This window comes from Micromonospora sp. CPCC 206060 (assembly GCF_036906895.1).
Lineage (GTDB): Bacteria > Actinomycetota > Actinomycetes > Mycobacteriales > Micromonosporaceae > Micromonospora.
This window is the reverse complement of record NZ_JBAKHU010000009.1, coordinates 1-57206: the sequence shown is the minus strand read 5'-3', so window position 1 is coordinate 57206 and position 57206 is coordinate 1. Positions and strand designations below refer to the sequence as shown.

Below are 57206 nucleotides of genomic sequence, written 5' to 3'. Positions count from 1 at the left end.
GAGCGCAGACGTAAACGGAAAGGTGACGCGGTGAGCGCGAGGAACGAGCTTGCGAGTCCCGCAGTCGCGAACGGACAAGGTGACAGGGTGAGCGCGAGGAACGAGCTTGCGAGTCCCGCAGTCGCGAACGGAAAGGTGACTCAGTGAGCAGGCGCAGATCCGCGATCCTCGTCCTGGAGGACGGGCGGACGTTCCACGGCGAGGCCTACGGCAGTGTCGGGGAGACCTTCGGCGAGGCCGTGTTCAACACCGGGATGACCGGTTACCAGGAGACCCTCACCGACCCGTCCTACCACCGGCAGGTGGTGGTGCAGACCGCGCCGCACATCGGCAACACCGGGGTCAACGGCGAGGACGACGAGTCCGGCCGGATCTGGGTGGCCGGGTACGTGGTCCGCGACCCGGCCCGGATCGGCTCGAACTGGCGGTCCTCGGGCGGGCTGGAGGACCGGCTGGCCGCCGAGGGTGTGGTCGGTATCAGCGGGGTCGACACTCGGGCGCTGACCCGGCACCTGCGGGAGCGGGGCGCCATGCGGGTCGGGGTGTCCAGCCTGGACGACGACCCCCGGGCCCTGCTGGCCCGGGTCCGCCAGTCCCCGCCGATGGTGGGCGCGAACCTGTCCGCCGAGGTGACCACCGCCAAGCCGTACGTGGTCGAGGCGGAGGGGGAGCACCGGTACACGGTGGCCGCCCTGGACCTGGGCATCAAGCGCAACGTGCCGCGCCGGCTGGCCGCGCGCGGGGTGACCACCCACGTGCTGCCCGCGTCGTCGACGATCGAGGATCTGCTCGCCACCGGGGCGGACGCGGTCTTCTTCTCACCCGGCCCGGGCGACCCGGCCACCGCCGAGCACCCGGTGGCGCTGGCCACCGAGGTGCTGCGCCGCCGGATCCCGCTGTTCGGTATCTGCTTCGGCAGCCAGATCCTCGGCCGGACGCTCGGCTTCGGCACCTACAAGCTCGGGTACGGCCACCGGGGGGTCAACCAGCCGGTGCTGGACCGGGCCACCGGCAAGGTCGAGGTGACCAGCCACAACCACGGCTTCGCGGTCGCCTGGCCGGGTACCGAGCCGGGTGCGGTGGTGCCGGACCAGGTCGTCCAGACCGACTTCGGCGGGGTCCAGGTCAGTCATGTCTGCCTCAACGACAATGTGGTCGAGGGGCTGCGGGCACTGGATGTGCCCGCGTTCACCGTGCAGTACCACCCGGAGGCGGCGGCCGGCCCGCACGACGCGGACTACCTGTTCGACCGCTTCGCGGAGTTGATTGAGGGTAAGAATGCCTAAGCGGACCGATCTGAAGCACGTCATGGTGATCGGCTCCGGGCCGATCGTCATCGGCCAGGCCTGTGAGTTCGACTACTCCGGCACCCAGGCGTGCCGGGTACTGCGCGGCGAGGGGCTGCGGGTCAGTCTGGTCAACTCCAACCCGGCGACCATCATGACCGACCCGGAGTTCGCCGACGCCACCTACGTCGAGCCGATCACCCCGGAGTTCGTCGAGCTGGTCATCGCCAAGGAACGGCCGGACGCCCTGCTGCCCACCCTGGGCGGGCAGACCGCGTTGAACACTGCGGTCGCCCTCTACGAGGCGGGCGTGCTGGACAAGTACGGCGTCGAGCTGATCGGCGCGAACATCGACGCGATCCGGCGCGGTGAGGACCGGCAGCTGTTCAAGGAGATCGTGGCCAAGGCCGGGGTCCGGGCCGGGTTCGACGACCCGTCGAACCTGGTGCCGCGGTCCCGGGTCTGCCACTCCATGGACGAGGTGCACGCCACGGTCGCCGAACTGGGCCTGCCGGTGGTGATCCGCCCGTCGTTCACCATGGGTGGGCTGGGTTCCGGGATGGCGCACACCACCGAGGACCTGGAGCGGATCGCCGGCAGCGGCCTGGCCGCCAGCCCGGTGCACGAGGTGCTGATCGAGGAGAGCGTGCTCGGCTGGAAGGAGTACGAGCTCGAACTCATGCGGGACCGCAACGACAACGTCGTGGTGGTCTGCTCGATCGAGAACGTCGACCCGATGGGCGTGCACACCGGGGACAGCGTCACCGTGGCGCCGGCGATGACCCTGACCGACCGGGAGTACCAGCGGCTGCGCGATCTCGGCATCGCGGTGCTGCGGGAGGTCGGGGTGGACACCGGTGGCTGCAACATCCAGTTCGCGGTGAACCCGGCCGACGGCCGGCTGGTGGTCATCGAGATGAACCCCCGGGTGTCCCGGTCCTCGGCGCTGGCGTCGAAGGCGACCGGCTTCCCGATCGCCAAGATCGCCGCGAAGCTGGCCATCGGCTACACCCTGGACGAGATCCCCAACGACATCACCCTCGCCACCCCGGCCGCGTTCGAGCCGACCCTGGACTACGTGGTGGTGAAGATTCCCCGGTTCGCGTTCGAGAAGTTCCCCGGCGCCGACCCGGAGCTGACCACCACCATGAAGTCGGTGGGCGAGGCGATGAGCCTGGGCCGTAACTTCACCGAGGCGCTGAACAAGGCGATGCGCTCGATGGAGACCAAGGCCGCCGGGTTCTGGACCCAGCCGGACCCGGCCGGGGCCACCCTGGAGAACACTCTCGACGCGCTGCGCGTACCGCACGACGGCCGGCTCTACACGGTCGAGCGGGCGCTGCGGTTGGGCGCCACGATCGGCCAGGTCTGCGCTGCTTCCGGCGGGATCGACCCGTGGTTCCTGGACCAGATCGCCGCTCTGGTCGAGCTGCGCGCGGAGATCATCTCTGCGGCTGTCCTCGACGCCGACCTGCTGCGCCGGGCCAAGCGGGCCGGGCTGTCGGACCGCCAGTTGGCGGCGCTGCGCCCGGAACTGGCGGCCGAGGACGGGGTACGCACCCTGCGGCACCGGCTCGGTGTCCGGCCGGTCTACAAGACGGTGGACACCTGCGCCGCCGAGTTCGCCGCGAAGACGCCGTACCACTACTCGTCGTACGACGACGAGACCGAGGTGACCGGCTCGGACCGGCCCAAGGTGCTGATTCTCGGCTCCGGACCGAACCGGATCGGGCAGGGCATCGAGTTCGACTACTCCTGCGTGCACGCGGTGATGGCGTTGCGGGCGGCCGGCTACGAGACCGTCATGATCAACTGCAACCCGGAGACCGTCTCCACCGACTACGACACCGCCGACCGGCTCTACTTCGAGCCGCTGACCTTCGAGGACGTCCTGGAGGTCGTGCACGCCGAGGACACGTCCGGGCGGGCGGCCGGCGGGCCGGGCGTGGTCGGGGTGGTCGTGCAGCTCGGCGGGCAGACCCCGCTCGGCCTGGCCCAGCGGCTCAAGGACGCCGGGGTACCCATCGTCGGCACCTCCCCGGAGTCGATCAACCTGGCCGAGGACCGGGGCGCGTTCGGCGCGGTGCTGGGCCGGGCCGGCCTGCGGGCCCCGGCGCACGGCACCGCCACCTCGTACGACGAGGCGAAGGCGATCGCCGACGAGATCGGCTACCCGGTGCTGGTCCGACCGTCGTACGTGCTCGGCGGCCGGGGCATGGAGATCGTCTACGACGACCCGACCCTGCGGGCGTACATCGGCCGGGCCACCGACATCTCCCCGAATCACCCGGTGCTGGTCGACCGGTTCCTCGACGACGCCATCGAGATCGACGTGGACGCGCTCTGCGACGCCGACGGTGAGGTGTACCTCGGCGGCGTGATGGAGCACATCGAGGAGGCCGGTATCCACTCCGGGGACTCCTCCTGCGCGCTGCCGCCGATCACCCTCGCCGGTTCGCACCTGGCCGAGGTGCGCCGGTACACCGAGGCGATCGCCCGGGGCGTCGGGGTGCGGGGCCTGCTCAACGTGCAGTACGCGCTCAAGGACGACGTGCTCTACGTGCTGGAGGCGAATCCGCGGGCCTCGCGTACCGTGCCGTTCGTCTCCAAGGCCACGGCGGTGCCGCTGGCCAAGGCGGCGGCCCGGATCGCGCTCGGCGCCACCATCGCCGAACTGCGGGCCGAGGGGCTGCTGCCGGCGACCGGGGACGGCGGCTCGTTGCCGGCCGAGGCGCCGATCGCGGTGAAGGAGGCGGTGCTGCCGTTCAAGCGGTTCCGTACCCCCACCGGGGCCGGGGTGGACTCGCTGCTCGGGCCGGAGATGAAGTCCACCGGTGAGGTGATGGGCATCGACGTCTCCTTCGGGCACGCCTTCGCCAAGTCGCAGTCGGCGGCGTACGGGTCGCTGCCCACCGCCGGCAAGATCTTCGTGTCGGTGGCCAACCGGGACAAGCGTGGCATGATCTTCCCGATCAAGCGCCTGGCCGACCTCGGCTTCGAGATCGTCGCCACCGCCGGCACCGGTGAGGTGCTGCGCCGGTACGGGATCGCCTGCGAGCTGATCCGCAAGCACTACGAGACCGGTGCGGGGGAGGACGCGGTCTCGCTGATCCTGGGCGGGGACGTCGCGTTGGTGATCAACACCCCGCAGGGCTCTGGGGCGAGTGCCCGCTCCGACGGGTACGAGATCCGCAGCGCTGCGGTGACCGCGGACATCCCGTGCATCACCACGGTCCCCGGTGCGGCCGCCGCGGTGATGGGCATCGAGGCCCGGATCCGGGGTGACATGACCGTCCGGCCGCTCCAGGAGCTGCACGCCGCGCTGCGTGCGGCGGCCGCCCGGTGACCCCGCCCGCCCCGACCCCCCGCAGCTCTCCCCGCCGGGCTCCCGGCAGCTCTCCCGGCAGCGTTCCCCGCCGGGCTCCCGGCAGCATTTCCCGCCGGGTTGATCATGAAGTTGTTGTCGCGACACGCCGATCCGGCGGACAACAACTTCATGATCAACGGGATCGGGGGGGTGTGCGGTGATCTTCGAGCGGGTGGTCCGGCCAGCCCTGTTCCGGATCGGTCAGGGAGACGCGGAGAGCGCGCACGAGTGGACCCTGCGCCGGTTGTCCGGGCTCTCCCGGCAACCCGGGGCACTGGCCGCGCTGCGGGCCCGGTACGCGGTGGAGAATCCCCGCACCGTGTTCGGGGTGTGCTTCCCGAACCCGGTCGGGCTGGCGGCCGGAATGGACAAGGACGGACACGCGCTGCCGGCCTGGCCGGCCCTCGGCTTCGGGTTCGTCGAGGTCGGCACGGTGACCGCGCATGCCCAGCCGGGCAACCCGCGCCCCCGGCTGTTCCGTCTGCCCGACAGCACCGCCTTGATCAACCGCATGGGCTTCAACAACGCCGGTGCCGCCGCGTTGGCCGACCGGCTCGCCGCGCTGCCCCGGCCGCTGGGCGTACCGCTGGGTATCTCACTGGGCAAGTCCAAGGTCACCGCGCTCGACGACGCGGTGGCGGACTACCTGTCGTCGTACCGGGCGCTGCGCGGGCACGGGGACTACTTCGCGGTCAACGTCTCGTCGCCGAACACCCCGGGACTGCGCGCGTTGCAGGACCGGGACCACCTCGACGCGCTGCTGGCCGCGCTGGTGGGGGAGAAGCCGGTGCTGGTGAAGATCGCCCCGGACCTCACCGAGCCGGCCATCGCCGACCTGCTGGCGGTCTGCCTGGAGCGGGGCGCGGCCGGGGTGATCGCCACCAACACCACCCTCGGACGGGACGGCCTGGCCGCCGGGGACGTCGCCCGGGGCGCCGAGACCGGCGGGCTCTCCGGGCGGCCGCTGGCCGCGCGGGCCCGGGAGGTGGTCTCCTTCGTGCACCGCGAGACCGGTGGCGCGCTACCGATCATCGGGGTCGGCGGGATCGTCGACCCGGACGACGCGGCCCGGATGTTCGACGCCGGGGCGAGCCTGGTGCAGCTCTACAGCGGCTTCGTCTACCGGGGACCGGGGCTGGTCCGGGCGGTTGCCCGGGCGGCCGGACGGCACCGGACGGGTATCCCGGCGTGACGCCGGAGGAGGTGCTCGCCGCCGACGCCGCGCATGTCTGGCATCCGTACGCCCCGCTCCCGCCGGCCACCCCGCCCTACCTGGTGACCGGCGCCGAGGGGGTACGGCTGCGGCTGGCCGACGGCCGGGAACTGGTCGACGGGATGTCGTCCTGGTGGTCGGCCGTGCACGGGTACCGGCACCCGGTGCTGGACGCGGCGGTCACCGACCAGCTCGGCCGGATGAGCCACGTGATGTTCGGCGGGCTGACCCACGAACCCGCCGTGCGGCTGGCCACCACCCTGGTCGAGCTGGCCCCGGCGGGGCTGGAACGGGTCTTCCTGTGTGACTCGGGGTCGGTGAGTGTGGAGGTGGCGATCAAAATGTGCCTCCAGTACCAGCGCTCGACCGGCAACCCCCAGCGGCACCGGCTGGGCACCTGGCGGGGCGGCTACCACGGTGACACCTTCCACCCGATGAGCGTCTGCGACCCGGTCGGCGGCATGCACCACCTGTGGAGCGACGTGCTGCCCCGGCAGCTCTTCGCCGACCCGCCACCGGCCGGCTTCGACGCCCCGGTCGACCCGGCGTACTCCGCCGCGCTGCACGACGCGGTGGCCCGGCACGCCGACGAACTCGCCGCGGTGATCGTGGAGCCGGTGGTGCAGGGCGCCGGCGGGATGCGCTTCCACCACCCGCACTACCTGCGGGTGCTGCGCGAGGTGACCCGGGAGCACGGCGTCCTGCTGATCTTCGACGAGATCGCCACCGGCTTCGGCCGTACCGGCACCATGTTCGCCGCGGAGCACGCCGGGGTCAGCCCGGACGTGCTCTGCGTGGGCAAGGCGCTCACCGGTGGGTACCTGACCCTCGCGGCGGCGCTCTGCACGCCGGAGATCGCCCGGGGCATCTCGGCGGGCGGCGTGCTCGCCCACGGCCCGACGTTCATGGGCAACCCGCTTGCCTGTGCCGTCGCGAACGCCTCCATCGGGCTGCTGCGGGACGGAAACTGGGCGGCCGAGGTGCAGAGGGTGGGTGCGGGGCTGCGGGCCGGTCTGGCGCCGTTACGCGGTGCGCCCGGGGTGACCGACGTGCGCGTGCTCGGCGCGATCGGCGTGGTGCAGCTCGACCACGAGGTGGACCTCGCCGCCGCGACCGCGGCGGCGGTCGCCGAGGGGGTCTGGCTGCGCCCCTTCCGGGACCTGATCTACACCATGCCGCCGTACGTCACCGGCGACGCGGACGTCGCCCGGATCACCGCCGGGATCGCCGCCGCAGTGGCGGCGACGACCCGGTGACCGGCATACCCGGGTGGCGCGGTCGACCCCGGTGGCGCGGTCGACCCGGCGAGGCGGTCGATTTCGTTGGCCGCGGCGGTGACCGGCGGCGTGGCCGGGCTGCGGCCGGCCCACCTACTGAGGAGAGGGAAGTGATGGAGAGCTTCGGCGAACGGTTGCATCGGGCGATGGCCGAGCGGGGGCCGCTCTGCGTGGGCATCGACCCGCATCCCGGGCTGCTGGCCCGGTGGGGTCTCACGGACGACGTCGAGGGGCTCGCCCGGTTCAGCGGGACGGTGGTCGAGGCGCTGGGAGACCGGATTGCGGTGGTCAAGCCCCAGTCGGCCTTCTTCGAGCGGTTCGGCTCGCGCGGCGTGGCGGTACTAGAGTCAACTATCCGACAGTTGCGTGCTGCCGGCTCGCTCGTTCTGCTGGACGTCAAGCGCGGCGACATCGGCTCGACCGTCGCCGCCTACGCTTCGGCGTACCTTGATCCATCCAGCCCGCTGTATGTCGACGCGGTCACCGCGAGTCCTTACCTGGGAGTAGGTTCACTCGCTCCGATGTTCGAGTTGGCCGCCGCGCACGGCGGCGGGGTGTTCGTCCTGGCGCTCACCTCCAACCCGGAGGGGGCGGCGGTGCAGCGTGCGCGCAGTGCCGACGGGCGTACCGTCGCGCAGGGCATCATCGATGAGATTTCCCAGCTCAACGCGGGTGTTCAGCCGCTCGGGAGCTTCGGTCTGGTGGTCGGTGCGACGCTCGGCGACACCGGACACGACCTGTCCCAGGTGGGCGGTCCGCTGCTCGCTCCGGGGCTCGGCGCGCAGGGCGCCACCGCGGCGGATCTGCGGACCGTGTTCGGCTCGGCGCTCCCGGCGGTGCTGCCGTCGTACTCCCGCGAGGTGCTCGGCGCGGGCCCCGACACGGGCGCCCTGCGGGCGGCGGCCGAGCGGGTGCTGGCGGACTGCCGGGCGGTGCTGCGCACCGCGTGACTGACTGATGACTCGGTCACTGTTCGAAGATCATCGCGCGCCCACGTTGCCGAAAGCTCCGTTGAACGCTAGTTTTCCCGGCGCTGGGAACCATGTACCCCTTTGGTTCCCAGCGTCACCACGTTTCACAGATGCGGCGGAGCGACCCGCCCGCCGCGATAGGGACCTGAGGAGAACTGGTGCCGCTCCCGTCACTGACCCCTGAGCAGCGCGCAGCCGCGCTGGAGAAGGCTGCGGAGATCCGCAAAGCCCGTGCCGAGCTGAAGGAGCAGCTCAAGCAGGGCAAGACCACCCTCGCCGCCGTCCTCGACCGGGCCGAGTCGGACGACGTCGTCGGCAAGCTGAAGGTTTCGGCCGTCCTGCAGGCGATGCCGGGCATCGGCAAGATCCGGGCGACCCAGATCATGGAGAAGCTCAAGATCGCCGACAGCCGTCGCCTGCGTGGCCTGGGCGACCAGCAGCGCAAGGCCCTGCTTGGGGAGTTCGCCGCCAACTGAACCACGGCGACGTGTAGAAACAAGCAGTGAGCTTGGATGACGGGGCGCGCCCGGCCGCTCGGCTCACTGTCCTGACCGGACCCTCGGGTTCCGGGCGGGGCGGTGTGGTCGCGCTGGTCCGGGCGCGCTTTCCGTCGGTGTGGCTGCCCGTACCGGCCACCACCCGACCCCGCTGCCCGGACGAGCCCACGGATGCCCGGGTCTTCGTCTCCCGGCCCCTCTTCGAGCGGATGATCAGGGACGGGGAACTGGTCGAGTGGGGTGAGTACGGCGGCCACCTGTACGGCACGCCGTGGACCCCGATCGCCCGTCGACTGCACGCCGGTCGGCCGGTGCTGCTCTGTCTCGACGCCGAGGGGGCCGCACAGGTGCGGGCCAGGGTGCCGCAGACGCGGGTGGTGCGACTCGACCCCCAGCCGGGCGCCGCCCCGGGGTCGGAACCCGACACCGGCGTCGTCCTGGTGTCCGACCTGCCAGAACGTGCGGTAGCCGACCTGGTAGGCTTACTCGGTTCTTCTTTCCTGACCCCGGCCCAACCGCGTGTCAGCACCGCCCGAGACGTCGGTTGAGAAAAAACAGAGGTTTATCTCCCGTGGGATCCATCGCCAACCCTGAGGGCATCACCAACCCGCCGATCGACGAGCTTCTGGAGAAGACGACGTCGAAGTACGCGCTGGTGATCTTCGCCGCCAAGCGTGCCCGCCAGGTCAACGCCTACTACAGCCAGCTCGGTGAAGGTCTGCTGGAGTACGTGGGGCCGCTGGTCGAGACCACGCCCCAGGAGAAGCCGCTGTCGATCGCGATGCGTGAGATCAACGCCGGCCTCCTCACCGCCGAGCCGACCGACCAGCCGTAACGGCGTCCGCCGCCGATGACCGCCGAGGTCGTACTCGGAGTCGGCGGCGGTATCGCCGCGTACAAGGCCTGTGAACTGCTCCGGCTCTTCACCGAGTCGGGCCACCGGGTACGCGTCGTGCCGACCGCCTCCGCCCTGCGGTTCGTCGGGGCGCCCACCTGGGCCGCGCTCTCCGGTCAACCCGTCGCCGACGACGTCTGGTCCGAGGTGCACGAGGTGCCGCACGTCCGGCTCGGCCAGCAGGCCGATTTGGTGGTCGTCGCTCCGGCCACCGCCGACCTGTTGGCCCGGACCGCGCACGGGCTCGCCGACGACCTGCTCACCAACACGCTCCTGACCGCCCGTTGCCCGGTGGTGATGGCCCCGGCCATGCACACCGAGATGTGGGAGCATCCGGCCACGGTCGCCAACGTGGCCACCCTGCGTGGCCGGGGCGTGCTGGTCATCGAGCCGGCGGTCGGCCGGCTGACCGGCGCGGACACCGGCAAGGGGCGGCTGCCCGACCCGGCCGCGATCTTCGCCGTGGCCCGGCGGGCACTGGCCCGGGGCGTCGCGGCCCGGGCCGACCTCGCCGGTCGCCGGGTGGTCGTCACCGCCGGTGGCACCCGGGAACCACTGGACCCGGTCCGTTTCCTCGGTAACCGGTCGTCGGGCAAACAGGGCTACGCCTTCGCCCGGGTGGCCGCCGCGCGCGGCGCCCGGGTGACGCTGATCGCCGCCAACGTGGCGCTGCCGGACCCGGCCGGGGTCGACCTGGTCCGGGTCGGCACCACCGAGGAGCTACGCGCCGCGACCCTGACTGCCGCAGCCGGAGCGGACGTGGTGGTGATGGCGGCGGCACCGGCCGACTTCCGGCCGGCGCACTACGCGCCGGGTAAGATCAAGAAGCCGGCGGACGGTTCCGCCCCGGTGATCGAGCTGGTCACCAACCCGGACATCGCCGCCGAGCTGGGGCAGCACCGCCGACCGGGTCAGCTGCTCGTCATCTTCGCCGCGGAGACCAGTGACGCCGAGGCCAACGGCCGGGCCAAACTGGCCCGCAAGGGGGCCGACCTCATCGTGATCAACGAGGTCGGGATCGACAAGGTGTTCGGCGCGGAGACCAACGCCGCGACCGTGCTCGGTGCGGACGGTTCCGTGCGGACGTTTCCCGAGCAACCCAAGGAGGACCTGGCCGACGGCGTCTGGGACCTCGTGGCGGCCCGACTGTCCGTCAATTCCTGACTCTTGCTTACCCTCGACACCAATACAGTCTTTCGGTAGCGGCAATGGCTAGACTGCCGCGCAACGAAACGTCGAACGCTTAGGAGCGCCGTGGCACGCCGCCTTTTCACGTCCGAATCGGTCACGGAAGGCCACCCGGACAAGATCGCAGACCAGATCAGCGACGGCATTCTCGACGCGCTGCTGGCCCAGGACCCGCACAGCCGGGTCGCGGTCGAGACCCTCATCACCACCGGTCAGGTGCACGTCGCGGGTGAGGTGACCACCAAGGCGTACGCCGACATCCCGACCATTGTCCGGGACACCATTCTCGGTATCGGCTACGACTCGTCGAAGAAGGGCTTCGACGGGGCGTCCTGCGGCGTCAGCGTTTCGATCGGTTCGCAGTCGCCGGACATCGCCCAGGGCGTGGACAACGCGATCGAGCTGCGCAGCGGTTCCTCGGAGAGCGCGCTCGACGCCCAGGGGGCCGGTGACCAGGGCATGATGTTCGGGTTCGCCTGCTCCGAGACGCCCGAGCTGATGCCGCTGCCGATCGCGCTGGCCCACCGGCTGGCCCGGCGGCTCTCCGCGGCCCGCAAGGACGGCACCATTCCGTACCTCCGCCCGGACGGCAAGACCCAGGTCACCATCGAGTACGAGGGGCTGCGGCCGGTCCGGCTCAACACCGTGGTCGTCTCCAGCCAGCACGCCGCGGACATCTCGTTGGAGTCGCTGCTCACCCCGGACGTCCGGGAGCACGTGATCGCCCCCGAACTGGACAGCCTCGGGCTGGACACCGAGGGGTACCGGCTCCTGGTCAACCCGACCGGCCGGTTCGAGATCGGTGGCCCGATGGGTGACGCCGGCCTCACCGGCCGGAAGATCATCGTGGACACCTACGGCGGGTACGCCCGGCACGGCGGTGGCGCCTTCTCCGGCAAGGACCCGTCCAAGGTCGACCGGTCCGCCGCGTACGCCACCCGCTGGGTGGCCAAGAACGTCGTCGCCGCCGGGCTGGCCGAGCGGTGCGAGGTGCAGGTGGCGTACGCCATCGGCAAGGCGCACCCGGTGAGCCTCTTCGTCGAGACGTTCGGCACCGAGACCGTGGCCGTGGAGCGCATCGAGAAGGCCATCACCGAGGTCTTCGACCTGCGTCCGGCGGCCATCATCCGCGACCTCGACCTGCTCCGCCCGATCTACGCCCAGACCGCCGCGTACGGCCACTTCGGCCGGGAACTGCCGGAGCTGACCTGGGAGAGCACCGACCGGGCCGCCGACCTCAAGTCGGCCGCGGGAGCCTGACCGGCACCAGGCGCAGCGACCGGCAGCCCGCTCCGGGGCTGCCGGTCGCTCGTGTCTGCGTCGACATCCCCCTGGCCCACCTCGACCGGCCCTTCGACTACCTGGTCCCGGCCGAACTCGGCGACACCGCCCAACCCGGTACCCGGGTCCGGGTCCGGTTCGCCGGGCAGTTGGTCGACGGCTGGCTGCTGGACCGGGCCGCCGCGTCCGACCACGGCGGTCGACTCACCTACCTGGACCGGCTGGTGTCACCGGAGCCGGTCCTCGCCCCGGAGATCCTCCGCCTGGCCCGCGCGGTCGCCGACCGGTACGCGGGCAGCCTCGCCGACGTGCTCCGGCTGGCCGTACCGCCCCGGCACGCCCGGGTCGAGCGGGAACCGGCCGCCGACCCGGCCGCTACGAGTGACGCGGCGTCCCTCCCGGCCGCTTCCACCGACGCGGTGCCACTCCGGGCCGCTGCCACCGATCCGTCGCCGGACACCGGATGGCGGGACTACCCGGCCGGCCCCGGGTTCCTGCGGGCCCTCACCGCCGGGCGGCCGGCGCGGGCGGTGTACTCGGCCCTGCCCGGTGCGGACTGGGCGGCCCGGTACGCCGAGGCCATTGCGGCGACCGTGCACGGCGGCCGGGGCGCGGTCGCGGTGGTCGCCGACGCCCGGGACCTGGACCGGCTGGATGCCGCCCTCACCGCCGCCCTCGGTCCGGGGCGGCATGTCTGCCTTTCCGCCGCGCTCGGTCCGGCCCGGCGCTACCGCGCGTTCCTGGCCGCCCGGCGCGGCACGGTGCCAGTGGTGGTCGGCACCCGGGCGGCGATGTTCGCCCCGGTGGACCGGCTCGGACTGGTCGCCATCTGGGACGACGGGGACGACCTGCACGCCGAGCCCCGTGCCCCGTACCCGCACGCCCGCGAGGTGCTGCTCACCCGGGCCCAGCTTGCCGAGGCCGGTGCCCTGGTCGGTGGCTGGTCCCGGAGTGCCGAGGCGCAACTGCTGGTCGAGACCGGCTGGGCGAAGGAGATCGTGGCGGCACGGGAGACGGTCCGGGCGCGTACCCCGGCGGTCACCCCGACCGGTGACGACCCGCAGCTTGCCCGCGACCCCGGGGCGGCCACCGCCCGGCTGCCCAGCCTGGCCTGGACGGCGGCCCGCACCGCGCTGGCCGCGGACACCCCGGTGCTGGTGCAGGTACCACGGCGCGGCTACCTCCCGTCGATCTCCTGTGCGGACTGCCGCACGCCGGCGCGCTGCCCGCACTGTGCCGGCCCGTTGGCGCTGGGCTCCGCCCAGGCCCCGCCGGCCTGCCGATGGTGCGGCCGGGTGGCTGCCGCGTACGTCTGTCCGCACTGCTCCGGGCGGCGGCTGCGGGCCGCCGTGACCGGTGCCCGGCGGACCGCCGAGGAGTTGGGCCGGGCCTTCCCCGGGGTGCCGGTGCGTACCTCCGGGCGGGACGAGGTGCTCAGCCAGGTGCCGGCCGGGGCGCACCTGGTGGTGGCCACCCCGGGCGCCGAGCCGGGCGCCGACGGCGGGTTCGGTGCGGTGCTGCTGCTGGATGCCTGGGCCCTGCTGACCCGGGCCGACCTGCGGGCCGGGGAGGAGACGCTGCGCCGGTGGCTGAACGCCGCCGCGCTGGCCCGTCCGGCGGCGGCCGGCGGCCGGGTGGTGGTGGTCGCCGACGGCGCGCTCGTGCCGGTGCAGGCGCTGCTGCGCTGGGATCCGGCCTGGTTCGCCGCCCGGGAGTTGGCCGAGCGTCGCGAGCTGGGCTTCCCCCCGGCGGTCCGGATGGCCAGCGTCACCGGGTCGGCGGCGGCGGTCGCCGACCTGCTCGACGCTGCCCGGCTGCCCGATGCCGCCGAACTGCTCGGCCCGGTGCCCGCCGACTCCGACCGGGAGCGGATGCTGATCCGCGTCCCGCGCTCCCGGGCCGGCGCACTGGCCTCGGCCCTGCACTCGGCCGCCGGGGTACGTACCGCCCGCAAGGCCGCCGAGCCGGTCCGGGTGCAGGTGGATCCGCTGGCCCTGTTCTGATCCGCTGGGCGTGGGGGCGTTCGACGGGTGGGGGCGTTCGACGGGTGAGGGTGGCGGCTGCGTGATAGCATCGCTCCTCATGCCCGAGGCGCCCGGTGGCGCGACGATGGCGGGTCCGCGTCGATTCGACGCCCAAATCGATGATGTCAATCAGCCGGTGATCAGGGGTGCCAGTCGTGACCGTTCGTCAGTCGATCGTCTTCAACGGTGACCTCGGCAGCGGGAAGAGCACCGTCTCCGTCGAGATTGCCAAGCGGCTCGGGCTGCGGCGGATCAGCGTCGGCGACCTCTACCGGGAGATGGCCCAGCAGCGGCAGATGACCGCGTTGCAGCTCAACCTGCACGCCGAGCTGGACCAGGCGGTCGACGGGTACGTCGACCAGCTCCAGCAGGACATCGCCGACTCGGGCGAGCAACTCGTGGTGGACTCCCGGCTTGCCTGGCACTTCTTCCGCAACGCCCTCAAGGTGCACATGATCACCGAGCCCGGCGAGGCGGCCCGCCGGGTGCTGGCCCGCCCCTCCGGCCCGGCGGAGAGCTACACCTCGCTGGCCGAGGCCAAGACCAAACTGCGCGAGCGCAGCGACAGCGAGCGCAACCGGTTCATCGTCCGGTACGGCGTCGACAAGGCCCGGCTGCGCAACTACGACCTGATCTGCGACACCACCCGGGCCTCCGCGATGGAGGTGGTGGACCGCATCATCGCCGCCTACGAGGGTTCGCTGGGCGCGGACATCCTGCGGGACTCGCCTCCGCTGCTGCTGCTCGACCCGGGTCGGGTCTACCCGACCGAGGAGATCCACGGCCTGCGCGGTCTGGAGAAGAGCGACCTGGTGGAGCGGGTACGGGAGGCCGGCGAGACCGCGCTGGAGCCGCTGCGGATCGGGTACACCGGTGAGTACTTCTTCGCCATCGACGGCCACCGGCGGCTCAGCGCGGCCCTGCGCAGCGGCTTCCCGCTGGTACCGGGCCGGCTGGTCGCCGAGGCCGACGAGCCGGTCGTCGGCGGCCTGACCGCGCTGGAGTTCTTCGCCCAGGTGAGCGAGAGCACCATCCACGACTGGGAGGCGGTGCACGGGATCACCCTCCCGCCGTTGGAGCGGGGCCGGCCCGTCCTCGCCGCCGACCCGGCGTAAGGAAGGGCCCCTTCTTATCGTTTTCGGTATAGGAAGGGCCCCCTCTTAACAGCGGACCCGTTCGTCGGGCCGTAACCGGCCCGCACCGCGTTCGGCGGGCGTTCGCAACCGGCCCGGCTGCGTCGGGCAGGGCAGGCTGCGCCGGTCCGTGCCGGGCGGGGCACTACGTAGACTGGTACGGCCGACACCACCCGCCCTTAAGGAGTCAACCCGCGTGACCGTTCAGCCCATCCGTCTTTTCGGGGATCCGGTGCTGCGTACGCCGGCCGAGCCGGTGGTCGATTTCGATGCCGAGCTGCGCAGGCTGGTTGCCGACCTGACCGACACGATGCGCGAGCAGAACGGCGCCGGCCTCGCCGCGCCCCAGCTGGGCGTGGGACTGCGGGTCTTCAGCTTCGAGGTGGACGACGTGCTCGGCCACCTGGTCAATCCGGTGCTCGACTTCCCCGACGAGGAGGAGCAGGACGGCCCGGAGGGCTGCCTCTCCATCCCCGGGCTCTACTTCGACACCAAGCGCCGGATGAACGTGATCGCCAAGGGCTTCAACTCCTACGGCGACCCGATGCAGATCGTCGGCACCGGTCTGATGGCCCGCTGCGTGCAGCACGAGACCGACCACCTCGACGGGGTGCTCTTCGTCGACCGGCTCGACGGTGACGCCCGCAAGGAGGCGATGAAGGCGATCCGCCGGGCCGAGTGGTACGACCAGGCCGCGCCGCCGGTGGTCAAGCTCAGCCCGCACACCGCCGCTAACCCCTTCGGTCTGGGTCGGTGAGCGGCCGGTGCGTCTGATCTTCGCCGGTACGCCGGCCGTCGCGCTGCCCGCCCTGGACACCATCGCCGCCTCCGGCCATGAGCTGGTCGCCGTGGTGACCCGCCCCGACGCCCCGGCCGGCCGGGGCCGGGGACTGGTCCGTTCCCCGGTCGGCGCCTGGGCGGACGAGCGGGGCATCGAGGTTCTCACCCCGCAGCGTCCCCGGGAGCCGGAGTTCCAGAACCGGCTGCGGGAACTCGACGTCGACTGCGTACCGGTGGTCGCCTACGGCGCCCTGGTGCCGCCGGACGCGTTGGCCATCCCCCGGTTCGGCTGGATCAACCTGCACTTCTCCCTGCTGCCGGCGTGGCGGGGCGCGGCACCGGTGCAGCAGGCCGTGCTGCACGGCGACGAGCTGACCGGCGCCAGTGTCTTCCAGCTGGAGGAGGGCCTGGACACCGGCCCGGTCTTCGGTACGGTGACCGATCTGATCCGGCCCACCGACACCTCCGGCGACCTGCTGGAGCGACTGGCCCACTCCGGTGCCGGCCTGCTGGTGGCGGTGCTCGACGCGCTTGCCGCCGGGACGGCCCGCGCGGTGCCGCAGCCGGCCGACGGGATCAGCCACGCGCCGAAACTGACCGCGGCCGACGGTGAGGTCCGCTGGTCCGATCCGGCCTTCGCGGTCGACCGGCGGATCCGGGCCTGCACGCCGGCCCCCGGCGCGTGGACCACCTTCCGGGGCGACCGGGTCAAGCTCGGCCCGGTCCGGCCGGTCGCCGACGGACCAGAGCTGAAACCGGGGGAGTTGCTGGTGGAACGGGGACGGGTGCTGGCCGGCACGGCCACCACCCCGGTCACTCTGGGTGAGGTGCGGGCGGCCGGTAAGCGGGCCATGCCCGCGACCGACTGGGCGCGCGGTGTCCGGGTCGCAACCGGGGAGCTGTTCGCGTGACGGGCCCGCAGGGCTCTGGCGGTGCCGCAGGGGGCGAGTCACGTCCGTTCCGTTCCGACGGCGGTGAGCGGGCTGACCGGGGGCGTTCCGACGGCGGCGGTGGCGGCGAGCGGCGGCGTTCCGACAGTGGCGGGCGCGGGCGTCCGGACGCGGGCCGGCGGACCGGTCAGGGCCGTCCGGACGGCGGCGGGCGGACCGGTGCCGGTCAGGGCCGGGACGGCCGGCCGCAACGCCCGGCACGCCCCACCGTCGACCTGCCCCGGCAGGCCGCGTACGAGGCGGTCGCGGCGGTGCACCGCGATGACGCGTACGCCAATCTGGTCCTCCCGGCGATCCTGCGCGACCTGCGGCTGCACGGCCGGGACGCGGCCTTCGCCACCGAGCTGACCTACGGCACCCTGCGGGTGCTCGGCACGCTGGACGCGATCCTGACCGCCGCCGCCGGCCGGGACGTGCAGCGCATCGACCCACCGGTCCGCGACGCGTTGCGGATCGGCGCCTACCAGCTTTTGTACACCCGGGTACCGGCGCACGCGGCGGTCAGCTCCACGGTCGACCTGGTCCGCTCGGTGGGTCCGGGGGCGACGGGCTTCGCCAACGCGGTGCTGCGCGAGGTCGCCGGTAAGGACCTGGACACCTGGGTCGCCCAGCTCGCCCCACCGATGGAGACCGACCCGGTGGGGCACCTGTCCCTGGCCTACAGCCATCCGGAGTGGATCGTGCGGGCGTTCGCCGAGGCACTCGGCGGTGACCTCGCCGAGACCGCCCGGCTGCTCATCGAGGACAACGAACGCCCACCGGTGCACCTCTGCGCCCGGCCCGGCCGGGCCGACCCGGTGGCCCTCGCTGACGAGGTCGGCGGCGCACCGGGCGCCTTCTCGCCGTTCGCGGTCTACCTGCCCGGCGGGGCGCCGGGCGAGCTGGCCGCGTTGGCCGAGGGGCGGGCCCACGTCCAGGACGAGGGTTCCCAACTGGTCGCCAACGCCCTCGCGGTCGCCCCGCTGGACGGCCCCGACGTCCGCTGGCTGGACCTCTGCGCCGGCCCGGGGGGCAAGGCCGGTCTGCTCGGCGCACTCGCCGCGCAACGCGGGGCGTCGCTCACCGCCGTCGAGGTGGCCGAGCACCGGGCCCGGCTGGTCGAGCAGGCGGTCCGGGGTCTGCCGGTCACCGTGCTCCACACCGACGGTCGTACCGTCGGCGCCGACCGGGACCTGCCCGAGGGTGGGTTCGACCGGGTACTCGTCGACGCGCCCTGCACCGGCCTCGGCTCGCTGCGTCGGCGCCCCGAGTCGCGCTGGCGGCGTCAGCCGTCCGACCTGCCACCGTTGACCCGGCTCCAGCGGGAACTGCTCGCCGCGGCGCTGCGCGCGGTCCGGCCCGGTGGGGTGGTCGCCTACGTGACCTGCTCTCCGCACACAGTGGAGACCCACGTGACGGTGACCGAGGCGGCCCGGCGGTCCGGCGTCCCGGTCGACTTCGTCGACGCGCGTCCGTTGCTGCCGGCAGGCATGCCCGGTCTCGGGGACGGGCCGACGGTGCAGCTCTGGCCGCACCGGCACGGTACCGACGCGATGTTCCTGGCGGTGCTGCGGCGCGGCTGACCGGCCCGCGTCGGTCTCCCGGTCCGGTTGTCCGTCGGGGCGGCGGAACGTTTCCGTCCAGCCGCCCCGACGGGTGTATCTGCCCGGTCTTCGTCGCAGTGACCGGCGGCCCGGTCAGCGAACCGGCAGCAGCTTCGCCCCGTTGCCCTTGACCGACCCGGTGAGATCCCGGTTGCTGACCCAGACGAAGCACTGCACGCCCCGGTCGCCCTTGTCCCAGGCTTCCTCCTGCGGCGGGTAGAAGATCGAGCCGGTGCGGTACACCAGCCGGGAGTCGTTGGGCACCTTGGCGAAGCTGGCGATCACCTTCCGGCAGCTCTTGTGGATCGCCTCGCTGTTGCGGACGAACGCGTCGTAGGACGTGTCCGGTGCGGTGTAGGTGCCGGCGAACTCGGCCCGGTGCTTGCTGGTGCAGGACACCGGGCGCATCTCCTCGACATCGTCGCCGGAGATCTTCGGCGAGAAGCAGGTGTGCGCCAGCGCCGAACCGTCCTTCAGCGCCCCGGTCAGGCTGCCCTTACGCATCACCATGCTCCGGTCGTCGAGGCTGGTGATCTCGGCCAGGTCACACCGGAACCACCGGGCCCCGCCGGCCCAGCCCGCCGGTGGGGGGAAGCCGACGTTCAGGCTGAGCCGACCGCCGCGCCACTCGGCTCCGACCGCCGTGCTGGCCGCCCGGTCGCACTCGGCGAACGCCTCGCGGGCCGCCGGCGAGTCCTCCGGCGGCGGGCTGGTGCGCTCGGCGTTCGCGCCGGTCAGGGTACCGACGTGCACGACCTCGATCTGGTGGTTCTCCGCGCAGTCCAGCGGGTTGTAGCTGCTGAACAAGCCCGGGTTGTCTCCGCTCGGCAGGCAGACGCCGGCATCCGGGACGAACGACTTGGCCTCACTGACCATCGCCCAGTCGTCGGTCAACTCGCCGTCGACCCCGGCCGGATTGGCGCAGCCGGTCAGGGCCAGCGCCACCGTCCCGCCAAGCGCCACTGCTGTCAGCCACCGTCGCATCAGATCGCCCTCCCCAGGCCTCGACCGGTCATCGACGCGTCCCCGCGATGAGACGTGCCCCCTGCGATGAGACGCGCTCCCATGCGGTGAACCGTCGGCGCAGCAGCTTACGGCAACCGCCGCCCTGCGGCGGGCCCCCGCCCCACCCCGGTGGTCGGCTGTGGACGGAGGGGACGACCGGTGTGGCACCGGGCCACCTCCCCGGGGGGCGTCGACCGGGTCACGGCGTCACCACTTCCCAGGAGGGCGTCGACCGGGTCACGGCGTCACCACTTCCCAGGAGGGCGCCGACCGGGTCACGGCGTCACCACCCACCGTCGACCGGTGATGCCGTGTCACCGTCCGGTCCGGCGTTCGTACACTGACGCGGTGACCGTACCGCCGCCCATCATTGCGCCCAGCATCCTCGCCGCCGACTTCGCCCGTCTCGCCGAGGAGGTCCGCGCGGTGGAATCCGCGGCGGACTGGCTGCACGTCGACGTGATGGACAACCACTTCGTGCCCAACCTGACCATCGGTCTGCCGGTGGTGCAGAGCCTGAAGGCCGCGACCAGCATCCCGTTCGACGTGCACCTGATGATCGCCGATCCGCGTCGTTGGGCGCCCGGCTACGCCGACGCCGGGGCGTACAACGTGACCTTCCACGCCGAGGCCTGCGACGACCCGGTCGCGCTGGCCAAGGAGTTGCGGTCGGCCGGGGCCAAGGCCGGGCTGGCCATCGACCGGGACACCCCGATCGAGCCCTACCTCGATCTGCTGCCCAGCTTCGACACCCTGCTGATCATGACGATCAAGGCGGGTTTCGGCGGACAGCGGTTCATTCCCGGGCTGCTGGACAAGGTGCGCGTGGCCCGCCGGCACGCCGCCACCGGGCATCTGGAGCTGCGGATCGAGGTGGACGGCGGGATCGCCGCCGACACCATCGAGCAGGCCGCCGAGGCCGGGGCCGACGCGTTCGTCGCCGGTACCGCCGTCTACGGCGCCGCCGATCCGGCCGAGGCGGTACGCCGCCTGCGTGCCCTCGCCGAGGGGAGCATGCGGCCGGCGTGAGCGTCGATGCGGGTGACGAACGGCCTGACGTGATCCTGGTCGTCGACGACGACGAGGACATCGCCCGGTTCGTCGCGTTCAACCTCAAGCTGCACGGTTTCGAGGTGCTGCACGCCAGCGACGGCCAGGAGGCCCTGGAGGTCATCGAGGAACAGCGCCCGGACCTGGCGGTGGTCGACCTGATGATGCCCCGGATCGACGGGTTGGAGCTGACCCGCCGGCTACGGGCCGACCCGATGACCTCCGCCCTACCAGTGATCATGCTGACCGCCAAGGGCATGACCGTGGACAAGGTCAACGGGTTGAGTGCGGGAGCGGACGACTACCTGGTCAAACCGTTCGACACCGCCGAGTTGATCGCCCGGGTCAGCTCCACCCTGCGCCGGAACAAGGAGTTCCGGGAGGTCTCCCCGCTGACCGGCCTGCCCGGCAACAGCCGGGTCCGCCGGGAGATCACCGACCGGGTCCGCAACGGTGTCGACTACGCGGTCGGCTACATCGACATCGACCGGTTCAAGAGCGTCAACGACCGGTACGGTTTCGTCCGCGGCGACGACTTCATCAGCGCGCTCGCCCGCAGCCTGCACCGGGCGGTGGTCACGGTCGGCTTGCCACCGGCGTTCCTCGGCCACATCGGTGGTGACGACTTCGTGATCGTCTGCACGCCTGAGCAGGTCCGCCCGCTAACCGAGCGGGCCGTGGTCGACTTCGAGAAGGCCGCCGACTCCCTCTACGACCCGGTGGACGGCCGGCGCGGCTACGTCGAGCTGAAGGACCGGCGGGGCAACATCCGACGGGCCGCCCTGGTCACCCTCTCCATCGGGGTGGCCCTGTCCACCGCACGGCGCCGGCTCACCGACCCGCTGGACGCGATCGCGGTCGCCTCGGAAATGAAGACGGTCGCCAAGAGCCAGCCGGGGTCGTACGTCGCCGTGGACCGGCGGCGCACCTGAGGGTCAACCGGGTGTGAACTCGGTCGCCGGGGTAGCGGAGCACCGGGGTGGACGTGTAACACTTCCACGGTACCCACCACGCGCTGGCGGGACTCGGTGTAATTCCGAACCGGCGGTGATCCATGGCTGCGGCCGTGGTAAGCCCGCGACCCGGTCGGCTCGTCCGCCCGGTGGACCTGGTGAGAATCCGGGGCCGACGGTTGAGGGCGGTTCCTACCGCGCTCAGACAGTCCGGATGGGAGACAGCGCGCGGGACGGACGGGTCTGTGGCCGCCGATGCCGGCTGCCGTGCGGATCCCGCCGGGTCGGCTCTGCCGTTCCCGGATCCTCCGCCACCGCCGCGTCGGCTGCACAGCCGGCAGCCTCCCGCCCCCGCCCGCGCTCCCGGCGAGCCACGGAAGGGGCAGGCGATGGCGAGCGTCTCCATCGATGAGGCGATGCGTCGCGCGATCGGTCTGGCCGCCCGTGGCCTCGGCACCACCAGCCCCAACCCGGTCGTCGGCTGCGTTCTGCTCGACCCGGCCGGCAAGATCGTCGGGGAGGGCTTCCACGCGTACGCCGGCGGGCCGCACGCCGAGATCGTGGCGTTGGCCCAGGCTGGGGAACGGGCCCGGGGCGGCACCGCGGTGGTCACCCTGGAACCGTGCAACCACACCGGTCGCACCGGCCCCTGCACCAGCGCGCTGATCCAGGCCGGGGTCGCCCGGGTGGTGCTGGCCGTGACCGATCCGAACCCGGTCGCCGCCGGGGGCGCCGCCAACCTGCGCGCCGCCGGCATCGAGGTGGTCACCGGAATAGCCGCCGACGAGGCCGAGGCCGGCAACATCGCCTGGCTGCACTCGGTCCGGCACGGCCGGCCGTACGTCATCTGGAAGTACGCCGCCACCCTCGACGGGCGGTCCGCGGCGGCCGACGGCACCAGCATGTGGATCACCTCCGAGGCGGCCCGGATGGACGTGCACGCCCTGCGTGCCACGGTCGACGCGGTCGTCGTCGGGGTGGGCACCGTGCTCGCCGACGATCCCCGGCTGACCGCCCGGAACCTGCGCGACGGCACCCTGGCCATCCGGCAGCCGCTGCGGGTCGTGGTGGACAGCGCGGGGCGTACCCCGGCCGGGGCCCGGGTCCGCGACGGCGCCGCGCGCACCTGGGTGGCGACCGCGGCGGAGGTCGGCGCCGACCCGGACGGCGGGGTGGATCTGACCGCCCTGCTCGACGTCCTGCACGCCCGGGGGGTGCGCGCCGTGCTGCTGGAGGGCGGCCCGCGCCTGGCCGGTGCGTTCCTCGCCGCCGGGCTGGTCGACAAGGTGATCGGCTATCTCGCGCCGAAACTGCTCGGCGCCGGCCCCGCCGCGCTGGCCGACGCCGGCGTGCAGACCATCGGCGAGGTCATCGACCTGGACATCACCGACATCACGCGGGTCGGACCCGACCTGCGGGTCACCGCGCTGCCCCGCAGCAGGAAGGGCTGACATGTTCACCGGCATCATCGAGGAACTGGGCGAGATCGTCCGGCTGGAGCCCACCGGGGCGGACTCGGTCCTGCTCACCGTGCGCGGCCCGGTGGTCACCTCCGACGCCCGGCACGGCGACTCCATCGCGGTCAACGGGGTCTGCCTCACCGTGGTCGACACCGTCGACGGCGCCTTCACCGCCGACGTGATGGGCGAGACCCTGCGCCGGTCGTCGCTGGGTACGCTCACCGCCGGTGACCCGGTCAACCTGGAGCGGGCCGCCACCCTCGGCAGCCGGCTCGGCGGGCACCTGGTGCAGGGGCACGTCGACGGCGTGGGCCGGGTACGCGACCGGGAGCCCGCCGAGCAGTGGGAGACGGTCACCTTCGACCTGCCGGCGCCGCTCGCCCGCTACGTCGTCGAGAAGGGCTCGATCACCGTCGACGGGGTGTCGCTGACCGTGGCGGCGGTGGGGGCCGACTGGTTCTCGGTGGGGCTGATCCCCACCACCTGCGCGCTCACCACGCTCGGTCGGCGGCAGTCCGGGGACCCGGTGAACCTGGAGGTCGACGTGCTGGCCAAGTACGTCGAACGGCTGCTCGGCGAGCGGGCAGCCGGTGGGCCGGCCGGTGGGCTGGGTGGTGGGGTCCTGCCGGCGCTGGGGGCCACGACGTGACCGGCCCGGGCGTCCATCCCCCGGACGCCAGGTACCTGCTGTACGGATTCTCCTGCGCCTGGGGCTTCGTGAGCTGGTGGCGCACCTCGCGCGTTACCGCCCGGACCCCCGCCCCGATTCCGCCGACCTACTCGGAGGCCCTGGCATGAACAGCAGTTTCGGCTCCATCGAACAGGCGGTGGCGGACATCGCCGCCGGCCGGCCGGTTGTCGTGGTCGACGACGCGGACCGGGAGAACGAGGGCGACCTGATCTTCGCCGCCGAACTGGCCACCCCGGAACTGCTGGCCTTCATGGTCCGGCACACCTCCGGCTACATCTGCGTGCCGCTGACCGAGGACGACTGCGAGCGGCTGGACCTGCCGCCGATGTACCACACCAACCAGGACCGGCGGGGCACCGCGTACACGGTGACGGTGGACGCCCGGGAGGGGGTCAGCACCGGCATCTCGGCAGCCGACCGGGCGCACACCATCCGGCTGCTCGCCGACCCGACCACCGGGCCGGCCGACCTGGCCCGTCCCGGGCACGTGGTGCCGCTGCGGGCCCGCTCCGGCGGCGTCCTGCGCCGGCCCGGGCACACCGAGGCGGCCGTCGACCTGACCCGGCTCGCCGCGCTGCGTCCGGCCGGTGTGCTCTGCGAGTTGGTCAACGACGACGGCACCATGATGCGCCTGCCCGACCTGGAGAAGTTCTCCGCCGAGCATTCGCTGACCCTGATCACCATCGCCGACCTGATCGCCTACCGGCGGCGGACCGAGAAGCAGGTCGAACAGGGCGCCACGGCCCGGATGCCCACCCCGCACGGGGTGTTCCGGGCGGTCGGGTACCGCACCCACTACGACGGCGCCGAGCACGTCGCGCTGGTCTACGGCGAGATCGGCGACGGGGCGGACGTGCTGGTCCGGGTGCACTCCGAGTGCCTCACCGGGGACGTGTTCGGCTCGCTGCGCTGCGACTGCGGTCCCCAGCTCAACGCCGCCCTGGCCCGGGTCGCCCAGGAGGGGCGTGGGGTGGTGCTCTACGTCCGTGGCCACGAGGGACGCGGCATCGGGCTGTTGCACAAGCTCCAGGCGTACCAGTTGCAGGACCTGGGCCGGGACACCGTCGACGCCAACCTGGAGCTGGGGCTGCCGGCCGACGCCCGGGACTACGGCACCGGTGCGCAGATCCTCTACGACCTGGGGGTGCGCTCGATGCGGCTGCTCACCAACAACCCGGCCAAGCGGGCCGGGCTGGAGGGGTACGGGCTGACCATCAGCGGGCGGGAGGGGCTGCCGGTGCGCCCGCACCCGGAGAACGTGCGCTACCTGCGGACCAAGCGGGACCGGATGGGCCATCTGCTCGACGAACTGGACGAGATCGCGGAAGGATCGGCGTAGTGGCGGGTTTCGGGGAGCCAGGGGTCACGGCGGTCGACGCCACCGGGCTGACGGTGGGGGTGGTCGCCGCCCGTTGGCACGGTGAGCTGACCGACCACATGGTGACGCGGGCGGTCGAGGCGGCCAAGGAGTGCGGGGCGGAGTCCGTGGTGCTGCGGGTCGCCGGCTCGGTGGAGTTGCCGGTGGTGGCCCAGGCACTGGCCGACCGCTGCGACGTGGTGGTCGCCCTCGGCGTGGTGGTCCGGGGCGCGACCGCGCACTTCGACTACGTCTGCCGGTCGGTGACCGACGGGCTGACCCGGGTGGCCCTGGACACCGGCCGGCCGGTGGCGCACGGGGTACTGACCGTCGACACCATCGAGCAGGCCCGGGACCGGGCCGGGCTGCCCGGTTCCGCCGAGGACAAGGGCTGGGCGGCGACCGTCGCCGCGTTGGACGCCGCGCTGGCGATCCGCTCGCTCTGAGTCGTACCGGCCCCGTGGTCGGCCGCCGGCCGACCACGGGGTCCCGGCCGGCGTCGTGACCGGCACGGTGCCGGATCAGAGCCGGCCGGCCTCGATGATCCGGCGCAGGAACTGCCGGGTACGCGGTTGGGTGGGCTCGCCGAGCACCTGCTCCGGTGGGCCCTGCTCGACCACCCGGCCGCCGTCGAGGAAGCAGACCCGGTCGGCGACGTCCCGGGCGAAGCCCATCTCGTGGGTGGCCAGCACCATGGTCATCCCGTCCGCCTTCAGGTCCCGGACCATCGCCAGCACCTCACCGACCAGTTCCGGGTCGAGCGCCGAGGTGATCTCGTCGAGCAGCATCAGCCGGGGCGAGTTGGCCAGCGCCCGGACGATCGCCACCCGCTGCTGCTGGCCACCGGAGAGCCGGTCCGGGTAGGCGTCCGCCTTGTCCGCCAGTCCCACCCGGGCCAGCAGGTCGCGGGCCTGGGCCTCGGCGTCGGCGCGGTCCCGCCGGTGCACCCGGCGCGGGGCCAGGGTGATGTTGGCCAGCACGCTCAGGTGCGGGAAGAGGTTGTACGACTGGAACACCATCCCGATCCGGCGCCGTACCCGGTCCGGATCGACCCGGGGATCGGAGACGTCCTCGCCGTCCAGCTCGATGACCCCGTCGTCGATCTCCTCCAACAGGTTGACGCAGCGCAGCAGGGTGGACTTGCCGGAGCCGGAGGCGCCGATCAGGGCCACCACCTCGTGCTCGGCGACGGTCAGGTCGAGGTCGGCCAGCACCGGCGGGCCACCGAACTCCTTGCGTACCCTGCGGCAGGTCAGCACGGTCGGCACGGCTCTCACCTCCCGGACCGGCGGGCCGCGCCCAGCGTCACCCAGTCGGTGACCGCGATCAACGGGATCGCGAGCAGCACGAAGAGCACCCCGGCGACGAGGTACGGCGTGTAGTTGAAGGTCTCGGCGGTGGCGATCTGCGCGGCGCGGACCGCGTCGATCGGCCCCGCCAGGGAGACCAGCCCGACGTCCTTCTGCAACGCCACCACGTCGTTGAGCAGCGGCGGGGCGACCCGGCGGACCGCCTGCGGCAGGATCACGTGCCGCATCGCCTGCCGGTAGGTGAGCCCCAGCGAGCGGGCTGCCGCGAACTGGCTCGGGTGCACCGACTCGATGCCGGCGCGGAACACCTCGGCCAGGTAACCGCCGTAGGTGATGATCAACGCGAGCCCGCCGAGCACCAGCACCGACGGGGTACCGGCCAGCCGCAGCCCCGGCACGCCGAGGGTCAGCAGGTAGAGCACGATGATCAGCGGCAGGCCCCGGAAGGTGTACGTGTAACCGGCGGCCAGCGCCCGGACCGGGAAGAAGACCGGCCCGCGCAGCGTCCGCAGCAGCGCCACCAGCAGCCCGAGCAGCAGCGCACCGACGGCGCAGCAGACCAGCAGCCGCAGGTTGAGCCAGAGCCCGGCCAGCACGTCGGGCAGCGCGGCCCGGGCGATCGCCGGGTCCAGGAAGGACTGCCGGACCCGATCCCAGCCGGGTGCGCCGGTGACCGCGACCACCAGCAGGGTACCCAGCACCGCCGTCGACGCGGCGGCGACCAGCACCGATCGGACGGTCTGCCGACGCCGGTGGGCCAGTCGGCGCCGCTGGACCTCGGAGGGGACGTGACCGGTCAGGGTCACGTCAGCTCGGCGGCCCCAGCCGCCTGGGCCAGCCAGCGCTGTTCGAGTTCGGTGAGCGTGCCGGCGTCGCGCAGCTGGCCGACCGCCCGGCTGACACAGGAGGTCAGCGGGGAGTTCTTGTCCAGCAGCAGGCCGAACGCCTCCGGTACGCCCACCTGCGGCACCTGCCCGACGATGGTGGCCTCGGTGATCTCCGCCCCGGTGATGTAGAACGCGGTCGGCAGGTCGACCACGATCCCGTCCACCTGGCCGTTCTGCAACGCCTTCTTGGCGTCGTCGTTGCTGCTGTAGACCTGCGGCTTGACCGTCGGCTTGATCATCTCGGTGATCGCCTGGTAGCTGGTCGTACCGACCTGGGCGCCGAGCCGGGCCCCACGCAGGTCGGCCAGCGACCGCTTGCCGGCGATCGTGGAGGACTTCAGCGCGATCACCGCCTGGCGGGACAGGTAGTACGGCGTGGAGAAGTCGACCGCCTGCTTGCGCGCCTCGGTGATGGAGAACTGGTTGATGTCGAAGTCGAACTCCTTGGGCCCCGGCGCGATTGCGTTGTCGAACCGGACCCGGGTCCAGGTCACGTCGCTGCGGGCGTACCCGAGCTGCTCGGCCACCGCGTAGGCGACGGCCGCCTCGAACCCCTCGCCGTTCTCCGGCTTGTTGTCCGTGAACCACGGCTCGTACGCCGGATCGTCGGTGGCGATGGTGAGCCGCCCCGCCGTCCGGGTGGGCAGGCTGTCCTTGGTGCACGAGGCGCGGGCCGGTGCGGGGGCCGGATCGTTGTCCTGCGGGGCGCAACCGGTGAGTGCGGCGAGGACGGCGGTGACGGTCGCGACGGCGACCGGAGCGCGGCGGGCCATGGCGGACAGCATAGGCGTGATCTCGACAAGCATCCATACAGTAACCCACTACCGAGATAGGGAAGGCGGGACGGGGGTGCCCCGGTGCCCCGGTGCCGATCGGCTGGCTGCGAGAATCGGATCCCGTGAAGACGTTCGAGGAGCTGTTCGCCGAGTTGCAGGCGAAGGCCGCGGCCGGCACTCCGGGCTCGGCTACGGTGGCCGCGCTGGAGCGTGGTGTGCACGCAATCGGCAAGAAGGTCGTCGAGGAGGCGGCCGAGGCGTGGATGGCGGCCGAGCACGAGGGCCCGGAACGGGCCGCCGAGGAGATCTCCCAGCTGCTGTACCAGGCGCAGGTGCTGATGCTCGCGACCGGGCTGGAGCTGAAGGACGTCTACCGACATCTCTGAGTGCCCCACCCGACGACCGGATCCGATCGTAAGGAGCACTCCGATGCTGCGCGTCGCCATTCCCAACAAGGGCACCCTGGCCGAACCGGCCGCCGCCATGCTGCGTGAGGCGGGCTACCGCCAGCGCACCGACAGCAAGGACCTCGTCTGCCGGGACGAGGGCAACGACGTCGAGTTCTTCTACCTGCGTCCCCGGGACATCGCCACCTACGTCGGCTCCGGGGACCTGGATCTCGGTATCACCGGCCGGGACCTGCTGGTCGACTCCGGAGCCCCGGCCGAGGAGGTCATCGACCTCTCCTTCGGTCGGGCCACCTTCCGGTTCGCCGCCCGGCCGGACCGGATCGGCTCGGTGGACAGCCTCGGCGGGCACCGGATCGCCACCGCGTACCCCGGGGTGGTCGAGCGGCACCTCGCCGGGCAGGACATCAAGGCGGAGATCATCCGGCTCGACGGCGCGGTGGAGAACGCGGTCCGCCTCGGCCTGGCCGACGTCATCGCCGACGTCGTCGAGACCGGTGCCACCCTGCGCCAGGCCGGCCTGGTGGTCTTCGGCGAGCCGCTGCTGCACTCCTCCGCCGTGCTGGTCCGGCGCACCGGTGCGCCCGGCTGCGCCCAGGCCGACCAGCTGCTCCGCCGTCTGCAGGGCGTGCTGGTCGCCCGCCGGTACGTGATGCTCGCCTACGACGTCCGCGCCGACCTGCTGGAGCAGGCCACCGGTCTGACCCCGGGCATCGAGTCGCCGACCATCTCCCCGCTGCACCGCGAGGGCTGGGTGGCGGTGCAGGCGATGGTCCGCCGCGACGACGTGCACCGGATGATGGACGAGCTCTACGACCTCGGGGCCCGAGCCATCCTGGTCACCAACATCCACGCCTGCCGGCTGTGAGGCGTCGACCGGCCAGGCGTTCCCGCCCGAGCGGGGGCGTCCTGCCGGGCTGGCTCGCGCTCGGCCTGGTCGTCCTCGGCGGGGTCGCCTCCGCCGCGCAGGGCCTGGTCAACGCGGAGCTGGGGGAGCGGGTCGGTAACCCGACGATCGGCGCGGTGGTCAACAACCTCGGTGGCTGCCTGCTCATCGGGGTCGGGCTGCTCCTGGCCCGGCCGGTGCGCGCCGCGCTCGCCGGGCTGCGGCACGCCGGGCTGCCCTGGTGGGCGTACCTCGGTGGGCTGGGTGGCGCGGTGATCGTGGTGGTCGCCAGCTACGTGGTACCGGTGCTCGGGGTGGCGCTGTTCACCATCGCCCAGGTGGCCGGGAGCAGTTTCGGCGGGCTCGCCGTGGACCGGACCGGGCTGGCGCCGACCGGCCGGTTGGCGCTCACCCCGGCCCGGGTGACCGGCGCGCTGCTCGGTATCGGCGCGGTCGCCCTGGCCCAGACCGGCCGACCGCTCGGCGAGCTGGCGGTGGCCCCGGTGCTACTCGCGGTCGCCGGTGGGATCGCGGTGGCCGGTCAGGCCGCGCTCAACGGCCGGGTCGGTGCGGCGGTCGGGGGCGCGGCGGCCACCGTGGTCAACTTCGCGGTCGGTACCCCGGCGATCCTCGCCGTGGCCGCGCTGGCCGGGGCGTTCGGCAACCTGGCCGGGCTGTCCTGGCCGGCCCAGCCGTACCTCTACCTGGGCGGCCTGTGCGGCGTGGCGATCGTGGCCGCGCTGCTGGTCGGGGTCCGCTCGGTGGGGGTGCTCCGCACCGGCCTGGCCCTGGTGGCCGGGCAGCTGGCCGGCGCGCTGCTGCTGGACGCGGTCGTCCCGACCGGGCCGGGGCCGAGCCTGCCGGTCCTGGCCGGCGCGGTGCTCACCCTGGTGGCGGTACTCGTCGCCGGAATCGGCCGGCGGGCTCGGCCGGAGCCGGTCGTCCCGGCCGAACCCGTCGAACCGGATGGCAGACTGGTCGGGTGAGTGATTCCGACGTCGTCCGCCTGCGGCCCGGCCGGATCCGGCTGGTGTGCTGGTCCGTCGCCGTGGCACTGGTGCTGATCGCCAGTCTCGCGGCCGCCACGATGACCGGCTCGACCGGTAACGGCTTCGGTACCTTCCAACGCGGCGACCAGGTCGCCATGGTCGGCCTCGGCCTGCTCGGCGCGCTCGGTGTGCTGCTGCTCACCCGGCCCCGGGTGGAGGCGGACGCCCGGGGGATCCGGGTCCGCAACGTGATCGGCTCGTACGAGCTGCCCTGGGAGGTCGTCCGGGGGGTGCGGTTCGACCGGGGTGCCCCGTGGGCGAGCCTGGAGCTGCACGACGACGACCTGGTACCGATGGTGGCGTTGCAGGCTGCGGACCGGGAGTTGGCGGTGGCCGGGGTACGGGCGCTGCGCCGGCTGCACCAGGACCGGCTGACCGCCCTGGCCGGCGGCTGACCGCGACCGGCTGACCGGGCTGGCGTCGGGCCCGGACCGTCGCGACCGGCTGACCGGCCCTGACTGGGTGGAACCGGGCAGGGGTGGTAGTGTTGTCCGGTCGACCAGGCTGCGGACTTTTGCTCACGCAGCCGTGAAGCGGAGCGCCTGCTCCCACCCGAGTCACCCACGGTGTCCGGGTCCGGTCACCGGTTCGGAGTTTTTTCCGGGCCGGATGCGCGATCATTGGATCGTGCCGACCGGTCGAGCGGGCCCTGGCATGCGCCGGGGCCTTCTGCTTTCCGGGTCGCTCCCACCCGGGAGCGCGCGGGGTCGCACCCTTTGGAGAAACGGACTCGAGGAGGCCCCATCAGCGTCGAACCACGCGTGAACGAGCAGATCCGGGCACGTGAGGTCCGACTGGTCGGCCCCGAGGGCGAGCAGGTGGGCATCGTCCCACTGGAGCGCGCCCTGCAGCTGGCCGCGGACGTCAGTCTGGACCTGGTCGAGGTTGCGCCGATGGCGCGCCCGCCGGTGTGCAAGCTCATGGACTTCGGCAAGTTCAAGTACGAGAGTGCACTCAAGGCGCGCGAAGCCAGGCGCAACCAGCAGCAGACCGTCATCAAGGAGATGAAGCTCCGGCCGAAGATCGATCCGCACGACTACGAGACCAAGAAGGGTCACGTGGTGCGGTTCCTCAAGGCCGGCGACAAGGTCAAGGTGACGATCATGTTCCGCGGTCGGGAGCAGAGCCGCCCGGAGCTGGGTTACCGGCTCCTGCGCCGGCTCGAGTCCGAGATCTCGGAGCTGGGGTACGTCGAGGCCGCTCCGAAGCAGGACGGTCGCAACATGATCATGGTTTTGGCTCCGCACCGAGCGGTCAAGGCCTCCGCCACGGCGGCCCGGGCGGGATCGGCGCGGGAGCGGGAGGCCAGCGCTGCCGAGGCGCCGCTGGCTGAGGCGCCGCTGGCTGAGGCACCGCCGGCCGAGGCGGCCGGACCCGCCGGGACCACCGGCGAGTAACAGGGGAGATACGTTTCACATGCCGAAGATGAAGAGCCACACGGGTATGGGCAAGCGGGTCAAGGTGACCGGCCGTGGCAAGGTCGTGGCCCAGCAGGCTGGCCTGCGCCACAACCTGGAGAAGAAGCCCTCCACCCAGACCCGCCGGTTGACCGGCACGGTCGAGTTGGCCAAGGCCGACGTCAAGCGAATCAAGAAGCTGCTCGGCCGCTGACACGCGCCAACCCGAACTGAAGGAGTAAGTCGAGATGGCACGCGTCAAGAGGGCTGTGAACGCCCAGAAGAAGCGCCGTACCCTGCTGGAGACCGCCAGCGGCTACCGGGGTCAGCGCTCCCGGCTGTACCGCAAGGCCAAGGAGCAGGTGCTGCACTCGATGCAGTACGCCTACCGGGACCGTCGCGACCGCAAGGGCGACTTCCGGCAGCTCTGGATCACCCGGATCAACGCGGGTGCCCGCGCCAACGGGCTGACCTACAACCGCCTCATCCAGGGCCTGAAGCTGGCCGGGGTCGAGGTCGACCGGAAGATCCTGGCCGACCTGGCCGTCAACGACGCTGCGGCGTTCGCCGCCATCGTCGAGGTGGCCCGGGCCGCGGTCGCGGCCGAGGGCACCGGTGGCGCGGCGGCCCAGGCCGCCTGATCCGCCGTACCTGACCGAGGCGTCCCCCGTGCCGTCACCTGCGTCCGGGGGGCGCCTCGACCACGTCATGGAGCCGCATCCCGTGCTCTTCACACCCCGTACGCCCCGGGTGGTCGCCGCCCGTCGACTCCAGCGCCGCCGGGACCGGGACACCACCGGCCGGTTCCTCGCCGAGGGGCCGCAGGCGGTCCGGGAGGCCCTCGACCGGCCGGACCTGGTCACCGAACTCTTCGGCACCCCGGCCGCCCTCGACCGGTACGCCAACCTCGCCGCGCGTGCCGTCGACGCGGGCGTACCCGTCTCCCCGGTCACCGACGAGGCGCTCGCCGCGCTGGCCGAGACGGTCGCCCCGCAGGGCCTGGTCGCCGTCTGCCGGCACCTGGACGTCCCGCTGGCCGCCGCCCTGGCCCCGGCCGGTACCGGACCCCGACTGGTCGCGGTCCTCGCCGGGATCCGCGATCCCGGTAACGCCGGCACGGTGCTGCGCACCGCCGACGCGGCCGGCGCCGGCGCGGTCGTCTTCGCCGGGGACACCGTCGACCCGTACAACGGCAAGGCGGTACGCGCCTCCGCCGGCAGCCTCTTCCACGTCGACGTGGTCCGCGCCGGTGACCCGTACCCGGTGGTCGACGCGCTGCGGGCGGCCGGGCTGCGGGTCCTCGCCGCCACCGGCCACGGCGACACCGACCTGGACGACCTGGCCGACGCGGGTGCACTGGCGGCACCGACCGCCTGGCTGCTCGGGTCCGAGGCGCACGGCCTCCCCGCCGAGCTGGCCGCCGTCGCCGACGCCCGGGTCCGGGTGCCGTTGCACGGGCGCGCGGAGAGCCTGAACCTGGCTGCCGCCGCGGCCGTCTGCCTGTACGCTTCAGCCAGAGCACTTCGATAGGTCCAGGGAGTCGTCCAGATGATGAACGCTGTGCGGCGTTCGTTTAGCCAGCCCGCCGGTCCCGGCGGGCGGCGGGGCTGACCTGACCCTGCGCACCCTCCCACCGGCGGGCTGCGGCACAGCCGCGCGTCCGTAAACTCGCCTTCGCCACCCGTCAGGGTCGGCCCCGCCGTGAGGGAGTGCCCGTACGCCATGAGTTACCGCAACGATCCGTACGACCCGAAGCAGGTCGCCCTGCTGGACCAGAGCGCGCTGGACGCCGCCGTGGCCGAGGCCGGGAAGGCCTTCGCCGACGCCGCCGACCTCGACGCGCTCGCCGCCCTGCGGCACCAGCACCTCGGTGACCGGGCCCCGGTCTCGCTGGCCCGCCGCGAGATCGGCGCGCTGCCACCGGCCGCCAAGGCCGACGCCGGTAAGCGGGTCAACGAGGCCCGCCGGCTGATCGAGTCGGCCTTCGCCGCCCGCTCCGAAACCCTGGAGCGGGAGCGGGCCGAGCGGGTCCTGGTCGAGGAACGGGTCGACGTCACCGTTCCGTTCGACCGCCGCCCGCGCGGCGCCCGGCATCCGCTGACCTCCCTGATGGAGCAGGTCAGCGACCTGTTCGTGGCGATGGGCTACGAGGTCGCCGAGGGGCCCGAGGTCGAGCTGGAGTGGACCAACTTCGACGCGCTGAACATCCCCGCCGACCACCCGGCCCGAGGCCTGATGGACACCTTCCACGTCGCCGCGCCGGACGGTACGGCGGAGGGGTCCGGTCTGGTGCTGCGTACCCACACCTCGCCGGTGCAGGCCCGCACCATGCTGACCCGCACCCCGCCGATCTACGTGGTCTGCCCGGGGCGGGTCTACCGCACCGACGAACTGGACGCCACCCACACCCCGGTCTTCCACCAGGTGGAGGGACTGGTGGTCGACAAGGGCATCACCATGGCCCACCTGCGCGGCACCCTTGACCACTTCGCCCGGGCCATGTTCGGCGCGGACGCGCGGACCCGGTGGCGCCCGCACTACTTCCCGTTCACCGAGCCGTCCGCCGAGTTCGACGTCTGGTTCCCCGAACACCGCGACGGTCCCCGCTGGGTCGAGTGGGGCGGCTGCGGCATGGTCAACCCCCGGGTGCTGCGGGCCTGCGGCATCGACCCCGAGGTCTACTCCGGATTCGCCTTCGGCATGGGCATCGAGCGCACCCTGATGTTCCGCAACGGGGTCAGCGACATGCGGCACATGGTGGAGGGCGACGTGCGGTTCACCCGCGCGTTCGGGGTCGAGGCGTAACGGGATGCGGCAACGAGTAACGGAGACGGTGGTCTGAACAATGCGAGTTTCGCTTTCCTGGCTGCGTGAGCACGTCCAGTTGCCCGCTGACCTCGCCCCGGGTGACCTGGAGCAGGCGCTGGTCGACCTCGGCCTGGAGGTCGAGTCGGTGGTCGACCTGCGGGACACGGTCACCGGGTCCCTGGTGGTCGGTCAGGTCCTGGAGATCGAGGAACTGACCGGCTTCAAGAAGCCCATCCGGTTCTGCCGGGTCGACGTCGGCACCGCCAACGGCACCGGCGAGCCGCAGGAGATCGTCTGCGGTGCCCGTAACTTCGCCCCCGGCGACCGGGTCGTGGTGATCCTGCCCGGCGGGGTGCTCCCCGGCGGCTTCGCCATCGGGGCGCGCAAGACGTACGGCCGCAACTCCCACGGCATGATCTGCTCGGCGATGGAACTGGGGCTCGGCGACGACCACTCGGGGATCATCGTGCTCCCCGCCGACACCCCGGCCCGCCCCGGCGACGACGCCCGGTCAGTCGTGGGGCTGGACGACGTCGTGGTCGAGGTCGAGATCACCCCGGACCGGGGGTACGCGATGAGCGTGCGCGGCATCGCCCGCGAGCTGTCGCACTCCTTCGGCGTACCGTTCGGCGACCCCGGTCTGGTGCCCGCGCCCGTTGGCACCGACCAGCCGGCGTACCCGGTCGAGGTGCAGGACACCGTCGGCTGTGACCGGTTCGCCGCCCGGATGGTGCGCGGCGTCGACCCGACCGCGCCGACCCCCGGGTGGATGCAGCAGCGGCTCACCGTCGCCGGCATCCGCAGCATCTCGCTGCCGGTGGACATCACCAACTACGTGATGCTGGAACTGGGCCAGCCGATGCACGCCTTCGACGCCGACCGGCTCACCGGCCCGCTGGTGGTCCGCCGGGCCACGGCGGGGGAGAAGCTGACCACCCTGGACGGGGTGACCCGGGAACTGGTCGCCGAGGACATGGTGATCTGCGACGACAGCGGGCCGATCTCGCTCGCCGCCGTGATGGGCGGGGAGACCAGCGAGGTGGTCGCCGGTACGGTCAACGTGCTCTTCGAGGCCGCACACTGGGACCCGGTGATGGTCGGCCGGACGGCCCGCCGGCACAAGCTGTTCAGCGAGGCGGCGAAGCGCTGGGAGCGGGGCGTCGACCCGGCCCTGCCGCTGGTCGCGATCGAGCGGGCGGTGCACCTGCTCACCACGCACGGCGGCGGCACGGCCGGCGCGGAGATCCTGGACCTCGACCACGTCCGGCCGCGTACCCCGGTCAGCCTCCCGGCCGACCTGCCCACCCGGCGGATCGGCGTGGCGTACCCGCCGGATCGGGTGGTCGCCCTGCTGGAGGCAGTCGGCTGCACCGTCACCACCGGCGCGGACCGGCTCGCCGAGGACCCCGGGTCGGTCGGCGTGGCTGCCGGAGGCGGCACCGCGCTCGTGGTCACCCCGCCCAGCTGGCGACCCGACCTGACCGACCCGGCCGACCTGGTCGAGGAGGTCGCCCGGCTCGACGGGTACAACGAGGTGCCCAGCGTGCTGCCCACCGCGCCGCCCGGTCGGGGGCTCACGGCCAGCCAGCGCCGGCACCGGTCGGTGGCCCGTGCCCTGGCCGAGCAGGGTCACGTCGAGGTGCTGGCGTACCCGTTCGTCAGCCCGGAGCTGCCCGACCTGCTGGGGCTGCCCGCCGACGACCCCCGGCGGTCGGCGGTCCGGCTCGCCAACCCGCTCGCCGACACCGAACCCCTGATGCGGACCAGCCTGCTCGGCCCGCTGCTCGGTGTGCTCAAGCGCAACCTCGGCCGGGGCCAGCGGGACCTGGCGCTCTACGAGATCGGCACGGTCTTCCACCCGCGTCCCGGCGCCGGCACCCCGCCGGCGATGGGGGTCGACCGGCGACCCACCGACGCCGAGTTCGCCGCCGCCGACGCGACCGTCCCCGACCAGCCCCGGCACGTCGCCGTGGTGCTCGCCGGGGACATCGACCCGGCCGGCTGGTGGGGCGCCGGGCGCCCCGCCGGCTGGGCCGACGCGGTCGAGGCGGCCCGGGTGGTGCTCGCCGCCGCCGGCCTGGCCGCCGAACGGGTCGGGGTCCGCTCCGCCGCGTACGCCCCCTGGCACCCCGGGCGCTGCGCGGAGGTCCTGGTCGACGGTGAGGTGGTCGGCCACGCCGGGGAACTGCACCCGGCGGTCGTGTCCACGTTGGAGCTGCCCCGCCGTACCAGCGCCATGGAGCTGAACCTGGACGCGGTGCCGGCGGCGGCGACGGTGCCGGCACCCGACATCTCCGGCTTCCCGCCGGCGCTGATCGACGTGGCCCTCGTGGTCGACGCCGACACCCCGGCCGCCGACGTGCAGCGGGCGCTCGTCGACGGTGCCGGTGACCTGCTGGAATCGGTGCGCCTGTTCGACGTGTACGCCTCCGCGCAGCTCGGCGAGGGCCGCAAGTCGCTGGCGTACAAGCTCACCTTCCGGGCGCCGGACCGGACGCTGACCGTCGAGGAGGCGGTGGCCGCCCGCGACGCGGCGGTGGCCGAGGCGGCGTCCCGCCTCGGCGCCACCCTGCGCGGCGCCTGAGCTGTGTAAGGAAGGGCCCCTTCTTATCGCATTCGGTAGAGGAAGGGGCCCTTCTTAACGCCTGGCCCGGTAATGCTGTGGTGCGGTCAGCCGGGCCGGGCTAGGGTCTCGATCATGGGCTACGTATTCATGCGCACGCGTACCGCGAACTGAGGCGGTGCACCCCACCGGTCGGGTGATCGACCGGTCGTTGCCGCGACGGCCGTTGCGCCGCCGCGGGTCAACCGTGTCGCCGCCGGACGACGTCTCGTTCCTCCGACACGACAGGACCATCCATGCGTGCGCGTTCCCACATCCTCATGGCCGGCTGCACGGCGCCGAGCCACATCTATCCCTCGCTGGCCCTCATCCGTGAACTCGTCGACCGGGGGCACCGGGTCAGCTACGTCGTCGGTGAGCCGCTGGTCGAGCTGGTCACGCCGACCGGCGCCGAGCCGGTGCCGCACCCGTCGCTGCTGCCGCTCGGCGAGCACGGCTGGCCGGACGACCCCGGCTCGGCGATGCGGATCTTCCTCGACGAGGGCATGTCCGTGCTGCCCCGGCTGCTCGACCGGTTCGCCGACGACCGGCCCGACCTGGTGTTGTACGACATCGGCGGGCTGGCCGGTCCGGTACTCGCCGCCCGGTTCGGGGTACCGGCGGTGCAGCTCTCCCCGACCCTGGTCGCCTGGACCGGATACGAGGACGACATGGCCGACTTCTACGACGCACTGCGCGCGTCGGAGAGCGGCCGGGACTACTTCGCCACCTACAACAGTTGGTTGGCGGACAACGGCATCGATGTCGACGCCCAGCGGTGGATCACCTTCCCGGAGCACGTGCTGTCGCTGATCCCTCGCGCCATGCAGCCGCACGCCGACCGGGTACCACCGTCGGTCCGCTTCGTCGGGCCGTGCCTCGACCCCGACCGGCTCGCCGACCGGAGCTGGACGCCGCCGGCCGGCGGCCGGCCGGTGCTGCTGGTCTCCTTCGGCACCGCCTTCACCGACCAGCTCCCGGTCTACCGGGCCTGCGTTTCCGGGTTCGCCGACTCGGACTGGCACGTGGTGCTGGTGATCGGCGAGCACGTGGACCCGGCCGACCTCGGTGACCTGCCGGCCACCATCGAGGTGCACCGTCGGGTGCCGCAGCTCGCCGTGCTCGACGCCGCGTCGGCGTTCGTCACCCATGCCGGGATGGGTAGCTGCACCGAGGCACTCTGGTTCGGGGTGCCCACGGTGGCGGTACCGCAGGCAGTGGACCAGTTCGGCAACGCCGACCGGCTCGTCGAGCTGGGCGTCGGCCGGCACCTGCCCACCGACCAGGTGACCGTGGAAACCCTGCGCTCCGCCGTCGACGAGGTCGCGGCGGACGCCGAGGTCCGTCGTCGGTTGACCGAGCTGCGGGACCGGGTACGCGCCGACGGAGGCGTCGACCGCGCCGCCGACGCCGTCGAGTCCCACCTGCGGTAGGTGCGGTTAGGAAGGGCCCCTTCTTATCGCTTTCGGTAGGTAAAGGGGCCCTTCCTAACGCTCGTCGGGGTCGAACCTGCCGGCCTCACGTAGCCCGGCCAGATCCCGGACCGTGATCTTGCGGTAGTCCGTCTCGACCAGCCCGTCCGTCCGCATCTCCCGCAGCGCCTTCTGAACCGTGGTGTCGGCGGCTCCGCAGATCGTCGCCAGTTCCGGCTGGGTGAGGTGTGCGTCGATGACCACCCCGTCCGGGGTCCGCCGTCCGTGGGTGCGGGCCAGGTCCGCGATGATCCGGGCCACCCGGACCCTGACCGAATAGGAGCTGAAGTCGATCCGTCGGCGGTTCGACCAGCGGTGCCGGTCGGAGACCATGGCCGCGGACGGCTCCCTTTTCGATCAGGTAGGAGGAGGGAGCCCGTCCCGTGCCCGGGCTGATGTGCTGCGGTGTCATGCGCCCACTGTGATTTCATGCGGGGTTCCGTATGAAGTTGCAGATCCCCCAGGTGTCGGGCTACCCTTTCTGCATAGACATGCGGAGGTGGGTATGGGTATCAAGGTTGGGGTCGCCGGGGCGAGCGGGTACGCCGGTGGCGAACTGCTCCGCCTGATCGCCGGCCACCCCGAGTTCGACCTGACCGTCGCCACCGCGCACAGCCAGGCCGGTCAGCCCGTGGCGGCCGTACACCCGAAGCTCGCCGGGCTGGACCTGGTCCTCAGCGCGACCGACCCGGGCGCCCTGGCCGACGCCGACCTGGTCTTCCTGGCGCTGCCGCACGGCCAGTCGGCGGCGCTCGCCGCCGCCCTGCCGTCCGGTGCCAAGGTCGTCGACCTCGGCGCGGACCACCGGCTGACCGACGCCGCGGCCTGGCAGCGCTACTACGGTGGCGTGCACGCCGGGGCCTGGACCTACGGCCTGCCCGAGCTGCCCGGCCAGCGGGCGGTGATCGCCGCCGCGACCCGGGTCGCGGCGACCGGCTGCTACGCGGTGGCCACCACGCTGGCGCTGGCCCCGCTGGTCGCCGCCGGTGCGGTCGCCCCCGACGACGTCGTGGTGGTCGCCGCCTCCGGCACGTCCGGCGCCGGCCGGGCCGCCAAAGCCAACCTGCTGGGCAGCGAGGTGATGGGTGACCTGTCGCCCTACAAGGTCGGCGCCCACCAGCACGTACCCGAGATCAAGCAGGCCACCGGAGCCACCTCGCTCAGCTTCACCCCGGTACTGGCCCCGATGCCGCGTGGCATCCTGGCCACGGTCACCGCGGTACCGTCGGCCGGCGGCACCGACCCGCGTGCGGTCCTCGCCGGGGCGTACGCCGACAGCCCGTTCGTGCACGTGCTCCCCGAGGGTGCCTGGCCGCACACCGCCGCCACCCTCGGTTCGAACTCCTGCCACCTCCAGGCCACCGTCGACGTCGACTCCGGCCGGGTGATCGTGGTCAGCGCCATCGACAACCTGGGCAAGGGTGCGGCCGGGCAGGCCGTGCAGTGCGCCAACCTGATGTCCGGCCTGCCGGAGACCACCGGCCTCTCCGTCTGGGGGATCGCCCCGTGAGCGCGAGGAGCGCAGCGCAGCGGAGCACCGCAGTCGCGAACAAGGAGGTGGCTCGGTGAGCGCGAGGAGCGCAGCGCAGCGGAGCACCGCAGTCGCGAACGAAAGGGCAGCCCAGTGACCGTCACCGCCCCTCGGGGCTTCCGGGCCGCCGGTGTCGCCGCCGGTCTGAAGAGCAGCGGGGCGCTGGATGTCGCCCTGGTCGTCAACGACGGACCGGATGCCACCGCCGCCGGGGTCTTCACCGCCAACCGGGTGAAGGCCGCGCCGGTGCTCTGGTCCCAGCAGGTCCTGCGGGGCGGGGTGGTACGCGCCGTGGTACTCAACTCCGGCGGCGCGAACGCCTGCACCGGCTCGCCCGGTTTCCAGGACACCCACGCCACCGCCGAGCACACCGCCTCGGCACTGACCGGCTCGGCGGGCCGGCTCATCCTCGGCGCCGGTGACGTGGCGGTCTGCTCGACCGGCCTGATCGGTGAGCGGCTGCCGATGGACAGGTTGCTCCCCGGTGTCCGGGCCGCGGTGCGGGGACTGTCCCGCTCCGGCGGGCCGGCCGCCGCCGAGGCGATCATGACCACCGACAGCCGGCCGAAGACCACGGTCGCCACCGGCAGCGGCTGGATGGTCGGCGGAATGGCCAAGGGCGCCGGCATGCTCGCCCCGGCCATGGCGACCATGCTCTGCGTGCTGACCACCGACGCGGTGGCCGGTCCGGAGGCGCTCGACGCCGCGCTACGGGCCGCCTGCCGAGTCACCTTCGACCGGATCGACTCCGACGGCTGCATGTCCACCAACGACACGGTGCTGCTGCTGGCCAGCGGCGCGTCCGGCATCGCCCCGACCGACCTCGAACTGGCCGCCGCGGTCACCGCGGCCTGCCACGACCTGGCCCAACAGCTCATCGCCGACGCCGAGGGCGCGACCAAGCAGATCGCCGTCGACGTGGTCGGCGCGGCCAGCGAGGACGACGCGGTCGAGGTGGGGCGCGCGGTGGCCCGCAACAACCTGGTCAAGACGGCACTGTTCGGCAACGACCCGAACTGGGGCCGGATCCTCGCTGCGGTCGGCACCACCGGCGCCGCCTTCGAGCCCGACGCGGTCGATGTCGCGGTCAACGGGATCTGGGTGTGCCGCTCCGGCGCCGCCGCCGAGGACCGTTCCAAGGTCGACCTCTCCGGACGGGACGTCACCATCCGGATCGACCTGCACGCGGGCCAGACATCGGCCACCGTCTGGACCAACGATCTCTCCCACGCGTACGTGCACGAGAACTCGGCGTACTCGACATGAGCCTCACCGCTGACCTCACCCGGGCCCAGGCCAAGGCGGCCACGCTGATCGAGGCGCTGCCGTGGCTGGCCCGGTTCTCCGGCGCCACCATCGTGGTCAAGTACGGCGGCAACGCGATGGTCGACCCGCAGTTGCAGCAGGCGTTCGCCGCCGACATGGTGTTCCTGCGGTACGCCGGCCTGAAGCCGATCGTCGTGCACGGCGGTGGGCCACAGATCTCCGCCATGTTCAAGCGGCTCGGTATCGCCAGCGAGTTCAAGGGCGGCCTGCGGGTCACCACGCCGGAGGCGATGGACGTCGTCCGGATGGTCCTGGTCGGCCAGGTCGGCCGGGAACTGGTCGGCCTGATCAACTCGCACGGCCCGTACGCGGTCGGCCTCTCCGGGGAGGACGCCCGGCTGTTCACCGCGGTGCGCCGTCCGGCGTACGTCGACGGCGAACCGGTCGACATCGGCCAGGTCGGTGACGTGGACTCGGTCGACGTCTCGGCGGTGACCGACCTGGTCGACGCGGGTCGGATCCCGGTCATCTCGACCGTGGCGCCGGACGCCGACGGGGTGCTGCACAACCTGAACGCGGACACCGCCGCCGCCGCGCTGGCCATCGCATTGCAGGCCCGCAAGCTGGTGGTACTGACCGATGTGGCCGGGCTCTACGCCGACTGGCCGGACACCGACAGCCTGATCTCCGAGATCACCGACGAGAAGCTGGCGGAGCTGCTGCCCAGCCTGGAGTCGGGGATGGTGCCGAAGATGGAGGCGTGTCTGCGGGCGGTACGCGGCGGGGTGCCGGCCGCGCACGTCGTCGACGGTCGGGTCGCGCACTCCACGCTGCTGGAGGTCTTCACCTCGGAAGGATTCGGAACGATGGTCGTGCGCGCGGAAGGTTCGGTGGAGTCGTGACCTCGCTTGTGGAACGCTGGGGCCAGTCCATGATGGACAACTACGGCACGCCGCCGCTGGCCCTGGTCTCCGGCTCCGGTGCGGTGGTGGTCGACGAGGCCGGCCGGGAGTACGTCGACCTGCTCGGCGGGATCGCGGTCAACGCCCTCGGCCACGCCCACCCGGCCGTGGTCGCCGCCGTGTCCAAGCAGGTCGCCACCCTGGGGCACGTGTCCAACCTGTTCGTGGCCGAACCCCCGGTCGCCCTGGCCGAGCTGCTGCTCGCGTTGGCCGGACGGCCCGGCCGGGTCTTCTTCGCCAACTCCGGTGCCGAGGCCAACGAGGCGGCCTTCAAGCTGTCCCGGCTCACCGGGCGGACCCACGTGGTCGCCACCCACGGCGGTTTCCACGGTCGGACGATGGGCGCGTTGGCGCTCACCGGCCAGCCGGCCAAGGCCGACCCGTTCCGTCCGCTGCCCGGTGACGTCACCCACGTCCCGTACGGCGACACCGCCGCCCTGGCCGACGCGGTCACCGACGCCACCGCCATGGTGATCATCGAGCCGATCCAGGGCGAGAACGGCGTGGTGGTACCCCCGGCCGGCTATCTCGCCGAGGCCCGGCGGATCACCTCGGCGCACGGCGCGCTGCTGGTGCTCGACGAGGTGCAGACCGGGATCGGCCGGACCGGGCACTGGTTCGCGCACCAGGCCGAGGGGGTCCTGCCGGATGTGGTCACCCTGGCCAAGGGGCTCGGTGGTGGCCTGCCGATCGGCGCCTGCCTGGCCTTCGGCGGCGCCGCCGACCTGCTCGGTCCGGGTGCGCACGGCACCACCTTCGGCGGTAACCCGATCAGCTGTGCCGCCGCGCTCGCGGTCATCTCCACCATCGCCAGCGAAGGGCTGCTCGACCACGTCAAGCGGGTCGGCGAGCGGATCCGGCACGGCGTCGAGGCGCTCGGCCACCCGCTGGTCGCCGAGGTCCGGGGTGCCGGCCTACTGCTCGGCATCGTCTTCACCGCGCCGGCCTCGGCGGCGGTGGCCGGGGTGCTGCGTGACGCCGGCTTCCTGGCCAACCCGGTGCAGCCGGGGGTACTGCGGCTGGCGCCGCCGTTCGTGCTCTCCCTGGAGCAGGCCGATGCGTTCCTCGCCGCTCTGCCCGCAGCCCTGGACGCCGCCCTGCCCGTGACGGCGGCCGGGAGCACCCCGCCCTCGACCCCGGCGGCCGGTACACCGTCGACCCCGCACCCGACCGCCATCCCGGAGTTGACCGAATGACCCGCCACTTCCTGCGCGACGACGACCTCAGCCCGGCCGAGCAGTCCGCCGTGCTGGACCTGGCCGCCCGGATGAAGGTCGACCGGTTCGCGTTCCGGCCGTTGGCCGGCCCCCGGGCGGTGGCGGTGCTGTTCGACAAGCAGAGCCTGCGCACCCGCATCTCGTTCGACGCCGGCATCGCCGAACTCGGTGGACACCCGCTGGTGGTGGACACCCAGGTGACCCACTTCGGTCGGGGGGAGACCCTGGCCGACGCCGGCCGGGTGCTCTCCCGCTACGTCGCCGCGATCGTGCTGCGTACCCACGGCGACGACCGGATCGCCGAGGTGGCCACCGGGGCGAGCGTGCCGGTGGTCAACGCGCTGACCGACGGCTTCCACCCCTGCCAGCTCCTGGCCGACCTGCTGACCGTCCGGGAGCACCTCGGCGGCACCGCCGGCCGCGTCCTGACCTACGTCGGTGACGCGGCGAACAACATGGCCCATTCGTACCTGCTGGCCGGGGCCACCGCCGGGATGCACGTGCGGGTCGCCGGGCCGGACGGGTACGACCCGTCCCCGGAGGTGGTGGCCCGGGCCGAGCAGATCGCCGCCACCACCGGCGGCTCGGTGGCCGTGCTGCGCGACCCGGCCGATGCGGTGAAGGCGGCCGACGTGATCGCCACCGACACCTGGACCTCGATGGGCCAGGAGGGTGACGGTCGGGACCGGATGACCCCGTTCTGGCCGTACCAGGTCAACCCGGAGCTGCTGGCGTTGGCCGCGCCCGGGGCGATCGTGCTGCACTGCCTGCCCGCACACCGGGGCGAGGAGATCACCGACGCGGTGCTCGACGGCCCGCAGAGCGCGGTCTTCGACCAGGCGGAGAATCGGCTGCACGCCCAGAAGGCGCTGCTCACCTTCCTGCTGGAGGCCGATTCATGACCGGACCGCTGACCCGCACCGCCCGGCACGCCCGCATCGTCGAGCTGGTCCGGGACCGCGCCGTCCGGTCGCAGACCGAGCTGGCCGACCTGCTCGCCGCCGACGGTGTGCAGGTCACCCAGGCCACCCTGTCGCGGGACCTGGAGGAGCTGGGCGCGGTGAAGGTACGCGGGGGCGACGGTCCGGCCGTCTATCTGATCCCGGAGGACGGCAAGCGCCCGCTGCGGGACGCCGAGTCGGCTCCGGCCCGGCTGGTCCGGCTGCTGCGTGAGCTGCTCACCGGCGTCGACTCCAGCGCGAACATCACCGTGCTGCGTACCCCGCCGGGCGCGGCGCAGTTTCTGGCCAGCGCGTTGGACCGAGCGGGCCTGCCCGAGGTCGTTGGCACCATCGCCGGCGACGACACCATCCTCGTTGTGGCCCGCGAGGCCGTCGGCGGCGCCGCGTTGGGAGCGAAGCTCTCCGCGTGGGCCGGCCGGGATGACCATGTTGAAGGGAGCACCACACCATGAGCGAGCGGGTCGTACTGGCGTACTCCGGGGGTCTGGACACCTCGGTCGCCATTCCCTACCTTGCCGAGCAGACCGGTGCGGAGATCATCGCGGTAGCGGTCGACGTCGGGCAGGGCGGCGAGGACCTGGCGGCCATCCGGCAGCGTGCGCTGGACTGCGGCGCCGTCGAATCCGAGGTGGTCGACGCGCGTGACGAGTTCGCCGCCGAGTACTGCCTGCCGGCCATGCGGGCCAACGCCCTCTACATGGACCGGTACCCGCTGGTCTCCGCGCTGTCCCGGCCGCTGATCGTCAAGCACCTGGTCATGGCGGCCCGCAAGCACGGCGGCACGATCGTGTCGCACGGCTGCACCGGCAAGGGCAACGACCAGGTCCGGTTCGAGGTCGGGCTCGGCGCCCTCGCGCCGGACCTGAAGATCATCGCGCCGGCCCGGGACTTCGCCTGGACCCGGGACAAGGCCATCGCGTACGCCGAGGAGCGCGGCCTGCCGATCGACGTGACCCACAAGTCGCCGTACTCGATCGACCAGAACCTGTGGGGCCGGGCGGTCGAGACCGGTTTCCTGGAGGACATCTGGAACGGCCCGATCGAGGACCTCTACTCCTACACCTCCGACCCGGCCGAGCCGCGGGACGCCGACGAGGTCGTGATCACCTTCGACGCGGGCGTACCGGTCGCCGTCGACGGTGAGACGGTCACCCCGTACCAGGCGATCGTGGAGCTGAACCGGCGGGCCGGCGCCCAGGGCGTGGGGCGGCTCGACATGGTCGAGGACCGGCTGGTCGGGATCAAGAGCCGGGAGGTCTACGAGGCTCCGGGCGCGATCGCGCTGATCACCGCGCACCAGGAGCTGGAGGCGGTCACCGTCGAGCGTGACCTGGCCCGGTTCAAGCGCAGCGTGGACCAGCGCTGGGGCGAGCTGGTCTACGACGGTCTGTGGTTCTCCCCGCTCAAGAAGGCCCTGGACGCGTTCATCGACGACGCCCAGCAGCAGGTCAGCGGCGAGGTGCGGCTCACCCTGCACGGCGGTCGCGCGGTGGTCACCGGCCGGCGGTCCGAGGCGAGCCTGTACGACTTCGGCATGGCCACCTACGACACCGGTGACACCTTCGACCAGTCGCTGGCCAAGGGTTTCGTGCAGCTCTGGGGTCTGCCGAGCAAGATGGCCGCGGCCCGGGACGCCCGGTTGGGTGGCTTCTGACCGTGCAGACCAGAATGAACGGCGTGGACGACAAGAGCCTCACCGAGAACAGCGCCGCCACCAACCGTACGAGCCTGTGGGGTGGCCGGTTCGCCGGCGGCCCCGCGGAGGCCCTGGCCCGGCTCTCGGTCAGCGTGCAGTTCGACTGGCGTCTCGCCCCGTACGACATCGCCGGCTCCCGGGCGCACGCCCGGGTGCTGGCCCGGGCGGGGCTGCTCGACGCCGACGAACTGGGCCGGATCCTGGCCGCCCTGGACGACCTGGAGGCCGCCTGCGCCTCCGGGGCGTTCCGTCCCACCGTGGACGACGAGGACGTGCACACCGCGCTGGAGCGCGGTCTGCTGGAGCGCCTCGGTAGCCTGGGCGGCAAGCTGCGGGCCGGGCGGTCCCGTAACGACCAGGTCGCCACCGACCTGCGGCTCTACCTGCGCGACCACGCCCGGGGGGTGGCCGGTCGGCTGGTCGAACTGGCCGACGCCCTGGTCGAGCAGGCCGAGCGGCACGTCGACACGCCGGCGCCGGGGATGACCCACCTCCAGCACGCCCAGCCGGTCACCTTCGGGCACTGGCTGCTCGCCCACGTGCAGCCGCTGCTGCGGGACCTGGACCGGTTGCGGGACTGGGACGCCCGGGCCGCGGTCAGCCCGCTCGGCGCGGGTGCGCTGGCCGGGTCGTCGCTGCCGCTGGACCCGGTACGCACCGCCCAGGAGCTGGGGTTCACCGCCGCCGCGGCCAACTCCATGGACGCGGTCGCCGACCGGGACTTCGTGGCCGAGTTCCTCTTCGTCACCGCGCTGGTCGGGGTGCACCTGTCCCGGCTCGGCGAGGAGGTGGTCCTCTGGACCTCGCAGGAGTTCGGCTGGGTGGAGCTGGACGACGCGTTCGCCACCGGTTCGTCGATCATGCCGCAGAAGAAGAACGCGGACATCGCCGAGCTGGCCCGGGGCAAGTCCGGCCGGCTGGTCGGCGGCCTGATGGCCGTGCTGACCATGCTCAAGGGCCTGCCGATGACCTACGACCGGGACATGCAGGAGGACAAGGAACCGGCCTTCGACGCGGTCGACACCCTGGAGCTGCTGCTGCCGGCGCTCGCCGGGATGATCTCCACGATGACGGTACGCGTCGACCGGCTGGTGGCCGCCGCGCCGGTGGGCTACTCGCTGGCTACCGAGGTGGCCGACTGGCTGGTCCGCCGGGGCGTACCGTTCCGTGACGCGCACGAGATCACCGGTCGGCTGGTGGCGCTCTGCGTGGCCCGGGACTGTGCCCTCGACGAGGTGTCCGACGAGGATCTAACCCTGGTCAGCGAGCATCTCGACCCGGGGGTGCGCGAGGTCCTGTCGGTGCGTTCGGCGTTGGCTGCCCGGACCACCCCCGGCTCGACCGGCCCCGGTCCGGTCGCCGACCAGCTCGCCGAGGCGGTCGACAAGCTCACCGGGTGGCGGCAGTGGGCGGCCGAGCGGGTCGTGCCACGCTGAGCTGAGCCCACCCAGCCCGCCGCCTGACAGCCCGCCGATCATGGAGTTGTGGTGCCCCGCAAAAGCCACCTGACGGGGTATACCACCCACCACAACTCCATGATCGACAAGGGGCTCCGGCTAGGCGACGTGGTCCAGGTAGCCGGCGATCGCCTCGGCGAGTACCTCCCGACCGGGGCGGGCCCACACGTCGGCGTGGAACACCTCCACCTCGACCGGACCGGTCCAGCCGGCGGCGTCCACCGCCTGACGCAGCCGGCGCAGTTCGATGCAGCCCGCGCCGGGCAGCGCCCGACCGAGCAGCACCCCCTCGGGCAGCGGGGTGACCCAGTCGCAGACCTGGAACGCGGCGATCCGCTCGCCGGCCCGGGCGATCTGCTCGTAGACCCGGTCGTCCCACCACACGTGGTACGCGTCGACCACCACACCGACGGCGCCGGCCGGGAACTGCTCGGCGATGTCGAGTGCCTGGCCCAGGGTGGCGACCACGCACCGGTCGGCGCAGAACATCGGGTGCAGTGGTTCGATCGCCAGCCGTACCCCGGCCGACTGCGCGTACGGCACCAGCTCGCCGATCGCGTCGGCGACCATCCGCCGGGCCCCGTCGATGTCCCGGCTGCCCGCCGGCAGTCCGCCGGAGACCAGGACCAGGGTGTCGGTGCCCAGCGCGGCGGCCTCGTCGATGGCGACGCGGTTCTCCTCGCGCCACCCGTCGGCGGTGAAGAAGCCGCCCCGGCACAGTGAGGTGACGGTCAGCCCGGCGTCGCGGACCAGCTTCGCCGCCCGGGCCAGCCCGTACTCGGCGACCGGCTCGCGCCACAGGCCGATGCCGGGTACGCCCGCCTCGGCGCAGCCGGCGACGACCTCCGCCAGCGGCCAGTGTTTCGCGGTGGCCTGGTTGAACGAGAACCGGGCCAGCCGGTGCCGGGGGAGCGGGCCGCTGACGGTCACTGCTGCACCCCCGCCACCGCGAAGTACGCCCGGGCCCGTGCGGCGGCCAACTCCGGGTCGGCCAGCAGACCGGCCCGTTCGGCGAGGACCAGCAGCTTGGCCAGGTGGACCGGCGACCGGCCGGACTGCTGACCGCCCACCATGGTGAAGTGGTCCTGGTGCCCGCAGAGCCAGGCCAGGAAGACGATGCCGGTCTTGTAGTGGTAGGTCGGTGTGCCGAACAGGTGCCGGGCCAGCGGCACCGTCGGCGCGAAGATCGCGTCGTAGGCCGCCAGGTCACCCCGGTCCAGTGCGGTCAGCGCCGCCGCAGCGGCCGGCGCGATGGCGGCGAAGATGCCGAGCAGCGCGTCGGAGTGCCCGACCTCGTCGCCCCGGATCAGCTCCGGGTAGTGGAAGTCGTCACCGGTGTAGAGGCGTACCCCGGCGGGGAGCCGGCGGCGCAGGGCGATCTCCCAGTCGGCGTCGAGCAGGGACGTCTTGATGCCGTCCACCTTCGCCGCGTGTTCCTTGACCAGGTGCAGCACCGTCTCGACGGCCAGGTCGAGATCGGTGGAGCCCCAGTAACCGGCCAGCGCCGGGTCGAACATCGGGCCGAGCCAGTGCAGCACCACCGGCTGGTCGGTGGCGGCCAGCAGCTCGCCGTAGATCCGCAGGTAGTCCTCCGGCCCCCGGGCAGCCGCGGCGAGGTGCCGGCTGCACATCAGCACCGGCCGGGCCCCGGCGGCGATGACGTCGTCGAGCTGCTCGCGGTACGCGGCGGCGATGTCGGTCAGGCTGGCCTCGCCCGGCGGGAACTGGTCGGTACCGACCCCGGCGACGATCCGGCCGCCCACCGACCGGGCCTCGGTGGCACTGCGCCGGATCAGTTCCCGGGTCGCCGGGTAGTCCAGCCCCATACCGCGCTGGGCGGTGTCCATCGCCTCCGCCACACCCAGCCCGTGGGACCACAGGTGGTGCCGGAAGGCCAGGGTGCGGTCCCAGTCGAGGACCGCCGGGGCGCCGGGGACGTTCTCCGCGGTCGGGTCGGCGACCACGTGCGCGGCGGCGTACGCGATCCGCGACGTGGGCGGTCCGGCCGGCCGGGGGAAGCCACCGTCACCGCTGATCCGCAGCCGGGTGCCGTCGGGCAGGCGTACCTCGGCGCTCATCGGGCCAGCTCCGCAACCTCGACCCGACGCTGCTCGCGGGCGGAGAGCAGGCCCAGCTCGGCGAGTTGTACGCCGCGCGCCCCGGCCAGGAAGTCCCACCGGAAGGGCTCGTCGGCGACCACGTGCCGCAGGAACGACTCCCACTGCACCTTGAAGCCGTTGTCGAACTCCTCGTTGTCCGGCACCTCCGTCCACTGGGCACGGAAGTTCTCGGTCACCGGCAGGTCCGGGTTCCACACCGGCTTCGGCGTGACGCTGCGGTGCTGCGCCCGGCAGGTGCGCAGCCCGGCCACCGCGCTGCCCTCGGTGCCGTCGACCTGGAACTCCACCAGTTCGTCGCGGTTGACCCGGACGCACCAGGAGGAGTTGAGCTGGGCGACGATGCCGCCTTCCAGCTCGAAGATGCCGTACGCCGCGTCGTCGGCGGTCGCCGGGTAACTGCGGCCGGACTCGTCGACCCGTTCGGGGATGTGCGTGGCGGTCACGCAGGAGACGGCGCGTACCCGGCCGAACAGCTCCTCCAGCACGTACTGCCAGTGCGGGAACATGTCCATGACGATGCCGCCGCCGTCCTCGGCCCGGTAGTTCCAGGAGGGACGCTGCGCCGGCTGCCAGTCACCTTCGAACACCCAGTAGCCGAACTCGCCGCGTACCGACAGGATCCGGCCGAAGAAGCCACCGTCGATGAGCCGCTTGAGCTTGCGCAGGCCGGGCAGGAAGAGCTTGTCCTGCACCACGCCGGTGCGTACCCCGGCGGCGGTGGCGGCGCGGGCCAGGTCGAGAGCGGCGGCGCTCTCCTCGGCCAACGGCTTCTCGGTGTAGATGTGCTTGCCGGCGTCGATCGCCTGCCGGATCGCCTTCTCCCGCTGTTGGGTGACCTGGGCGTCGAAGTAGATCTGCACGTCGTCGCGGGCCAGCGCGGCGGACAGGTCGGTGGTCCAGTCGGTCAGCCCGTGCCGTTCGGCGATCTCCCGGAGCCGGGTCTCGCTCCGGCCGACCAGCACCGGTTCGGGCCAGATGGTGGTCCCGTCGGCCAGCGGGATACCGCCCTGTTCCCGGATGGCCAGCAGGGAGCGGACGAGGTGCTGCCGGTAGCCCATCCGGCCGGTTACGCCGTTGACGATGATGCCGATCGGCCTGCGGGTCATGGTGTTCCTTCCGTGTACTCGGTCGGCCGTCGCCGTACGGATCTGGTCGGCACGGCACCGGCCGGCCCGTCCGGTGGACCGGTCGGGGCCGTCCGGTCCGACCGCCGTGGGGCGGGATCGGGCCGCCAGCCCCGACGGGGTGCGGTGGCCCGGTCGGCCGACCGGGCGCCAGAGGGTCCGGGGCAGGCCGGGGGCGGGACCGCACTCGCCGGACGGTGGGTGGGGGGCGAAAGGCGCATAGGTAAGCGCTTTCCCGAAAAGCGTAGGCGTCACCCGCCGTCAGGGCAAGGGTCCGCACAGTGGCCTTCCTCTCCGCCCGCTCCGGAACCCCCGCTGCACCCCACCCGGCACCCTGCTCCGCCGGCCCGACCCCACAACCCGTTCGGGCCGGTCGGCGCAGCGCTGCGGTGCGGTAACCTGACGTCTCGCCGCCCCGGTAGCGGCATCAATGGTCCGGACAGGAGGGGATGACCATGGCGACGCTCGCCGACGTCGCCCGGCGGGCGGGGGTCTCCCCGGCCACCGCGTCCCGGGTCATCAACGGCAGCAGCAAACCGGTCGCCGACGAACTCCGCGAACGGGTCATGCAGGCGGTCGCCGAGCTGCGGTACGTGCCGAACGCGTACGCCCAGCTCCTCGCGCGGTCCGACCGCACCGCGGTCGGCGTGATCGTGCACGACGTGTCCGACCCGTACTTCGCCGAGGTCACCCGAGGGCTGCAACGGGTCGCGACCGAACGCGGCCGGCTGCTGATCATCTGCAACAGCTACCGCGATCCCGAGCGCGAACTGGAGTACGTCGAACTGCTCCGGGGCCAGCAGGTCGCCGCGCTCATCCTCGCCGGCTCCGGCTATCACGATCCCGCCTTCACCACGCTGCTCAACGAGAAGCTCGCCGCGTACGAGGCGACCGGCGGGCGGGTGGCGGTGATCGGTCGCCACGAGCACTCCGGCGACGCGGTGATGCCGGCCAATGAGGACGGTGGCTACCTCGTCGGCCGGGAACTGCTCGCCCTCGGGCACCGGATGGTCGGGGTGATCGCCGGCCCCCGGGTGCTCACCACCACCACCGACCGGATCGCCGGCCTGCGCCGGGCCTTCGCCGCGCAGGGCCTGACCCTGCCCGAGGAGCACATCTGCTACGCCGGCTTCGACCGGGACGGCGGCGTTCAGGCCACCGGCGCACTGCTCGACGCGGTGCCCGGCTTGACCGCCGTGGTCGCGTTGAACGACCAGATGGCGATCGGCGCGCTGGCCCTGTTGCGCTCGCGCGGGATCGCGGTGCCGGAGCGGGTCTCGGTGACCGGGTTCGACGACATGCCGATCGCCCGGGACGTCACCCCGGCGTTGACCACCGTCCGGCTGCCCCTGGTCGAGATGGGGGTGCGGGCGATGACCCTCGCGCTGGATCCGGGGACGACCGGCGGGCGGGTGGAGGTACTCGCCGCCGAACTGGTCCGCCGGGACAGCACCGGGCCCGCGCCGGCCTGAGCCCGGGACCGCCCCGGCCTGAGCCGGGACGGGGCCCGCCGACTGCTCAGCCGCCGGTACCGAGCCGGTCGGCCAGGCCGGCGACGGTGGCCCGGTCGGGGTGCCCGTCGAGTACCGCGATTCGGTGCCGGCCGGACCGGCTGCCGCCGGCCGGGATCGACCGGGTCCGCGCGAAGGCGAACGCCGCGCACACCCCCGGGTACATGGCGGTCCGGACGAACCACCGGTCCTCCTCGGCCAGGCCGCAGAAGACCAGCGTGTACGCCGCGCCGTCGGCTGCCGTACCGGTGAGCGCCACCCATGGTTCGGCGCTGCCGTTGACCTTCTCCGCACCCTCGGCGGTGGCGGTGAAGGTGTCCGCCGGATCGGTCGACACGGCCCGCCAGAAGAAGCCGCCGTACCCGGCCCCACCCGGCCGGCCGTTGGTGGCCGGGCTGCCGAGCACGACGTCGTGGTCGGCCGGGGCGGTCAGCGTGTACGCCACGTCGAGCAGCCACCCGCCGGCCGGCCCGGCCAGCGGCGCGGCGGCCAGCCGACGGTGCTCGGTGAGCAGTACCGCCCCGTTCCGGTCCCGCCACTGGAGACGGTGGGCCAGCCGGTCGGCGTACCGCTCGTCCCAGCCGGTGTGCGCGATCCGGCCGTGGTCGTCGCGCCAGGTGTACCCGGTGTCGCGGACGTAGGTGCGTCCGCCCCACAGGTTGGTGCCGTTGACGTCCTGCACCGCCAGCGAGGCACCGAGGTGCCACACGTGGTCGGCGGGCAGGGCGTCGGTGACCACCGTGCCGGCGAGGGTCCGTACCGGGTGCAGGTACGGCCGGGGACCGTGCGTGGCGTCCAGGTCGGGATCGAGGACGTACCGGGCCACCGGTACCCCGTCGACGTGCAACTGTGGATCGTCGGTCACGGCTGCTCCAAAGTGACCTCGGCCCGCACCGGTCGGCGGGCGACGGCATGGCAGGCGGCCAGCACGTAGCCGGCGAGGATCGGTACCGCGACCGGGGTGACCAGCAGGGCCAGCAGCGCGGCGACCGCGCACACCCCGCTCACCCCGGCCCAGCGGGCCGGCCGGGCCAGGGACTCCGCGGCGGCGGTCCGCGCCGCCGCCCGCCAACCCCGGCCGCCGGTCCGGCCGACGGCGACCACGACCAGCCCGGCGTACCCGGCCAGCGCGACCGTCACCACGACGGTGAGCAGCAGCGCGGGCGGGCCGCCGGGGACCGCGCCGCGGGCCAGCGCGGCGAGGTCCAGTGCCAGCAGACCGGCGGCGGCGAGGGTGAGCAGCGCCACCGGGATGCCGGCCGGTACGGCCCGGACGAACCGGCGCAGGGTGCGCCGGGCTGTGGGCCAACTGCCGTCAGTGAGCCAGTCGTGCAGGGCGGCACTGGCGGTGGCGACCGCCGCCGGGGCGGTCACCAGCGGCACTGCGGCCAGCGTCGCCACGATGCCGAGCAGTGCCAGGTCGCTGCCGTCGCGCAGCACGTCCCGCCAGTCCCGCCGTTGCCCTGTGCTCACCGGTTCACCCCTTGAGCCCGCTGGTGTTGATGCCCTCGACCAGCATCCGCTGGAAGGCGACGAAGAACAGGAACACCGGCAGCAGCGACAGCACCGACATGGCGAACATCGGGCCCACCGCGCTCTGGCTGGTGGAGTCGATGAACAGGGTCAGCGCCACCGGCACGGTGTAGTCCTCCAGTTGGGAGAGGAACACCAACTGCCGGAAGAAGTCGTTCCAGGTCCAGATGAACGAGAAGATCGCCGTGGTGACCAGCGCCGGCCGGCTCAGCGGCAGGATCACGTGCCGGAAGATGCCGAACGCGTTGGCCCCGTCGATCTTCGCGGCCTCGTCCAGCTCGCGCGGGATGCCCCGCATGAACTGGACCATCAGGAAGACGAAGAACGCCTCGGTGGCCAGGAACTGCGGGACCAGCAGTGGCAGGTACGGCCACTCCCCGCCGACCATGCCCAGGCTGCGGAACAGGATGTACTGCGGCACGATCAGCACGTGACCGGGGAGCAGCAGGGTGCCGATCATGACGGCGAACCACAGCCCCCGGAGCCGGAACCTCAGCCGGGCGAAGGCGTACGCGGCCAGCAGACAGGAGACACCGTTGCCGACCACGGTCAGCAGGCTGACCATGGCGCTGTTGAAAAAGAACCGGCCGAAGCTGACGTCGAAGTTGGTCCACCCTGGGCGAAGTTGCCCGGGGTGAACTTCTCCGGCAGCAGGCCGATGTTGTTGACGATCTCCTCCTGGGACTTGACCGACGTCCCGATCATCCAGATCAGCGGGTAGAGCACGACCGCGAGGATCGCGATCAGCACGGCCAGCCGGACCGCCTGCCGGGCCCGCCGCCGGTCCGCCGGGCCGCAGGTACCGCTCCCGTGACCGCCACCATCACTTCTCCCCGTCGGAGTAGTGCACCCAGAACCGCCCGGTGCTGAAGAAGACGACCGTGATCAGGGCGATGGCCAGCAGGAAGACCCACGCCATCGCGGAGGCGTAGCCCATCTCCAGGTCGGTGAAGCCCTTGATGTAGAGGTTCAGCGTGTACATCAGGGTGGAATCGACCGGGCCGCCGGTGCCGTTGCTGAGCACGAACGCCGCGGTGAAGCCCTGGAAGCCGTTGATCGTCTCCAGCACCAGGTTGAAGAAGATCACCGGGGACAGCATCGGCAGGGTGACGTTGCGGAACTGCCGGAACCGGCCCGCGCCGTCCACCGACGCGGCCTCGTACAGCTCGGTCGGCACCTGCTTGAGCCCGGCCAGGAAGATCACCATCGGCGCGCCGAACTGCCAGATGGCGAGCACCATCAGGGTCTCCAGCGCCCAGTCCGGGTCGTTGACCCATGGCTTGCCCTCGATGCCGAACAGGCTGAGGAAGGAGTTGAACGCGCCGTCCCGGTTGAACATGTTGACCCAGACGATGGCCAGCGCCACGCTGCCGCCCAGCAGGGACGGCAGGTAGAACAGGCCCCGGAACAGGCCGACGCCGCGCCACGCCTTGTTCAGCAGCAGGGCCACGCCGAGCGCGGCGGCCAGCTTCAGCGGTACGGCGATCAGGGCGAACTTCAGGGTCACCTGCACCGCGTGCCAGTACGACGGGTCGTCACTGAACATCCGCCGGTAGTTCTCGAACCCCACCCACTGCACCTCGGACCAGGGGGTGAGGATGTCGTAGTTGGTGAAGCTCAGGTAGAGCGACAAGAGCATGGGAATCGCCGTGACGGCCATCAGACCGATGAGCCAGGGCGACAGGAAGACGTACCCGGCCAGACTCTCGCTGTGCCGGAACCGCCCGGTTCCGCCCCCGTGGGAGGCGGACCGGACGGATCCGGTGTCGCGTCGAGTCCGGTCCGGCGTCGTGGTCAGGGCCACGAGCCGGCTCCTTTCCGAATCCTCAGCGGGCAGGTCAGCCGATCGCGGCCTTGCAGGCGGCAATGAACTGCTCGGCGGCCTTCGCCGGGGTGGCCCGTCCGTACTGCGCCTCCTCGGCGGCCTTGATCAGCTCGGCGCGGACCTTGCTGTGCCCCTTCAGCGGCACCTGCGGCGACTCACCGAACTTCTGCGCCAGTTCGGTCTCCACGGCGATCGAGGTCTTCATCGCCGGGTCCTTGACGTCGTCGCTGACCAGCTTGCGGATGTCGAGGTTCGACGGCAGGCCCCGGTCGGTGCCGAGGATCTTGGCGGCCTCCGGGTCGTTCAGCAGGAAGTTGACCACGTCGACCGCGACGTCCTTGTGCTTGCTGCCCTTGAACACCGAGAGGTACATCGAGGCGCGGGCCCACTGGGCGCTCGGGTCACCCGGGTACGCCACGACCCCCAGCTCGTCCTTGGTGTTCTTCTTCAGCTCCGGGAGCTGGTTGGCCCAGACCCAGGAGGTGGCGGCCTTGCCGGTCACCACGAGCTGCTTGGTGATGTCGGTGGCGTTGCCCTCGTGGATCACGTCGGCGGTCGGGGTGGCACCCCGGTCGCGGGCACCCTTCCACAGCTCGAACCACCTGGTCACGTCCTCGACCGTGAAGCCGAGTTCCTTGCCCTTGTAGAGGTCCTTGCCCTGCTGGCGCAGCCACACCCAGAACGCCTTGTAGTCGGCGCTCGGGTCCATCGTGCCGGGGATCTTGGTCTTCTTGCTCACCTGCTCGGCCCAGGCGATGTGCTCCTCCCAGCTCATGCCGGTGGTCGGCTCGGGCAGGCCGTTCTTCTGCAGCAGCGTCTTGTTGTAGACCAGGCCCTGGGTGTTCTCCCCGGCGGCGACACCGGCGAGCTTGCCGTCGACCACGCCGTACTGCCACAGGCTCTTCGGGAACTTCGAGACGTCGAGCTTGCCGTTGTCCTTGTACGAGGTCAGGTCGAGCGTGGTGTTGCGGGCCGCGTACTCGGTGAGGAAGTTGTCGTCGATCTGGAAGATGTCCGGCGGGTTGCCACCGGCGGTCAGGGTGGCCAGCTTGTCGAAGTAGCCCTGGTTGGCCTGCCAGGTCTTCTCGAAGGTGACGTTCGGGTGCTGCTTGGTGTAGAGGGCGAGGGCCTCCTCGGTCAGCTTGGCCCGGGCCTCACCGCCCCACCAGAAGATCGACAGCTTGACCGGGGCGTTCGGGTCGGTGCTGGCCGGCTCGTCACCACCGCAGGCGGCGGCGCCGAACATCAGCGGCATGGCGACCGCCACTGCGGCGATGCCGCGCAGCAGCCGGCGCCGGGGGAGTTGGGTACGGTGGCTACGCGCGGTGGTTGCGTCCGCCGTCGAGGGCGTTGCGGGGTACATCTGTGCTCACTCCTTGGGCGTTAGGCCGCGTTTCGTAAGGCTCGGAGCCACTGGTCGATGATGGCGATGGTGACGGTGGCTTCG

55 protein-coding genes and 1 riboswitch are annotated in these 57206 nt (G+C 72.5%); of the genes, 41 read left to right on the top strand and 14 right to left on the bottom strand.

All coding sequences use genetic code 11. The features are described from left to right. Positions 1–143 precede the first annotated feature (143 nt). The 15 genes from carA to V6U90_RS09650 all read left to right on the top strand — a co-directional run bounded on the left by carA (position 144) and on the right by V6U90_RS09650 (position 18424). Complete coding sequence (gene carA / locus V6U90_RS09720; protein ID WP_334433667.1) at positions 144–1286, top strand: glutamine-hydrolyzing carbamoyl-phosphate synthase small subunit; 1143 nt, start codon at positions 144–146, stop codon at positions 1284–1286. Beyond that, positions 1279–4632, top strand: a complete 3354-nt coding sequence (gene carB, locus V6U90_RS09715) for a carbamoyl-phosphate synthase large subunit (protein ID WP_334433665.1) — start codon at positions 1279–1281, stop codon at positions 4630–4632. Before carA ends, carB begins: the two co-directional genes overlap by 8 nt. A gap of 178 nt (positions 4633–4810) precedes the next feature. Further along, complete coding sequence (locus V6U90_RS09710; RefSeq protein ID WP_334433663.1) at positions 4811–5845, top strand: quinone-dependent dihydroorotate dehydrogenase; 1035 nt, start codon at positions 4811–4813, stop codon at positions 5843–5845. After that, positions 5842–7122: an adenosylmethionine--8-amino-7-oxononanoate transaminase gene (locus V6U90_RS09705; protein WP_334433661.1), complete on the top strand. Its 1281-nt coding sequence runs from the start codon at positions 5842–5844 to the stop codon at positions 7120–7122. The genes V6U90_RS09710 and V6U90_RS09705 overlap by 4 nt, the downstream gene beginning before the upstream one ends. Positions 7123–7256: 134 nt before the next feature. Continuing rightward, complete coding sequence (pyrF, locus tag V6U90_RS09700; RefSeq protein ID WP_334433807.1) at positions 7257–8093, top strand: orotidine-5'-phosphate decarboxylase; 837 nt, start codon at positions 7257–7259, stop codon at positions 8091–8093. 179 nt (positions 8094–8272) lie between these two features. Next, the gene (mihF, locus tag V6U90_RS09695) at positions 8273–8590 is read left to right on the top strand and encodes an integration host factor, actinobacterial type (RefSeq protein WP_123601181.1); all 318 of its coding nucleotides are present in this window, start codon (positions 8273–8275) and stop codon (positions 8588–8590) included. 26 nt (positions 8591–8616) lie between these two features. Next, entirely contained in the window at positions 8617–9159 is a 543-nt protein-coding gene (locus V6U90_RS09690) for a guanylate kinase (protein WP_334433653.1), read from the top strand. 23 nt (positions 9160–9182) lie between these two features. Next, the gene (gene rpoZ, locus V6U90_RS09685; RefSeq protein ID WP_007075826.1) at positions 9183–9446 is read left to right on the top strand and encodes a DNA-directed RNA polymerase subunit omega; all 264 of its coding nucleotides are present in this window, start codon (positions 9183–9185) and stop codon (positions 9444–9446) included. A 15-nt stretch (positions 9447–9461) separates the two neighbouring features. Beyond that, complete coding sequence (gene coaBC / locus V6U90_RS09680) at positions 9462–10670, top strand: bifunctional phosphopantothenoylcysteine decarboxylase/phosphopantothenate--cysteine ligase CoaBC (RefSeq protein ID WP_334433604.1); 1209 nt, start codon at positions 9462–9464, stop codon at positions 10668–10670. A 90-nt stretch (positions 10671–10760) separates the two neighbouring features. Further along, entirely contained in the window at positions 10761–11954 is a 1194-nt protein-coding gene (gene metK / locus V6U90_RS09675; protein WP_334433602.1) for a methionine adenosyltransferase, read from the top strand. Between the two features lie 38 nt (positions 11955–11992). Then, the gene (locus tag V6U90_RS09670) at positions 11993–13978 is read left to right on the top strand and encodes a primosomal protein N' (protein ID WP_334433806.1); all 1986 of its coding nucleotides are present in this window, start codon (positions 11993–11995) and stop codon (positions 13976–13978) included. A gap of 176 nt (positions 13979–14154) precedes the next feature. Next, on the top strand, positions 14155–15114 hold the full coding sequence (locus V6U90_RS09665) for an AAA family ATPase (RefSeq protein ID WP_334433600.1): 960 nt from the start codon (positions 14155–14157) through the stop codon (positions 15112–15114). 214 nt (positions 15115–15328) lie between these two features. Next, positions 15329–15889, top strand: a complete 561-nt coding sequence (gene def / locus V6U90_RS09660) for a peptide deformylase (RefSeq protein ID WP_334433598.1) — start codon at positions 15329–15331, stop codon at positions 15887–15889. A gap of 7 nt (positions 15890–15896) precedes the next feature. Continuing rightward, positions 15897–16823 carry a methionyl-tRNA formyltransferase gene (gene fmt, locus V6U90_RS09655; RefSeq protein WP_334433596.1) on the top strand — a complete coding sequence of 309 codons (927 nt, stop codon included), beginning with the start codon at positions 15897–15899 and terminating at the stop codon, positions 16821–16823. Beyond that, positions 16820–18424 carry an RsmB/NOP family class I SAM-dependent RNA methyltransferase gene (locus tag V6U90_RS09650; RefSeq protein WP_442933556.1) on the top strand — a complete coding sequence of 535 codons (1605 nt, stop codon included), beginning with the start codon at positions 16820–16822 and terminating at the stop codon, positions 18422–18424. Before fmt ends, V6U90_RS09650 begins: the two co-directional genes overlap by 4 nt. A gap of 114 nt (positions 18425–18538) precedes the next feature. Here V6U90_RS09650 and V6U90_RS09645 read toward each other — a convergent pair whose 3' ends face one another. Then, complete coding sequence (locus tag V6U90_RS09645) at positions 18539–19429, bottom strand: septum formation family protein (protein ID WP_334433594.1); 891 nt, start codon at positions 19427–19429, stop codon at positions 18539–18541. Positions 19430–19798: 369 nt separating this feature from the next. Here V6U90_RS09645 and rpe point away from each other — a divergent pair, with 369 nt between their 5' ends. The 6 genes from rpe (at position 19799) to ribH (ending at position 25407) form a co-directional block, all read left to right on the top strand. Continuing rightward, positions 19799–20479 carry a ribulose-phosphate 3-epimerase gene (gene rpe / locus V6U90_RS09640; protein ID WP_334433592.1) on the top strand — a complete coding sequence of 227 codons (681 nt, stop codon included), beginning with the start codon at positions 19799–19801 and terminating at the stop codon, positions 20477–20479. Next, complete coding sequence (locus V6U90_RS09635; protein WP_334433590.1) at positions 20476–21432, top strand: response regulator; 957 nt, start codon at positions 20476–20478, stop codon at positions 21430–21432. Before rpe ends, V6U90_RS09635 begins: the two co-directional genes overlap by 4 nt. 78 nt (positions 21433–21510) lie before the next feature. Next, positions 21511–21683: riboswitch (FMN riboswitch) on the top strand. A gap of 159 nt (positions 21684–21842) precedes the next feature. After that, entirely contained in the window at positions 21843–22904 is a 1062-nt protein-coding gene (gene ribD / locus V6U90_RS09630; protein WP_334433588.1) for a bifunctional diaminohydroxyphosphoribosylaminopyrimidine deaminase/5-amino-6-(5-phosphoribosylamino)uracil reductase RibD, read from the top strand. Position 22905: 1 nt separating this feature from the next. Continuing rightward, entirely contained in the window at positions 22906–23562 is a 657-nt protein-coding gene (locus V6U90_RS09625) for a riboflavin synthase (protein WP_334433586.1), read from the top strand. 145 nt (positions 23563–23707) lie between these two features. After that, the gene (locus V6U90_RS09620) at positions 23708–24943 is read left to right on the top strand and encodes a bifunctional 3,4-dihydroxy-2-butanone-4-phosphate synthase/GTP cyclohydrolase II (RefSeq protein ID WP_334433584.1); all 1236 of its coding nucleotides are present in this window, start codon (positions 23708–23710) and stop codon (positions 24941–24943) included. Continuing rightward, positions 24943–25407 (top strand): 6,7-dimethyl-8-ribityllumazine synthase, encoded by a 465-nt coding sequence (gene ribH / locus V6U90_RS09615; protein WP_334433582.1) that lies wholly within the window; start codon positions 24943–24945, stop codon positions 25405–25407. Before V6U90_RS09620 ends, ribH begins: the two co-directional genes overlap by 1 nt. Positions 25408–25482: 75 nt before the next feature. On the opposite strand, the gene V6U90_RS09610 is transcribed toward ribH, so the two are convergent. The 3 genes from V6U90_RS09610 to V6U90_RS09600 are packed head-to-tail and all read right to left on the bottom strand — an operon-like array spanning position 25483 to position 27931. Continuing rightward, positions 25483–26229, bottom strand: a complete 747-nt coding sequence (locus V6U90_RS09610; protein WP_334433580.1) for an amino acid ABC transporter ATP-binding protein — start codon at positions 26227–26229, stop codon at positions 25483–25485. A 5-nt stretch (positions 26230–26234) separates the two neighbouring features. Then, on the bottom strand, positions 26235–27071 hold the full coding sequence (locus V6U90_RS09605; protein ID WP_442933557.1) for an amino acid ABC transporter permease: 837 nt from the start codon (positions 27069–27071) through the stop codon (positions 26235–26237). Between the two features lie 2 nt (positions 27072–27073). Beyond that, a complete protein-coding gene (locus tag V6U90_RS09600; protein WP_334433576.1) occupies positions 27074–27931 on the bottom strand; it encodes an ABC transporter substrate-binding protein in 858 nt (285 codons plus the stop codon). Positions 27932–28056: 125 nt separating this feature from the next. Between V6U90_RS09600 and V6U90_RS09595 the strand changes: the two genes are divergently transcribed. The 11 genes from V6U90_RS09595 (at position 28057) to V6U90_RS09545 (ending at position 38516) form a co-directional block, all read left to right on the top strand. Further along, positions 28057–28320, top strand: a complete 264-nt coding sequence (locus tag V6U90_RS09595; RefSeq protein ID WP_101366712.1) for a phosphoribosyl-ATP diphosphatase — start codon at positions 28057–28059, stop codon at positions 28318–28320. Between the two features lie 43 nt (positions 28321–28363). Further along, positions 28364–29209 carry an ATP phosphoribosyltransferase gene (hisG, locus tag V6U90_RS09590; protein WP_334433568.1) on the top strand — a complete coding sequence of 282 codons (846 nt, stop codon included), beginning with the start codon at positions 28364–28366 and terminating at the stop codon, positions 29207–29209. Further along, positions 29206–30213, top strand: coding sequence for a DMT family transporter (locus V6U90_RS09585; protein WP_334433566.1), 1008 nt, complete (start codon positions 29206–29208; stop codon positions 30211–30213). Before hisG ends, V6U90_RS09585 begins: the two co-directional genes overlap by 4 nt. Continuing rightward, the gene (locus tag V6U90_RS09580) at positions 30210–30671 is read left to right on the top strand and encodes a PH domain-containing protein (RefSeq protein ID WP_334433563.1); all 462 of its coding nucleotides are present in this window, start codon (positions 30210–30212) and stop codon (positions 30669–30671) included. The genes V6U90_RS09585 and V6U90_RS09580 overlap by 4 nt, the downstream gene beginning before the upstream one ends. Positions 30672–31037: 366 nt before the next feature. Continuing rightward, complete coding sequence (gene infC / locus V6U90_RS09575; RefSeq protein WP_334433561.1) at positions 31038–31673, top strand: translation initiation factor IF-3; 636 nt, start codon at positions 31038–31040, stop codon at positions 31671–31673. A 19-nt stretch (positions 31674–31692) separates the two neighbouring features. Then, positions 31693–31887, top strand: coding sequence for a 50S ribosomal protein L35 (gene rpmI, locus V6U90_RS09570; RefSeq protein WP_334433560.1), 195 nt, complete (start codon positions 31693–31695; stop codon positions 31885–31887). Between the two features lie 34 nt (positions 31888–31921). After that, complete coding sequence (gene rplT / locus V6U90_RS09565; protein ID WP_208811803.1) at positions 31922–32314, top strand: 50S ribosomal protein L20; 393 nt, start codon at positions 31922–31924, stop codon at positions 32312–32314. Positions 32315–32381: 67 nt separating this feature from the next. Further along, positions 32382–33203, top strand: a complete 822-nt coding sequence (locus V6U90_RS09560; RefSeq protein ID WP_334433557.1) for a TrmH family RNA methyltransferase — start codon at positions 32382–32384, stop codon at positions 33201–33203. A gap of 192 nt (positions 33204–33395) precedes the next feature. After that, entirely contained in the window at positions 33396–34478 is a 1083-nt protein-coding gene (gene pheS / locus V6U90_RS09555) for a phenylalanine--tRNA ligase subunit alpha (RefSeq protein WP_334433555.1), read from the top strand. Positions 34479–34518: 40 nt separating this feature from the next. Next, positions 34519–37065, top strand: coding sequence for a phenylalanine--tRNA ligase subunit beta (gene pheT, locus V6U90_RS09550; protein WP_334433553.1), 2547 nt, complete (start codon positions 34519–34521; stop codon positions 37063–37065). Positions 37066–37340: 275 nt separating this feature from the next. Then, positions 37341–38516 (top strand): macrolide family glycosyltransferase, encoded by a 1176-nt coding sequence (locus tag V6U90_RS09545; protein WP_334433551.1) that lies wholly within the window; start codon positions 37341–37343, stop codon positions 38514–38516. A gap of 54 nt (positions 38517–38570) precedes the next feature. Here V6U90_RS09545 and V6U90_RS09540 read toward each other — a convergent pair whose 3' ends face one another. Continuing rightward, positions 38571–38888, bottom strand: a complete 318-nt coding sequence (locus V6U90_RS09540; RefSeq protein ID WP_334433549.1) for a Crp/Fnr family transcriptional regulator — start codon at positions 38886–38888, stop codon at positions 38571–38573. Between the two features lie 172 nt (positions 38889–39060). Between V6U90_RS09540 and argC the strand changes: the two genes are divergently transcribed. The 8 genes from argC (at position 39061) to argH (ending at position 47625) form a co-directional block, all read left to right on the top strand. Further along, positions 39061–40065, top strand: a complete 1005-nt coding sequence (gene argC / locus V6U90_RS09535) for an N-acetyl-gamma-glutamyl-phosphate reductase (RefSeq protein WP_334433547.1) — start codon at positions 39061–39063, stop codon at positions 40063–40065. A gap of 114 nt (positions 40066–40179) precedes the next feature. Beyond that, the gene (gene argJ / locus V6U90_RS09530; RefSeq protein WP_334433545.1) at positions 40180–41352 is read left to right on the top strand and encodes a bifunctional glutamate N-acetyltransferase/amino-acid acetyltransferase ArgJ; all 1173 of its coding nucleotides are present in this window, start codon (positions 40180–40182) and stop codon (positions 41350–41352) included. Beyond that, positions 41349–42254: an acetylglutamate kinase gene (argB, locus tag V6U90_RS09525; RefSeq protein ID WP_334433543.1), complete on the top strand. Its 906-nt coding sequence runs from the start codon at positions 41349–41351 to the stop codon at positions 42252–42254. The genes argJ and argB overlap by 4 nt, the downstream gene beginning before the upstream one ends. Next, on the top strand, positions 42251–43510 hold the full coding sequence (locus tag V6U90_RS09520) for an acetylornithine transaminase (RefSeq protein ID WP_334433542.1): 1260 nt from the start codon (positions 42251–42253) through the stop codon (positions 43508–43510). The genes argB and V6U90_RS09520 overlap by 4 nt, the downstream gene beginning before the upstream one ends. After that, positions 43507–44433 (top strand): ornithine carbamoyltransferase, encoded by a 927-nt coding sequence (gene argF, locus V6U90_RS09515; RefSeq protein ID WP_334433540.1) that lies wholly within the window; start codon positions 43507–43509, stop codon positions 44431–44433. The genes V6U90_RS09520 and argF overlap by 4 nt, the downstream gene beginning before the upstream one ends. Continuing rightward, on the top strand, positions 44430–44945 hold the full coding sequence (locus V6U90_RS09510) for an arginine repressor (protein WP_334433538.1): 516 nt from the start codon (positions 44430–44432) through the stop codon (positions 44943–44945). Before argF ends, V6U90_RS09510 begins: the two co-directional genes overlap by 4 nt. Next, on the top strand, positions 44942–46147 hold the full coding sequence (locus tag V6U90_RS09505; RefSeq protein ID WP_334433536.1) for an argininosuccinate synthase: 1206 nt from the start codon (positions 44942–44944) through the stop codon (positions 46145–46147). The genes V6U90_RS09510 and V6U90_RS09505 overlap by 4 nt, the downstream gene beginning before the upstream one ends. 14 nt (positions 46148–46161) lie before the next feature. Next, on the top strand, positions 46162–47625 hold the full coding sequence (gene argH / locus V6U90_RS09500; protein WP_334433534.1) for an argininosuccinate lyase: 1464 nt from the start codon (positions 46162–46164) through the stop codon (positions 47623–47625). 120 nt (positions 47626–47745) lie between these two features. On the opposite strand, the gene V6U90_RS09495 is transcribed toward argH, so the two are convergent. The 3 genes from V6U90_RS09495 to V6U90_RS09485 are packed head-to-tail and all read right to left on the bottom strand — an operon-like array spanning position 47746 to position 50872. Beyond that, positions 47746–48576, bottom strand: coding sequence for a sugar phosphate isomerase/epimerase family protein (locus V6U90_RS09495; RefSeq protein ID WP_334433532.1), 831 nt, complete (start codon positions 48574–48576; stop codon positions 47746–47748). Further along, positions 48573–49724, bottom strand: coding sequence for a dihydrodipicolinate synthase family protein (locus V6U90_RS09490; RefSeq protein WP_334433530.1), 1152 nt, complete (start codon positions 49722–49724; stop codon positions 48573–48575). The genes V6U90_RS09495 and V6U90_RS09490 overlap by 4 nt, the downstream gene beginning before the upstream one ends. Then, a complete protein-coding gene (locus V6U90_RS09485) occupies positions 49721–50872 on the bottom strand; it encodes a Gfo/Idh/MocA family protein (RefSeq protein WP_334433528.1) in 1152 nt (383 codons plus the stop codon). Before V6U90_RS09485 ends, V6U90_RS09490 begins: the two co-directional genes overlap by 4 nt. A gap of 473 nt (positions 50873–51345) precedes the next feature. Here V6U90_RS09485 and V6U90_RS09480 point away from each other — a divergent pair, with 473 nt between their 5' ends. Beyond that, positions 51346–52362: a LacI family DNA-binding transcriptional regulator gene (locus V6U90_RS09480; protein WP_334433804.1), complete on the top strand. Its 1017-nt coding sequence runs from the start codon at positions 51346–51348 to the stop codon at positions 52360–52362. Positions 52363–52408: 46 nt separating this feature from the next. Here V6U90_RS09480 and V6U90_RS09475 read toward each other — a convergent pair whose 3' ends face one another. The 6 genes from V6U90_RS09475 to V6U90_RS09455 all read right to left on the bottom strand — a co-directional run bounded on the left by V6U90_RS09475 (position 52409) and on the right by V6U90_RS09455 (position 57122). After that, a complete protein-coding gene (locus V6U90_RS09475; protein WP_334433526.1) occupies positions 52409–53266 on the bottom strand; it encodes a PmoA family protein in 858 nt (285 codons plus the stop codon). Next, complete coding sequence (locus tag V6U90_RS09470) at positions 53263–53874, bottom strand: hypothetical protein (protein WP_334433524.1); 612 nt, start codon at positions 53872–53874, stop codon at positions 53263–53265. The genes V6U90_RS09475 and V6U90_RS09470 overlap by 4 nt, the downstream gene beginning before the upstream one ends. Before the next feature lie 4 nt (positions 53875–53878). After that, positions 53879–54499, bottom strand: coding sequence for a carbohydrate ABC transporter permease (locus V6U90_RS09465; RefSeq protein ID WP_442933555.1), 621 nt, complete (start codon positions 54497–54499; stop codon positions 53879–53881). Further along, on the bottom strand, positions 54484–54684 hold the full coding sequence (locus tag V6U90_RS33915; protein ID WP_442933554.1) for a hypothetical protein: 201 nt from the start codon (positions 54682–54684) through the stop codon (positions 54484–54486). The genes V6U90_RS09465 and V6U90_RS33915 overlap by 16 nt, the downstream gene beginning before the upstream one ends. Positions 54685–54757: 73 nt before the next feature. Then, a complete protein-coding gene (locus V6U90_RS09460) occupies positions 54758–55738 on the bottom strand; it encodes a carbohydrate ABC transporter permease (RefSeq protein WP_334433522.1) in 981 nt (326 codons plus the stop codon). A gap of 34 nt (positions 55739–55772) precedes the next feature. Then, the gene (locus tag V6U90_RS09455) at positions 55773–57122 is read right to left on the bottom strand and encodes an ABC transporter substrate-binding protein (protein WP_334433520.1); all 1350 of its coding nucleotides are present in this window, start codon (positions 57120–57122) and stop codon (positions 55773–55775) included. Positions 57123–57206: the final 84 nt, after the last annotated feature.

Bases quoted from the DNA above. Each gene is read 5' to 3' on its own strand.
- rplT (WP_208811803.1), top strand. From the start codon at position 31,922: ATGGCACGCGTCAAGAGGGCTGTGAACGCCCAGAAGAAGCGCCGTACC.
- V6U90_RS09560 (WP_334433557.1), top strand. From the start codon at position 32,382: ATGGAGCCGCATCCCGTGCTCTTCACACCCCGTACGCCCCGGGTGGTC.
- argH (WP_334433534.1), top strand. From the start codon at position 46,162: ATGAACGGCGTGGACGACAAGAGCCTCACCGAGAACAGCGCCGCCACC.
- V6U90_RS09455 (WP_334433520.1), bottom strand. From the start codon at position 57,122: ATGTACCCCGCAACGCCCTCGACGGCGGACGCAACCACCGCGCGTAGC.
- pheS (WP_334433555.1), top strand. From the start codon at position 33,396: ATGAGTTACCGCAACGATCCGTACGACCCGAAGCAGGTCGCCCTGCTG.
- argC (WP_334433547.1), top strand. From the start codon at position 39,061: ATGGGTATCAAGGTTGGGGTCGCCGGGGCGAGCGGGTACGCCGGTGGC.
- V6U90_RS09540 (WP_334433549.1), bottom strand. From the start codon at position 38,888: ATGGTCTCCGACCGGCACCGCTGGTCGAACCGCCGACGGATCGACTTC.
- V6U90_RS09505 (WP_334433536.1), top strand. From the start codon at position 44,942: ATGAGCGAGCGGGTCGTACTGGCGTACTCCGGGGGTCTGGACACCTCG.
- pyrF (WP_334433807.1), top strand. From the start codon at position 7,257: ATGGAGAGCTTCGGCGAACGGTTGCATCGGGCGATGGCCGAGCGGGGG.
- V6U90_RS09545 (WP_334433551.1), top strand. From the start codon at position 37,341: ATGCGTGCGCGTTCCCACATCCTCATGGCCGGCTGCACGGCGCCGAGC.
- V6U90_RS09480 (WP_334433804.1), top strand. From the start codon at position 51,346: ATGGCGACGCTCGCCGACGTCGCCCGGCGGGCGGGGGTCTCCCCGGCC.
- V6U90_RS09600 (WP_334433576.1), bottom strand. From the start codon at position 27,931: ATGGCCCGCCGCGCTCCGGTCGCCGTCGCGACCGTCACCGCCGTCCTC.
- V6U90_RS09485 (WP_334433528.1), bottom strand. From the start codon at position 50,872: ATGACCCGCAGGCCGATCGGCATCATCGTCAACGGCGTAACCGGCCGG.
- V6U90_RS09490 (WP_334433530.1), bottom strand. From the start codon at position 49,724: ATGAGCGCCGAGGTACGCCTGCCCGACGGCACCCGGCTGCGGATCAGC.
- argF (WP_334433540.1), top strand. From the start codon at position 43,507: ATGACCCGCCACTTCCTGCGCGACGACGACCTCAGCCCGGCCGAGCAG.
- carB (WP_334433665.1), top strand. From the start codon at position 1,279: ATGCCTAAGCGGACCGATCTGAAGCACGTCATGGTGATCGGCTCCGGG.
- V6U90_RS09625 (WP_334433586.1), top strand. From the start codon at position 22,906: ATGTTCACCGGCATCATCGAGGAACTGGGCGAGATCGTCCGGCTGGAG.
- hisG (WP_334433568.1), top strand. From the start codon at position 28,364: ATGCTGCGCGTCGCCATTCCCAACAAGGGCACCCTGGCCGAACCGGCC.
- pheT (WP_334433553.1), top strand. From the start codon at position 34,519: ATGCGAGTTTCGCTTTCCTGGCTGCGTGAGCACGTCCAGTTGCCCGCT.
- V6U90_RS09465 (WP_442933555.1), bottom strand. From the start codon at position 54,499: ATGGTCAGCCTGCTGACCGTGGTCGGCAACGGTGTCTCCTGTCTGCTG.
- argB (WP_334433543.1), top strand. From the start codon at position 41,349: ATGAGCCTCACCGCTGACCTCACCCGGGCCCAGGCCAAGGCGGCCACG.
- ribD (WP_334433588.1), top strand. From the start codon at position 21,843: ATGGCGAGCGTCTCCATCGATGAGGCGATGCGTCGCGCGATCGGTCTG.
- V6U90_RS09510 (WP_334433538.1), top strand. From the start codon at position 44,430: ATGACCGGACCGCTGACCCGCACCGCCCGGCACGCCCGCATCGTCGAG.
- rpmI (WP_334433560.1), top strand. From the start codon at position 31,693: ATGCCGAAGATGAAGAGCCACACGGGTATGGGCAAGCGGGTCAAGGTG.
- V6U90_RS09645 (WP_334433594.1), bottom strand. From the start codon at position 19,429: ATGCGACGGTGGCTGACAGCAGTGGCGCTTGGCGGGACGGTGGCGCTG.
- coaBC (WP_334433604.1), top strand. From the start codon at position 9,462: ATGACCGCCGAGGTCGTACTCGGAGTCGGCGGCGGTATCGCCGCGTAC.
- V6U90_RS09620 (WP_334433584.1), top strand. From the start codon at position 23,708: ATGAACAGCAGTTTCGGCTCCATCGAACAGGCGGTGGCGGACATCGCC.